Source organism: Parabacteroides sp. PFB2-10, from assembly GCF_029893085.1.
Taxonomy (GTDB): domain Bacteria; phylum Bacteroidota; class Bacteroidia; order Bacteroidales; family Tannerellaceae; genus QVMG01.
Map to the genome: position 1 here is coordinate 288,357 of NZ_JARXWI010000001.1, position 57,671 is coordinate 346,027.

Genomic DNA, 57,671 nt, shown 5'->3' on the forward strand with positions numbered 1-57,671 from the left:
CGTTGTCGAGCATGAAGCAACGACCAGCAAGATCAGCGAAGACCAGCTATTCTATTGCCAGCAGCGGGGCATCGGCGTGGAAGAGGCGGTAGGACTCATCGTAAACGGCTATGCCAAGGAGGTGATGAACAAGCTGCCGATGGAGTTTGCCGTCGAAGCACAAAAACTACTTACGATCTCGTTGGAGGGAAGCGTTGGATAAGATTATGAAGAAGAATTATGAATTATGAATTATGAATTATGAAGAGCTCCCTACACGCTGGGAAATAATCTCTTTGTCATTCATAATTCCTCATTCATAATTCATAATTAAATAAAGCTATGTTATTAGAAATTAAAAACTTACATGCCGAAATAAACGGTAAAGAGATATTAAAAGGCATTGATCTGACGGTGAATGCCGGTGAGGTGCATGCGATCATGGGGCCGAATGGTTCCGGAAAGAGCACCCTGAGCAGCGTATTGGTCGGGAATCCTATGTTTGACGTGACGGAAGGCTCCGTTCGTTTTGGTGGGAAAGACCTGTTGGAACTGGAACCCGAAGACCGCAGTCGCGAAGGGATATTCCTTAGTTTCCAATATCCGGTGGAGATACCGGGCGTCAGTATGGTGAACTTTATGCGTGCTGCCCTGAACGAACATCGCAAATACAAAGGGTTGGATCCTATCTCTGCCTCCGACTTCCTGAAGCTGATGCGCGAGAAACGGGCGATTGTCGAGCTCGACAACAAATTGGCCAGCCGCTCGGTAAACGAAGGATTCTCCGGCGGAGAGAAAAAGCGTAACGAGATATTCCAGATGGCTATGCTGGAACCGAAACTGGCCATCCTCGACGAAACAGATAGCGGATTGGATATCGACGCCCTGCGCGTTGTTGCCAATGGGGTCAATCAGTTGCGCACACCGGAGAATGCCGCCATCGTCATCACCCACTATCAACGCTTGCTCGATTATATCAAGCCAGACTTCGTGCATGTATTATACAAAGGACGAATCGTCAAAAGCGGTGGCCCGGAACTGGCCCTTGAATTGGAAACCAAAGGCTATGACTGGCTGAAAGAAAACGAATAAATAATTATGAACGCTGAACAACAATATATAGAACTATTTGCCCGGTACGAAGATATGGTTTGCCGGCATAGTACGCCGGTGATGAATGCGCTCCGGGCAGAGGCGTTGGCTGATTTTACCCGGTTGGGATTCCCGAAATATAAATCGGAGGACTACCAACATACTGATGTGGCCGCATCGTTTGCTCCCGACTATGGTATCAATATCAACCGGGTCAAGATACCGGTGAATCCCTACGATGTGTTCCGTTGCGACGTGCCCAACCTGAGCACCGCCCTCTACTTCATCGTCAACGATTCCTATTACGAGAAAGAACAACCCAAAGGTATATTCCCCGAAGGGGTCTATATCGGTGGACTGAAAGCCTTCACCGAGCTACATCCGGAGCTGGCTGCCCGCTATTATGGCAAGGCGGCTTCAAGCAGTCAGGACGGTCTGATCGCCCTGAATACCATGCTGACACAGGATGGTTTCGTGGTCTATGTGCCCAAAAACGTCGTTGTTGAGAAGCCGATCCAATTGGTGAATATTTTCCGTAGCGATGTCGATACGATGGCCAACCGGCGTGTATTGGTGATTCTCGAAGAGTATGCCGAAGCCAAACTATTGGTGTGCGACCATAGCATCGACGATGTGAAGTTCCTCTCTACGGAGGTGATCGAGATATTCGCGGCCGAAGGGGCTGTGTTTGATTATTATGACCTGGAAGAAAGCAGCGAGTCGACCACCCGGTTCACCTCCCTGCACGTGAAGCAGGCTGCCCATTCCAACGTATTGGTGAATGGCATCACCCTGTATAACGGATTGAGCCGCAATAATTACTACATCGATCTTAATGGCGAACAGGCGGAGACCACCCTTTGTGGCATGTCGATCCTCGACAAAGAGCAGCAGGTCGATATGTATAGCCATATCACCCATGCCGTTCCGCATTGCACCAGCAAGGAACTGGTTAAGAATGTGCTCGACGACCGTTCGCAGGCCGCCTTCAGCGGCCGTATCTTAGTGAAGCAGGAGGCGCAGAAGACCCAGGCGTATCAGACCAACCGCAACCTGGCGTTGACCCGCGAGGCGCGTATCTTCAGCAAGCCGCAACTGGAAATCTATGCCGACGATGTGAAATGTTCGCATGGCATGACCACCGGCCAGCTCGATGAAAACGCCCTTTTCTATATGCGGAGCCGCGGTATTCCCGAAGCGGAAGCGCGCATGTTATTGAGCTTAGCCTTCACCGACGATGTGATAGAAAACGTGCGCCTCGATATCCTCAAGGATCGTCTCCACAAACTGGTAGAGAAACGTTTCCGTGGCGAACTGGCCAAATGTGCCGGTTGTAGGATTTGTAATTAACCCATTACATCTCAATAATCAAACTTTCTTTTGGTTCCAGGGTAAGGGTTTCTTTCAGGGCGATGGTGCGTCCTGAAAGGATTTCTTTGCCGCTTTCTTTTCCGTGTAATACCTCCGCGTAGCGGGCAAGGGGCAGATCTACCTTATTATTGGTGCCGTTCAATACCACCAAAACACTTTTTCCGTCCAGACTGCGTTCGTACACGTAGACACCCTGATTCACCTGGAAATGCTTCATCTTGCCTTTGGCAATCACCTCATTGCCTTTGCGCCAGGTCAATACTTTCTGAAGGAAATCCCAGGCTTCGTTCTGAATAGCAGTGCGTCCGGATGGTTCAAACTGATTAACCGCATCGCCCGGCCAGCCGCCCGGCACATCCCGGCGGACATTCCCGTCGCTACCGTTTTTCTTTCCGTTCATCAATAATTCCTGTCCATAATAAAGTTGCGGCATGCCCGGAATGGTCAACAGGAAAATATGCGACTGCTTAAATGCCTTCAGATCCTTCGGCATCTCGGGCAGGAAGCGCTCGGTGTCATGGTTTTCAAAGAAGCGCAACACATTATTGATATCAGCGTAGACATAATCGTAACACATATGTTCGTAGATCGCGCTCAGGCCAGTGCCCCAGCCGGTCTCTTCGTGGAAACAGTTGCTGGCAATAGCCGTCAGCCGGAAATCCATCACCGACTTCAACTCCGTATCGCGTCCGAAATTCAATTTGCTTCCCGTTTGCCAATAGGCCGAACCGATCGTGTAGTTCATCCAGGCCTCCCCAACCACATTGTATTGCGGATACTCCGCCATCACCTCCCGGCACCAGTCGGTCATCATATCCAGGTCGGCATAGGGGTAGGTATCCTGACGAATACCGTCTACGCGGGCGTATTCGATCCACCAGATAGAGTTTTGAGTCAGGTATTTAGCTACATGCGGATTCTTTTGATTCAGGTCGGGCATGGTCGGCACGAACCATCCGTCGAGCATTTTCTTCCGGTCGAAGTCCGATGCGTAGGGATCGAAATAGACCTCTTTCGCATGGTTGGTTTCCATATATTCATCGAGGTTGTTGAACCAGTCGCGGCTCGGCACATCCTCCATCCAGGGATGATTGCTGCCGCAGTGGTTGAAGATCATATCCATCACCACGCGTATGCCCCGCTGGTGGCATTGGTCGATCAGGCGCGCATAGTCCTCATTCGTGCCAAAACGGCGATCGACCTGATAATAATCGGTCGTTGCATACCCATGATACGAACCGCCCTCCATATCGTTTTCGAGCACCGGATTGAGCCAGATAGCCGTTACGCCCAGGTCTTCAATATAGTCGAGATGCTGCTCGATACCAGCCAGGTCGCCGCCATGACGCGCGTTCGGGTCGTTGCGATCCACCTGGTAGGGCTGTTTCATCGGGATTTGGTCGTTCGTCGGGTCGCCGTTGGCAAAACGGTCGGGCATGATCAGGTAGAGCACATCCGAAGAATCGAACCCGCCGATATCTGCCGTACTCTCTTTCCGCTCTTTCAGTTCATAGGTATGTTTTATTTTTTTCTTCCCGTTAGTGAACGTAATAGGGAAACTTCCAGCTGCGGCATCCGCAATATCGAGGTATAACAATAGGTAATTCGGGCTCTCCAGAGCGACCGCACTTTTGATCCGTACACCCGGCCAATCCACCGAGGCACGATATGAACCGATGTCCTTTCCATAAACCATCAACTGCAGTTCACTGTTTTTCATTCCGCTCCACCAGAAGGCAGGCTCCATCTTCAGGTTCTGGGCAAACATCCCGCAAATCAGTAAAAAGGATAAAAGAAACGAGAGGTTTAGTTTTCTTCGCATGATATTCTTGTTTTATGGTTATCGTTATCTTTACAAAGATAGAGGTTCTGCTCTTAAAATACATCTTCGCCCGCTTATGAACTGCCTGAAATAGAGGCGCAATCGTTTGCAATTTTTGTAGAGTAGTGGAAGAATTCTATCGTCGATGCGCCTCGACAGTACTGTCCATGCCCTTCGACAGTACTGTCCATGCGCTTCGACAGTTCTGTCCATGGGCATCGACGATAGAATTCTCCCGGAATAATGGTTGTAAAATAGGGGAATTTACTCGATTGGCATATAGTGTTCCCGGGCGTATGGACGGGAACAGGCGTTGAAATGCCACCATTCGTAGCGGATAGAGGTGAAGCCGGCCTGATGCATGACCGAACGAAGCAGCTGGCGGTTTTGGGCTTCCTCCCGGGTGATGAGGCCTTCATCGACCAGGGTTTCTTCGTCATCGGTATGAGCCTCCCGCCCAAAATGATCGATAGCCGTTCCCATGGGTAAGGGGTTGCCTTCTTGGTCGATCAGGGAAACGTCTACTGCCATACCATAATTATGAAGACCTCCTCCGTTGGCCGGGTTGGCTACGTAGTTGGTTTTGTCCGTCCCCCTGACCAATGCCCACATCCTGCGCTGAACAGACATGGGGCGCGCCGCGTCATAGACGATCAGCCTGTATTGCGGAGCGATTTGGCGGAGCTTTTCTTGCGCTTTGAGTAGTTTGGCAGCGGCATCGGGATGCAGCCAGGCTTTGGTGATGCCTTCATACACCGCTTCTCCCATAAAGTTATCGGAGCCAGCATAGATCAGCTCGACCCGGATGGTTGAGTCCAATGCAGCAATGTCTATCAAGCCTTTTTCAGCTAACAGACTGTCCCCTTTTTGTGCCGACAATGGCGAGGATAGGAACAGGGAAAGAATCGTTAAGAGAAGAGCGGAGCGCATCAGTCGATGGCTATTTGTTCGACATGCACGCAGTCGCTTAAGAAGAGAGAGGCGGCTTCCGAGAATTTCTCTGCCGATTCGGTGGTCAGGAAACGGCTATGGCCGCCTTTTGCGAGGCGTGTTCCCATCTCCGGATGGCGGTTGAGGTAGTCGGCCAGGCTCTCGGCTACGTATTCTCCCTGCGAAAGCAGAGCCACTCCGGCAGGAAGGTAAGAGCGGATCTTATCGATCAACAGCGGATAATGGGTACATCCCAGGATCAAGGTATCGATCTCGGGGTCTTTTTCCAGGATATGGTCGATGTGTTTCTTGACGAAATAGTCGGCACCCGGACTATTGAATTCGTTATTTTCTACCAGAGGAACCCACATGGGGCAGGCCTCACCCGTCACCGTCAGGTCGGGAGAAAGCTTATTGATTTCGAGTGTGTACGATTGGGAAGAGATGGTGCCTGTTGTGCCGAGGACGCCTACGTGGCGGCTTTTAGTCAGGGAGGCGACGACTTCGACCGTAGGGCGGATAACACCTAATACGCGTCGATCCGGATAGAGCTCCGGCAGATCTTTTTGTTGTATGCTGCGCAATGCTTTGGCGGACGCCGTATTGCAAGCCAGAATGATCAGGGGACAGCCCTCTTCAAAGAGGCGCATGACCGCCTGACGGGTGAAATGGTAAACCACTTCAAACGAACGTACCCCATAAGGGGTACGCGCATTATCTCCTAAATAAACATAGTTATATGCCGGAAGCCTGTTGCGGATCTTATCGAAGATCGTAAGTCCGCCGTAGCCTGAATCAAAAATACCAATAGGCCCTTTCATTCACCGGTTAGAAGCGGTTCTTACATGCCTAATTTGGTTTTTACCTGCGAGGTAATATCTTCGGCATCAGCGCCTACATAAAGCAGATAGGTCACATCGATGATATAGGTGTATCCTTTTTCCGCACCTACATCGCTGATGGCTTTCTGTAGTTTTTGATTTACAGGAGCTAATAGTTCGCCCTGTTGCTTCTGAAGATCTTGCTGGGCAAATTGAGACAGTTCCTCACCACGAGCTTGCAATTGTTCAATCTCCTGTATACGTCTCATCTTAATATTTTCGCTCAGCGAGTCTTGTTGAGCCATAAATGTCTGGTATTTATTCTGAGCCTCCTCTCGTAAAGTATTCAATTCGACCATATACTCTTCGTTCAAAGCTTCCAGTTTCTTCATGGCCGCTTCGAATTCCGGCATAGTAGTGTAAATCTCGTTGGCTTTTACACAGGCAATCTTTGCACTACTTTGCGCAAAAGCGCCTAAAGGTAATAACATAACAACCACAAGGGCGATAATCTTCTTCATCTGTATTCAATTATTTATGATTAATATTTCAAACTATTTTGAGTCTAAAGTGCACAAATGTACATATTTATTTGGAATATCCTAACTTCACCAATACCTCGTTGCTGATATCGATCTTTGGCGAAGCATAGAGCACACTCATGGCCGAACCACGGTCGAGCACCAATTGGTAGCCCTGGTTTTCCGATATTTCTTTTATCGCGTTATAGATCTCGTCCTGAATAGGCTTCACCAGGCTTTCGCGCCTTTTGTAGAGTTCGCCTTCCGGTCCGAAATATTGCCGTTTCAAATCCTGCGCTTCCTGTTCTTTCTTGATGATCTCTTCTTCCCGTTTGGACTTCATCTCCGCGGAAAGGAATACCAGGTCGCTCTGGTAGGTCTTATACATGTTTTGCGCCTCCTGCTGGATCGCTTCCACTTCATTCTGCCATTTCTGGGAGAGTTGTCCCAACTGCTCGTTGGTCATCTCATAAGCCGGTATATTCTTCAGGATATACTCCATATCTATCAAGGCAAATTTCTGTGCCATAGCACCGACGGTCGTTAATACCATCAGCATGCATACAATCATACTCTTTTTCATAACTTCTCCTTTTTTAATTATATACAATATGACTTACAAATAGATCCGAGGGTTTACCCCGTCACATATAAATTACGTTAAATTAAAACTCCTGGCCTAAGATAAAGTGGAACTCCCCTTTACGTCCGCCGCCACCATAATTGGCATGGTCGAAACCGTATGCCCAGTCGATACCCATCAATCCGATCATCGGCAGGAAGATACGCACACCCACACCGGCAGAACGTTTCAGGTCGAACGGATTGAAGTCTTTCAGGTTGGTCCAGGCGTTACCCGCTTCTAAGAATACAAGCCCGTAGATTGTGGAGGTCGGTTCCAGTAGGAACGGATAGCGAAGCTCCATGCTCAGGCGGGAATAGGCATATGCATTCGAGTGATATCCCCCGTTTCCGGCAATACTACCGTTGGTATACCCGCGAAGCCCGATCGTTTCGGTTGCATAGGTGCTGGAATATCCACTCATCCCGTCACCCCCCATATAGAAGGTTTCGAACGGTGTCTTCTTGGCGCTTGTATAAGAACCCAGCAGACCGTACTCGGCGCGTGCCATCAATACAGGCGTACGCTTAATGCCTGATGTAAGCGGAATCAACGGAACGAAGGTTTTCGCTTTAAATTTCCATTTATGGTATTCGATGAAGCGATTCTTTTCCGGATCTTGGTCGCTCATAGAGGCATAATCTTTGTTGGAGAACAATGAATAAGGAGGCGTAGCACTCACTGAGAACATAAACTGCGAACCGGTACGGGTATACAACGGATTGTCCATGGAGTTGCGCTGAAACATCAATTCCAGGTTGATATTGTGGCAAACACCATTCTGAACCAGGAAGTAATCCCAGTCTTTCATCTTATACATCTGGTAATTCAACGTAGCCATAAACTGGAAATAGTCATCCGGCCAGTTCAGACGTTTCCCGTAACCGGCGGCAATCCCCATCATGACAATGTATTGATCCGGGTCGTATGCCAATTCATAGTTATTGTAGTAGCTGTTGCCATAACCATAACTGCCATAGCCATAACCATATCCTCCATAGCCGTATCCATACGAATAGGGATCGTATCCATAGCTTGTATTACTCAGGTAGCGGCTACTTACGTTGGTCATCTTCGAATAGTAGGCGCTGACCGAGAGAGTATTCGGGCGTTTGCCACCAAACCAGGGATCCATAAAGGATACGCTGTATGCCTGGTAGTATCGCCCGTTGGTTTGTCCGCTCAGTGTCAGTGTCTGCCCTTCGCCCTGCGGGATAACCCCTTTGTAGGTCGTGGGGTTGAAGAGATTCTTCATCGAGAAGTTGGTAAACTTCAAACTCAACTTACCGATAATACCTGTTTGCCCGTAACCGGCAGAGAGTTCTATCTGGTCGTTCGCCTTCGATACCAGGTTGTATTCGATATCTACTGTTCCATTGTCCGGATCGGGGATGGGCCGCGGTTCCATATTCTCCGGGTCGAAGTGTCCCATCTGGGCAATCTCACGCAACGAACGCACTATCTCTTCGCGACTGAACAGGGCACCCGGCTTGGTGCGCAATTCACGGCGGATCACATCTTCATACAAGCGGTCGTTCCCGTTGATAATAATACGATTGATAGTAGCCTGAGGTCCTTCCTGAATACGGATTTCCAGCGAAATGGAGTCGTTCTCTACTTCCACCTCCACCGGGTCGGCACCAAAGAAGAGATACCCGTTGTTCATATAGAGATTGGCGACCGCATCATCTTCCGACTGCAACCGCTCGTCCAATTTCTTTTGGTTATACACATCTCCGGCTTTCATGTCTAAAAGGAATTCCAATCGCTCGCTCGAATACTGCGTATTCCCAACAAATTGTATATTTTTCAAATAATATTTTTCTCCCTCATCGATATCGATGTAGATATCTACATATTTATCGTTGATATTCACTACACTGTCAACCACCAGAGTAGCATCCCGGTAACCATGTTCATTGTATTTGGAAAGGATATTGACTTTGTCGTTGACATATTCTTCGGTCGTAAACTTCTTCGTACTGAAAAGTTCCCGTAAGCTGGTCATAAAGTCATATTTGAAGTTGGCCTTTTCGTTAGTCTTTTTCATGGCCTTTTTCAGATCTTTGTCTTTCAGTGCTTCATTACCGGAAAAATAGATACGGTGGATCTTGGTCTTTTCATTCTTATCGATATTGATATTCAGGATTACCTCTCCTTCGTTTGCCAGGTCGTCCTGCTGTACGATATCGATATTTACATTCTTAAATCCTTTGTTGTCGAAATAGCGATTGATTACCAGCTTGGCCCGGTCGAGCGCGGCAGGGTGGATCTGCGTCCCTTTCTTTATGTTCAGCGCTGATTCCAGGTCTTCGCGTTCTCCCTTTTTTACACCGAAATAGTTGACTTGCGATAGTTTGGGGCGCGGTTGCAGGCGATACTCCAACCACACCTGGTTGTCCTCAATCTTGGTGGCGAGGATTTTCACGTCGGAGAACAACCCATTCCGCCAGAAGTTTCTTATCGCTTTAGTTATCTCTTCGCCCGGAACGGAAATCATATCACCTACCGACAGACCGGAATAACCGATCAATAGATAATCTTCATAATGGGGCATACCTGTCACCTGAATATCCGCAATGCGGTATTTCCGGGGTGAAAGAGTATACGAAATGGTCGGCACTTCCGCCGGCACCTCAACCTGTGTCGTATCAATCTCCTGGGCAAAAACGCCCGCAGCACAACTTACGACAATCAATAACAGCACTAATTTTTTGTACATAAACAACTATTCTTTATAGTTTAATTGCTCACTTATTTTCCCGAAACGACGCTCCCGTTTCTGGTAATACAAGATCGCCTCATACAGTTCCTCCTCTCTGAAAGCCGGCCATGCGATATCGGTGAAATACAATTCCGCATAAGAGCCCTGCCATAATAAGAAATTACTGATCCGCTTCTCCCCACCGGATCGGATCAACAGATCCGGATCAGGAATACCTTTGGTGGTCAGATAGTCGGCAAACAACTCTTCCGTGATGGCTTCCGGCGCCAACTTATTCATGGCCACATCAGCCGCTATCGTCCTGACAGCATTCGTTATCTCCCAACGCGAAGAATAGCTCAGAGCCAATACAAGCGTTGTGCCTGTATTGACAGAAGTCTCTTCGATGCTCCCCATCAGATTGGCATACACCTCTTCCGGCAAACGCGAAAGATCACCAATCGCTTTCAGGCGCACATTGTTCTTCATCAGATCAGGCGTCTCCTTCTGAATGGCAGATACCAGTAAAGCCATCAAAGCCAACACTTCGGCTTCCGGGCGATTCCAGTTCTCTGTCGAAAAAGCATACACCGTCAGGTAGCGTACCCCTATCTTCGAAGCCGCTTCCAACACACGACGAACAGAGACCACCCCTTCCTGGTGACCAAACGAACGATCCTTTCCCTGAGCCTTAGCCCAACGACCGTTTCCATCCATAATGATTGCCACGTGTTGCGGCAATCCGCTTCTGTCTATCTGTTCAATCAACGACATGCTGTATATCTATCAGCCGGCTATTTGCCGGTTCTCTAAAAAGCAATGCTCTCGGCATTGTTGCATGGCCTGTTTCGCGGTCCAAAGTCCCACGTGATGAAAAACATCAGGCTCGTGTACCAGTCTTTGTTCTTCCAGGCGCTACTTTTTATCTCATACGGATCCTCTAAGGCCGCCTTCCCTTCCAGGTTGTCTTTGAATAGTTTCCGGAAAGCAAACTCACAGCCCAGGTTCACCCTGTTTTTTACTTTATACTTCACACCTACGCCCAAAGGAATATGCACACTAAGAAAGGTCTCATCTCCTCCCGGCGCCAGGGTTACGCCTAACCCGGTCAATAGGTAAGGGGTTATCCTTTGTGTATTCAGATAACCATATTTATCACTGTAAGGAAGGAAATTGAACTCCACATGCCCTCCGAACTCCATGATATTGCGGCTGAAAGAAATCTCTTCCTCAAAAGGAAAAACATTCTTCAAACCGGCTGTCGTTCCCGACACTCCCGCCCACATCAAGTCGGCCTTGAAAGCCAGCCTGAAATTGGCATTATACCGGAACACCGCGCCAAAAGCGGGGTTAATCCCTTTAAAGAGAGAGGTCTTATTGGCATCCCCCATATAGAGATTGCCGCCTGCCATCCCGCCTATTTCATATTTATATTCCTGCGCTCCTAACGCCTGGAATATGTTTAATCCTAAAATTATGATGAGGACACGTTGAAGAAAAGTCGAAGTCATAAGCCTGTTTTATAATCTACACCTCTTTTCTTAACGCTAAAAGCCTCATAAAATTATATTTCCACCACGGTTTCGCCCCTTTACAGGGAAGAATTGTGTAGTGAGATTAAAAGCCTAAGCGATTGATACGTCCTCTCCATATTTCCTGAAGCACGTTTCCATTCGCATACATTTTCCCTCCGATTATATGGATGTATTGATTCTTGTCGACAATCACCGAACCATAGCCACGCGCACGATAGGTGTCGGGCAGGATAATCATAGCAGTCACCTTCTGCCAGGTCACTCCCTTGTCGATCGATTCATACATATCCCGGTAGGCATTTCCGGCGGTATCGATTCCTCCGATCAAATAGATCTTATCGTCATAGGCCACCGCCATCACTCCTTCACGGGCTTCGAAATAGCTGGCATTGATGTCGCTCAGACGAGCCCATAATACACCGTCCATCGTTCCCCATGACTGATTGGTCAACTGGTTGGACAAGCTGCGTCCGCCAACAATCATCAGATAGGAATTGTAGTGGGAGGAATAATATTCTTTGCCAAAACCGATCAGCGGGAAGTCTTCCGGGACGGTTTCGCCTATCGACCAATTGCCCTCCAGGCTCATCGCTGCGAATTTCAGTTCGCCTGCCTCTTCGACTACGGCTGCCAGTGCCGATTTCGCACGTCCACCCTCTTTCACATCGCTGATAATATAGGAGATATACGGTGCATTGTCAACCACCGACCAGCGTTGTCCATCGGTCGATTTATACAATTTGCCACTCCATGACGGTGCGTAAAGCGCCCCATCAAAGAGGGTGATCTGCGACAGCAGGATATCATCGGTCGGTAGCCCTTCCAATGCAAGCTGTTCCCAGCTAATCATATCAGCCGAGGCATAAAGGCTATAAGGCTGGCTTATACCTGCCGGTTGTGCGTAAAGAAGATACCCCTCCTGCCCGTTGCGCGCAAACGGAAGCACTTTCTGCTCCTTCATGGTCACATCGGTCACCTGCGTTGCGTATGGCTCCCACTCCAGGGTGTCGGGAATAATCTGATGGATATTCACATGAGCCGTATAATTCTTTTTGGTCACCCCGTCATAAGCCGTTACGATAAACTTGACCGGCTTAGAAAAGTCGATCGAATCCGTATCCGAATAGGTCATCAGGGTATCACCCACGGCCTCCGGCGTATATTCAATCTCCAAAACGGTAGAGGCATGCGATAGCTTACAAATAGCCATTTTCAAATCTGTCCCAAAAGGGAGGGAGTCCAGATTGAAGATCAATCCATTGACCTGGTCTATTGTAAATTTAACATCACTCAACTCTTCCACTACGCGACTCTCCAGCGTAAACTCCGTGATCTGAGCGTCTTTAGCCGGCTCTGCCTCTAACGTAGTACTAGTATCTCCCAGGCAAGAAGACATCAACCAAACAAAACCTCCTGTTATTAACAGTACTAAATTCTTTTTCATCAAAACAAAAGTTGTTGCATATTAAGGCACAAAAGTAGAAACATTTTTTGCTTTATCACCCATACCTACTAATATTTATGTTATTTTAGTTTACATAATACTTTGTGTAAGCCTATTTTACATAAAGAGGGTTCTCTGTTGGGTCTGCCGCTGACATCTCCTCACCCTCCGCCTCTATACTTTGCGAAACCGCAGTATAACAAAAAAAGATGAAGAATTATTTATTGCAAATAATTCTTCATCCTTTAGTTCTCATTTTTCATGTTATCAGATGGAAAAGTAAGATCCCTTTTCCAGTAGCTGATCGTATTTCTCTTTGTTGAATTTATAATAGAAAGCACCTCGTTTGGAGCTTGATTTATCCTTGTCTTCCTGCTTCTCTAAGATATCCATTTCCAACATTTTCTTGCGGAAATTGCGCTTATCGAAGGCTGTCTGATAAATGGCTTCATAAAGAGATTGCAGCTGCGGCAACGTAAACTTCTCCGGCAACATATTGAACCCGATAGGTTGCGTAGCCGCTTTTCTGCGCAACAGATCGATCGTATCTTCCAGGATCAGGTTATGGTCGAATATCAATTTACCGACTTTCTCCAGCTCTTTCCAACGGGCATCATGAATCTTGCAACGCTCTTCATCGAACATCTCCAGATCGATCAGGGCATAATAACCGACCGAGATAACCCGTTCTCCCTCATCACGCTCCATCTCCCCATAGGCTCCCACCTGTTCCATATACACATCTTCAATGCCTGTGTATTCATAAACAACGCGGGATACGGTTTCCGAAAGGCTTTCGTGTGTACGTAGGAATCCCCCCATCAGGGTATCCTGTCCTTTGAGTGGTTCGAATTTACGTTTAGAGATCAACAGGTATAATTTTCCATTCTTAAAACCCAGAATAATACAGTCGACTGCTACAAAAAATTTATGCTGCTCTTTATAAAATGCTGCTGTCATTATTGTTTTTTATTTTCCAACAACCTTACTTCTACGATCTTAGTTGATTGGGCGTTTCTTTGCGCCGCAAATTTAACAGTTAAAATTTTATTTCCACGAAGATTCTCGGGAATTGTATAGGTCGCTGTCCAAATGGAACCTGCCTGTTTATCTTCGGAAAGGACAGAGGCAAGCAGTTCATCGTTCAGGTAGATCTCCACCTGACGGGGACGCGTATCTTCCAGGAAACTCACATACAACTGCTGGGCTTTTCCTTCTTCGTTTTTCAACTGATAGCTAAACCATCCTCCCCGGGTCTGACGCCAATGCACCTCATCGCTAAAGCCTGTGTTGGAGTTCTCCGACTGAATAAAATGGTCGGATTCGGGCTGTTGCTGTCCGGTTTTCACGCCATCGATCGTGACAGCATCCAATGCCACACGTTCCTTTTCTTCCTGCTCGATCTTGCGCTTCAAGGCATCCAATCCATCTTTGGTTGTCTGTGGCCAGTAGATGATATAACGGCTATCGTGCAAACGGAAGAAAGGAATCAACTCCATCTGTTCAGGGTATTTCTCGGAATAGAGATTCGACAAGGTAAAACGAAGCCCTTCTCCCGGTTGTTTGCGCACGGCATCGACTACACGACCGGCGTCACTAACAACAATCGGCATGTCTTTCAAAGGAAGAGGCGTGCCGTGAGCAATATGTCCTCCGCGGCTGTCGTCGGCATAGAGACCGGTCATATTTTCCGTTCCGGTCTTAGCAGCCAACACCAAGGGACCGTACATAAAGGAATAATAGTTCGATTTATCAGGCAGTTGCTCGGCAGTCAGGTGCATCGGCATCTCCATCTCGACCACATCGTTCTTCTTCCATTTGCGATTTACCGCCAGAAAACCCTTCGCGTCGGGGGCGACCGCCACCGCTTTTCCATTCACCTTCACCGTGAGTTCCGCCGGACTCACCCAGGCAGGACAACGCAGGTTCAACGTGAAAGCTGTTGTTTTCTTGGGCTGAATGGTCAGTCGCGTCGTTGCCTCATCGGGGAAACGTGTCTCTTGAACGATCGTTACATTCTTTTCTTTCCAAGTAAGTTGAGAAGGAATAAAGAGGTTGACGTAGAGATTATTGCCGCTATGCGCATAAATCATCTCGCCATATTTCGAATGGTTCTCGATGCCTGATCCCACACAGCACCACATACTGGTATGCGGTTGCGAGTAGACACGGTAATGTCCCGGACGCATCTGGGTGAAATAAACCAAACCGCCACCCTCGGGATGCTGCGATCCCAGGATATGATTATAGATCGCTCGCTCGTAGTAGTCGAGGTAGCGTTTGTCCATCGAGGTACGATAGAGCATACGGCTCAGGCGAAGCATGTTGTAGGTATTACAGGTTTCCGGGCCTTCGATGCTGCGAATCAGTTCCGAAAAGTCGTCTGTTGGGTTGAAATGCTCATGCACACTGTTTCCACCAATGCTAACCGAACGATTGGCCACCACTGTTTCCCAAAAGAAACGCGTTGCTTCCGACCATTCTTCGTTACCTTCCAGGTCGGCGATACGTTTGTATCCCAACACTTTCGGTATTTGCGTATTGGCATGCACACCGGTCAGGGTATCCTCTTCGCGCATCAGAGGCACAAGCAAATGCTGATGAGAAAAGCGACGTGCCAGTTGCAGGTATTTCTGATCACCGGTGATCGCTGCCACATCGGCAAAAGTCTCGTTCAAACCTCCGTGTTCGCTGCGCAACATATATTGCACCTGCTCATCCGTTAGGTTCGATATCAAGGCGATCGCCCAGTCTGCCATCTTGACAAGCATCTCCTTCGCCATCTCACTTCCGCCATGCAGGTAGGCATCACGCAATCCGGCATAGGTCTTATGGATGTTATAGAGTGGCACCCACTTACCATTCAGGTCGAAACCACCGGGACGGATATTACCCTTTGCCACATCGGCCCACATGGCGTTACCACCCGGCACACCACCGATATAACCATTGCCGTTGGCATCCTGGCAACGCTTCCATTCCGACAGCATATAATCTAATCGCTCTTTGATTTGCTTATCGCCCGTAGAGGCATACATAAGGGAAAGAGCCGACACATAATGCCCGCCGATATGCCCGTCCAATCCGGTATTCTCCCAATTCGTATAGCTTTCCTTCTTAGGAGTCAGGCCGGCTTCACGCAAGAAAGGAGCCAACAGGCGATCGGCTTCCATCTCCAATAGATATTGTTTATCCAGGTTTTCCGCATTTTTAAAAGGACCATCTAATAGTCTTACATCCTGCAAATCAAAATAATTCACTTGGGGAGCTATCTGGGCATTCGCAAGGAATGCCACAGATAGTAGTCCAACAATCAATAGGTTTTTACTCATTTTACTCATTTTTTTTATCGTTTGATCTTATAGATATTGAATGATTGGCTCTGTGCCTTCAACTTCAACACATGGCCTTCTAAAGAAGCGGTGGTTTTTTTAGGAGCAATAAGGGATGGTTCATCCAATGTATTGAATTTCTTCAGGTCATTATCCTGCATCATAATGCATTCACCCAAAGACAAAGCGGTATTTTTCTTCAGGCCGGTCAACGTAATCTGTACCTCTTTCGCAGAAGTAGCCGTATTCACCACCTTCACGATATAACAGCTTTCGTTCTTATCCCATACGGCGGAGGCATACAATCCATCCTGTCCGGTCAACGGGGTCTTGCCCTGCAATAGCTTCAATACGTTTGTTCCCGTATTCTTCGCATAGATCTGTTGCACATAATAGTTAGGCGTCTTTACCACGCGCAGGTTGTCGAACCAGATCAGGTCGGGATTCCACTGCCAGCCATCGTAATGGGCAAACAACGGTGCATAAGTACACATATGAACAATGTCAGCGTTTCTTTCCAGACCGGTCATGAAAGCTGCTTCGGCAAGCGCCGAGTTGAAGTTGTTCTGCTTGCCTGTCGGATGGTCGTGAGCTGCGTATTCTCCGGCAAAGACAGCCGGACCTTTGCGGTCGTATCCGTCATAACGTGCTGCGTTATCTAAGAACCATTTCGGCTCTTTGTAATAGTGTTCATCCACCAGATCCACTTTCAAGCGTTTCATTTCCGGCCAGAGATAATCGAATTGCTTACCATCAGCCGAAGGGCCTGAGCTACCGATAATCTTAATTTCCGGATATTTCTCACGGATCGCTTTAATAAACGGCGGCAAACGATCTACATATTCCGATCCCCATTGTTCGTTACCGATTCCTACATATTTCAGGTTGAACGGCTCCGGATGTCCCATTTCGGCACGCAATTTACCCCAGGTGGAAGTAACCGGACCATTGGCAAACTCGATCAAATCGAGCGCATCCTGAATATAACATTCCAGACCGTCTACCGGCACATGCGCATGTTCGTCATCATTCTGATACTGACAAGCCAATCCGCAGTTGAGTACCGGCAGCGGCTCAGCGCCAATATCTTCCGACAACAGGAAAAATTCATAAAACCCTAATCCGTAGCTCTGGAAATAGTCGGGGAAGAAACGGTGGGTAAAGGTATAATGCCAACGGTTTTCGTTCAACGGGCGGTTTTCTACCTGTCCGACACTTTTCTTCCAGTCATAACGCGTTTCCAGATCGGTACCCTCTACGATACATCCACCGGGGAAACGGAATACACCCGGATTCAGATCGGCCAATGCCTGAGCCAGGTCAGCACGAAGTCCGTTCTCACGTCCTTTGTAGGTATCTGTCGGGAAAAGCGATACATGCTCCAACGCTACCGAACCTTCGGATGCCAGGAAAATGCGCAAACGTCCTTTGTCTACCGTCTTATTCGGAGCAATCTTTATCTCGTACTTTTTCCAATCATTCGAGGTAATTTCCAAATCCTTATTGGCTATGATATTATTCTTATCGTCCAACAGATTGATGCGTATCTTCTGATTGCCCGCCGCATTCACTTTCTTGGCCCATACCGAAAAACGATAGTCGGCATTCGCCTTGAAGCCCATTCCACGGAAACCTTCATTTTCAATTCCGGTATATTTATGCCCGTGTCCCGAATTGGAAAGGATCACATAGTTCGGGTTGTTCGCAAAAGGAGCATTCTCCTTACTAATTGCCACCTTTCCGAATGTGTACCATCCCATCAGGTTCTGCGGGAAGTCAAACGAACGGTTCTTCACCATCTCCGCGTACAAACCACCATCAGCCGCAAAGTTGATGTCTTCAAAAAACAGTCCGTACATGGTTGGTTTAATCTCTGCGCCTACCTTTTTGGTATCCAGCGTCAATTCATACGCCTGCTGCGCAGACAGACCGGCACTCCCAGCCAATAAGGCACCCAAACACAATGCTTTCAAATAGTTCTTCTTCATAATGTCAATTTTATTGTATATAATAATTAGGAATAACTGCTATCTTCAGGGACTATTCCAACCGGAACAAAGCGATCCGGCTTTAGTTTTGCAAGTATATTTATTTTTTAGTGTATAATCAACACTTTACAAAACAAATCACGCACACCCTGTTTTATAACATATTTCTGTCGCTGTCATTTTTATCTGGGAGAACTTGCTGGCCGAGCATGGTGAACCAACTGGTCGAGCATGGTCGACCAGTTGGCTGAGCATGGTCGACCAAATGGCTGAGCATGGTCGGCCAACAAATTGCCGGGGCATCCGTACGGTTATTATTTTTAACGCTTCCTAAATCGCTTTCTCAAAAATAATTACTACGTTTACGGGCAAAATTCATAGTATAAACGCAGAAATAATTTAAACGTACAATGAACAACGCTATTTACAGATTTGCAAATCCGGGAAATGAACCGGTTAAGGCTTATGCGCCAGGATCAAGTGAGAAAAAAGAGTTAAAAAAAGCCATTGCGCAAGTTAGTTCCGAAGAGTGGGATATTCCTTTGATTATTGGGGGGAAAGAAGTTCGCACCGGGAATACCGGTAAGGTGGTGATGCCGCATAACCACAAACATGTGTTGGCCACATACCATAAAGCTGGTGAGAAAGAGGTGCAAATGGCTATCGACGCCGCTATGGCAGCTCATAAGGAATGGTCTGAATTGCCTTGGTTGGAGCGTGCATCTATTATGATGCGTGTGGCCGAATTGTTTGCCACTAAATACCGCTATCTATTGAACGCCTCGGTGATGATGGGACAGAGTAAGAGTCCTTTCCAAGCAGAGATCGATGCACCGTGTGAGTTGATCGACTTCCTGCGTTACAGCGCTTACTATGCCGGACAGATCTATGCCGATCAACCCTATTCTGATAAAGGCATCCTGAACCGTATGGAATACCGCGCACTGGAAGGTTTCGTCTTCTCGCTCAGCCCGTTCAACTTCACGTCGATCGCTTCTAACCTGAATATGGGACCGGCGATGATGGGTAATGTGGCGGTTTGGAAACCATCGACTACGGCTATTCACTCCAATTACCTGTTGATGAAAGTATTCCAGGAGGCAGGATTGCCCGATGGCGTCATCAACTTCATTCCCGGACAGGGCAGCGTGATCGGCAAAGTGATTACGGCAAGCCCGGATCTGGCCGGTTTCCACTTCACCGGATCGACCGCTACCTTCAACACCTTGTGGCGCGGGATGGCTAATAATCTGGAAAACTATAAATCCTATCCGAAGATTGTCGGTGAGACAGGCGGAAAGAACTTTATCTTCGTACATCCTTCTTCTCCGACCTTGGAGGTGGCAACGGCAATTGTGCGTGGTGCTTTTGAATATCAGGGACAGAAATGTTCGGCTACTTCCCGCGCTTATATTCCTAAATCACTCTGGGGAGAGATCAAAGAGCAGATCGGCGGCATGCTGAAAGAGATAAAGATGGGTGATCCGACCGACTTCACCAACTTCTTCAACGCGGTGATCGACGAAGCTTCGTTTGACAACATCAAGAGTTATATCGACTTTGCGAAAGAGGCATCGGATGCGAAGATTATCTTTGGTGGCGGATGCGATAAATCGGTAGGTTATTTTGTAGAACCTACGGTGATTGAAACAACCAATCCGCAATTCAAGAGCATGGTAGAAGAGATCTTCGGCCCGGTTATTACGGTGTATGTTTACGACGATAACAAATACGAAGAGACATTGGATATATGCGATAAGACCTCTCCGTATGCACTGACAGGTTCTATCTTCGCCCGCGACCGTTACGCATTGCAGACTGCGTTTAATAAACTGCGTTATTCAGCCGGTAACTTCTATATCAACGACAAATCGACCGGCGCGGTGATTGCTCAGCAACCGTTTGGTGGCTCTCGTGCTTCCGGAACGAACGATAAGGCGGGAGGCCCGTTAAATCTGATTCGCTGGACTAATCCTCGCTGTATCAAAGAGGCGTTGGTTCCACCAACCGACTATAAATATCCGTTCTTGGGAGAAGAATAACACAATAATGGATAATGGATAATTGATAATTGATAGTAGAAGAAATTCTTTCTATCAATTATCAATTGTCAATTATCAATTTGATAAAATACTATGTTAGACTTTAATAATACCGAAATAGCTTTTTCTTCTAAGTCAAAGAAAGAGTTACAAAACGCCTATATGCTCTATACCGTGATGAAGTATCCCTGGATAGTGAAAGCGGGTAAATGGGCATCCAATATCGCTATAAAGATTCATTTCCCACTGGCATGGATCGTGAAACCGACACTTTACAAACAGTTTGTCGGCGGGGAAACGCTGGAAGAGTGTCGCAAAATTGTCTCTTACTTAGAGAAATTCAATGTAAAATCGACCATGGACTTCTCGGCCGAAGGAGAACAAACACCCAAAGGCATAGAAGCCACCTTCCACGAAACATTGCGCTCTGTCGACAATGCCAAAGCAAATCCGAACATTGCCTACGCCGTGTTTAAGCCATCCACCATCACCCGTGATGAGATACTCTGCAAAGCTTCTGAGAAACGCAAAGAGCTTACCATTGATGAGATCAAAGAGTTCCGGGAGTTTAAAGAGCGCTTTATGGCTCTCTGCCGCCGCGCCTACGATAACGATGTGCGCATTTTGGTCGATGCCGAAGATTATTGTTTTCAGGATGCGATCGATGAATTGACGGATGAGGCCATGCGTGAGTTCAACAAAGAGCGGCCGATTGTGTTTGCTACCCTGCAGATGTATCGCCACGACCGTATGCCTTACCTGCAACGCATTCTGGATGATTCCATCGAAAAGGGTTATTATCCGGGCATTAAGTTCGTGCGCGGCGCCTATATGGAGGAGGAGAGAAAACGCGCGGCTGAAATGGGTTATCCTGATCCGATCTGCAAAGACAAACAGGCGACCGACGATAATTTTGATGCCGGCGTGGCGTTTGTCGTGGAGCATATCGACCGGATGGAGCTTTTTATGGGTACCCATAATGAGGAGAGCAACTACAAACTGGCGAAACTGATCGACGAAAAAGGGCTGAAACGCGATAATCCCCGCATCTTCTTCTCGCAACTGATGGGCATGAGTGATAATATATCTTTCAACCTCTCGCATGCAGGTTATAATGTAACCAAGTATGTGCCTTACGCACCGGTACGCGATGTACTGCCTTACCTGTTGCGGCGTGCCGAAGAAAATACCTCGGTAAAAGGACAAACCGGACGCGAATTGCGTATGTTGCAGATTGAAATGAATCGCAGGAAGAAAGAGTAGTCAGGAGTTAGAGTAGTCAAAGTAGTCAGAGTAGTTAAGTAGCAAAATATAATATTGCAACTTAACTACTCTGACTTCTAAGGAGCACAGCGACTGCTGACTACTCTAAAACTATTGCATGCTTTGGGCTACATCATAGCCGGCTTTCAAGGCTTTGAGGTTCATTTCGACCACCTCTTCACCCTTACGTCCGAAGATACTGCGTATGCCCTCTTCGATCTTTTCGAAATCGATTTTCAGGAAAGGAGCGGCAGCGCCCAGCATCACGATATTGGCGGCGCGACTGGTGGCTACCTCTTTCGCGATGGCCTCCACATCTAATACCACTTTGTGCGGCAGTTTATTCAGTTCTGCCTCTACCTTTTCCATCTCCGGATAATTCGGGATGTTGATGAAAGGCTGTGAATTGGTCACCAACCAACCATCTTTCTTCAGGAAAGGCAGGTAGCGCAGGCTTTCCATCGGCTCCAAGGAGATGATCAGATCGGCCTGTCCCAAGGCAATCAGGTCGGAAGCGATCGGCTTATCAGACAAACGCAGGTTGGATTGCACATCGCCTCCACGCTGGCTCATGCCATGTACTTCAGCTTGTTTCATATACAACCCCTCTTTCAGGGCTGCTTCGCCAATGACGGCGGCGATGGAGAGGATGCCCTGGCCTCCTACTCCGGATAGGATAATATCTATTTTCATTTCTTTGCGGCTTTACGTTTTCTGGCATAGGTTTGGATACACTCGCGGCGTGGGATAATCACCGACACGCCTTTGTATTCGATCTCTTCGCGGATGATGGTTTTCATCTCTTCGAAATTCTTCTTCAAAGGCACCATCACGCGGATATGAGTCGGATCCACCCCGATCCCGGCGCAGATAGATTCGATTCGGCCTGTGCCGGCAGAGTCTTGTCCTCCCGTCATAGCGGTGGTCTCATTGTCGGAGATAATGATGGTGATCGGTGTATTCTCGTTCACACAGTCCAACAGACCGGTCATGCCGGAATGGGTAAAGGTGGAGTCGCCAATCACCGATACAGCCGGGAATAGGCCGGCATCGGAAGCCCCTTTCGCCATGGTGATAGAGGCACCCATATCGATACAGGTATCGATCGCGCGGAAAGGAGGCAAGGCACCCAGTGTGTAACAGCCAATATCGCTGAACACTTTGGCCGCTCCATTATATTCTAACAACACTTCATTCAATGCTTCATACACATCGCGGTGGCCACATCCCTGACACAAGGCAGGCGGGCGTTGCTCTACGACTTCCGGTATCGCATAGAAACTCTCGATCTTTTTGCCCAGTGCGCGGCCTACCGCGTCGGGATTCAGTTCGCCTTCGCGTTGCAGCGTTCCGTCCAATCGTCCGTGAACGATAACTCCTTTATTCAGGTATCCTTTCAGTTGTTCTTCCACCATAGGGAAACCCTCTTCCAGTACCAGGATCTCTTTACACTCAGCGGCCAGTTTCTCTACCATTTTGCGTGGAAGAGGATACTGGGTAATCTTCAATACCGGGTGTTCGAAGCCTTCGGGATAATTCTCCGACAGGTAGTTGAACGCGATACCGGTGGTAATGATTCCCAGTTCTTTATTGGGTGCATCGAAATATTGGTTGTAGGTTGACTCTTCCGATTCTTTGGTAAAAACATCCTGCGCCTCTAATAATACTTTATAGCGTTTGCGAGCCAGAGCAGGAAGAAGCACAAAACGCTGACGGCCATCCGCCGGTGTACTCATTGGATTCTCTTCCTTTTGCGGACGGGTAACCACACCGGCACGGGAATGCGCCATACGAGTGGTGATACGCAACAGGATAGGATAACCCAATTTTTCAGAAAGAGCAAAGCCATCATATACCATGTCATATGCCTCCTGTTGATTGGAAGGTTCCAATATAGGAATCATAGCAAAGTTGCCATAGAAGCGGTTGTCTTGCTCGTTCTGGGAGGAGTGCATCGAAGGGTCGTCGGCCGTAACAATAATCATCCCGCCATGAATCCCGCTCATCGCAGCATTCATAAAGCAGTCGGCAGCCACATTCAGCCCCACATGTTTCATACAGCAAAGGGTTCGCTTCCCTGCATAACTCATTCCCAGGGCTGTTTCCATCGCCGTTTTCTCGTTTGTGCTCCATCGGCTGTGAATGCCACGTTCCTTCGCGATCGGGGAAGCCTGGATATATTCCGTGATTTCAGTGGAAGGGGTTCCCGGATAGGCATAGACACCGGAAAGGCCGGCGTCGATAGCCGCTTGCGCAATGGCCTCATCCCCTAAAAAAAGATGTTTTCCCATATAGATTATGTTTTCTATGATGATTGTTGACTAATTATGTTTCGGCACGTTATGACGCACAATGGCGCGCTGTGACGCCTACAAATATACGCCTTTTGGTTTTATCACCGACAAAAACCTATCGAATATTCCTTCGGTTGAGTTCCTGCCGGTAGCGGTTTGCGTTGTTGTTGTGTTCCCGCAGGGTAGAGGCAAAATTATGCCTACCGGAAAAATCCTCCTTGGCAACCATATAGAGGTAGTTGTGTTTCGCATAGTTTAATACCGCATTCAGTCCCTGAATGGAAGGAATACGAAGCGGCCCGGGTGGCAAGCCCGGATAGATATAGGTATTATAAGGCGAATCCACCTCGAGATGCACATAAAGAATACGTTGAAGCATAAAGTCACCCACGGCATATTTCACCGTCGGATCGGCCTGCAAAAGCATGCCCCGGTGAAGACGATTGATGTAAAGACCGGCTACCACCGGAAACTCATCCGCCACAGCCGTCTCTTCCTCTACGATAGAGGCTAAGACAGCCACCTCTGTCGGAGTCAGCCCGATCGACTCCGCCTTCTTCCGGCGTTCGTCCGTCCAGAAAGCATCATACTCCCGTTTCATGCGGGTTAAAAGAGCGTCGGGCGATATGTTCCAATAGACCTCATAGGTGTTCGGAATAAACAAACAACGGATTGTCTCCAGATCGAAGCCCAACGAATCGCAATAGGCCGGATCGGTCAGGCGGTTCAGAATATCTTCGGACGAGAGCATCAGCTGTTCGTCCAGCCGTCGGGTCAGATCTTCCAGGAAACGTATATTATTAAAGGTAATACGCGTAGCAGTTTGCTGCCCGCGTCGCAGTCGATTCAATAGATCCAGGTTACTCATTTCCGGCTCTACCGCATAACGGCCCGTACGCATGGTCTCGGGATAATGCAAGCGATTGGCCAACCAACGAAAGCTTCCCTCGTTTGAGCAGGCGGCGGAATCAGTCAATTGGGCGCATAAATCATCGAAATTTTTTCGCTCATCCACATAGACATAGACCCTGTCGGAGGGGTTGAAATTGGGACGCATAGCCGTTTGATACAGCCAATACCCTGCCGCTGCGGCAACAAGCAGTAAACTAAAAAGGATCCCTAAAGCAATGACCCATTTGGAACGTTTGGTAACACCCATCTTTATAATGCTTTGACTATCAGAATAAGCAGCAAAAGTAGCATCTTTTTCTTTAAAAAACGCGCTAAAAGGCTTTGTTTATTGAAAATTACGGCTATCTTTGCAGCGCAATTCCCAAAGAATAAACCCGGGAAATGAAGGAAGTGTGGGTGAGTGGCTGAAACCACCAGTTTGCTAAACTGACGATATCGTAAGGTATCCGCGAGTTCGAATCTCGCCGCTTCCGCAAAAAGCCTGAATTTTCAGGCTTTTTTTGTGCCCGAACCTGAACAAAACTCCCAAATCAATGTGTAAGCAGAAAGTGGCATTTTTGGCCAAAACTTACTCCTTTTACTTACACTTCAATTGTTAACAAATACTAACTCCCGGGACTTTGTTCACAAAGTCCCGGGTTTTTGATGAGATTCTCCCGGCAAAATATCATTTTGTCAAAATGACGTTTCTTAATTTTTGGCTATTTACGGGGTCAGTTTTATGGACAATCCGGCAGGTGTACCACTTCGGACGTTGAGAACATGATCTTTATATCCCTTTTTGCTAAAGACGATATCTTTTTCTCCCGGGATGTCGGGATAGGAAAATGTCCCGTTTTTATCCGAGTATACGGGTACGCCCTTGCCAAAGCCGGCATTGTAGGGTACCACCGTGATGGCTACGCCTGCCAAAGGCCGACCTGTTTTGGCATCGGTCACCGTGCCGGTAATGTTTTCGGTATGGTTCTTTTCGACCAGATCCAGTGTGTTGCTGGCAAATGCATTACGTAGGAACACCCGCGTGGTATTCACAGAGAACGGCATGGTGCAGGCACTCATATAGCCGGGTCTACTCACCTCGACGTAATAGGGACCGCCCGCCGGGACATCACGCAAAATATCGTCGCCATCGTCGGTGCCTACGCTTTGCAATGGGTCGCCAACGGGAACGCCATCCAACGTTTTCAGTTGGTAGGATATCTCGGTGGATTTCGTACCGGTGCGCAGGTGAACCTCCTGCCATTTGCTTAGGGTGATATCCCTGTCCGTTACATTGGAGGCCAGTAAGAAATTGTAACCGCCGCCGACTCCATACACCGCCTTGTTGGCCGGATAGACACGATCATTGGGATCTAAGCCATAACTCCGTCCCAGGTTCAGATACAATTCACCGGCTCGTGCATCTTTCACCCGTATATGGTGACCGAATCCGGTTCCGCTCACATCCACTGCCACCGCAGCGAAGGGTTTGTTCCGGCTCTCTACCCTGGCATCGATCTCATATCTACCCTGCGCATCCGTCTTGTAAGGCCCGCCCAATATTTTGTAAGCGTTGCCTATATTCAAGATATATACGTCGACACCCGCCAAAGGTGTGGCGTCGCTACCATCGGATTTCTCGCCACCGTAGACGGTTCCGCTTACCTTATAGGTCAGGCGGTGCAACTGTATGGTTTCGGTTATTATATCGGTGTTGGTCACAGCAAAAGCGCTTCCTTCGCCAGAGAAATAGCTTGACTTTTCCGCCGTAACATAGTAGCCCGTACCGGCCGGCACACCGGGTATATGATAATTGCCGTCCCAGTCGGATTTCGCTCTCGCTACGACCTGATCGGCACTATTGAAGAGCGTCACTTCCGATTCTACGCCGATGAAACTGCCGGGAGCCGGCCCCGGAGTGTCGCAAACGATCCGTCCGCTCACGGTGTAGCGCGGGGCATTGCCTACATACACTGTTCCGCCGCGACTGAAAATGGCCGGTTCATAATCGGTGTAGTCGTAGTAACACAATATATTGTCTTTAACGTAATATTTATAAAGATCTGCCAAAGGATCGGTGCTGGCCTTCCCCGCTGCATCCTTGATAGTTCCTACGCCATCGAAACCCGGATCGCCGGCTTTCAACACCTGGCCACGCCAATTGAATAGCGTTACGTCAGTAATCGTAGCATCAATAGCATGTTCTCCTGCCGCCGCATCGGTTTTGGCTCTGAACTTCAGGCTGAGAATAGTGTCCTTATTGACCATTCGGTCGCCCGAGGCCGTGATGGTGAGCCTGCCCTTGGAAGCGTCTGCAGTATCGATCTCGTAGGTGAAATCATTGGAATTATGCGTTGACACATATTCAATATGAGCCGCGTCGAACCGAACGATCATCCGGTATCCGGCGACTCCGCCCGGCACACCCAGCGGAGTGGCCACACGAATAACGCCGTTATTGTAAGGCGCAGCAGGCGTGGGTTCGGTAGCCGGGCTCTGGATATCGTTCACAGCAGAGGTGCCGAGGGTGAAAATATCGAAGTCTACCGTAAAGAGATCATCAGGTTGTACGTAGTTGTCGGAGGCCGTCAATACACCCTGGTAAACGTGCTTGGCAGGACCGGGAAAGGCTTCGTTCACGGTCGTCGTAGCTACTCCGGTATACTCAACCTCTATTTTATCATAGAATTCGTTGCTTTCAAGAACCCTAACCCTGAGGCCGAGATTGGGATCTTGCCAGACATCGCCCTCTTTCAGGCCACTATTGCCGGTACATAATTTAAAGCCCCCCGCGCCGTGGCCGGTTTCCCATGTGGGATTGGCAATCATATTGATCACCACGCCGCTATTGTCGCCATTCATGGTATTGTCGGCACCCAATGGTTTGCGTACTTCTAACGCATAGAAAGTCGGGAAAGATTTGATGGCATGCGTTTCGCCGCCCACCCACGGGTTGGTAAACCAGTCGTACCAGTTGTAGTTTCCTTTTTGGGGATTCCAACCATTGCCCCATAATGCTCCAAAAGTATCGCGGGTACGCCATTCCTTGGGTATCACAACCATCCTGGTCTCAATAGCCGGATCGTCCGTATAGCTGCCGCCGTCGCCCGGGTAACTGCTTAAGGCGCGGACGGTAACGATCTCTTTTTCGCCAGGCAATATCACTTTAACCTCATTATCTGGGATCCAACCCGTGCGAAATTTCCTCCAAGCTGTGAGATCCTGCGTGTCTTTTCCGAACTTTTGGCCAACGGTGCTCTCGCCGGTATTCCTGTAATTGACGGCGCTATTGACGCTTTTTCCGTCGAGCCAGGGCATCCAACCATAGTAATAATCATCGAACATACCCATGCCATGCAGGAATTCATGCATACTGATGCTGACAGCATGCCTGGGGTCACCGCGCGACCATAGGTTTTTTATGCCGAACACGCCGGAACCCACTACGCGACCTTCCCGGGTTTTGACACCCGGCTCATGGCGAAATTCGCTTTCGCGCTGCGGGAGCGCCTGGTCGTTAAAGGAGAAGGAGGTATCGAGGCCACCGCCTCCCTGCAGTCCTGCCCGATGACCGAAGGCATTGATGGGCACGATTGTGTAAATAAAGTCAATATCTTCTATATCCAGACCCGGTATGTCGCGATAAGCCGCATCGATGCCCGCCTGATGGAGCCGGGCGAACTGGCGGTAATCTTCACAATCGGCAGGCCCCTGCACGGCATAGCCTATCATCGGCCCGTCCAGGTGAAACCAAGGCCATCTGCCCGTTTCCGGATCAAGCCCCTGCACCTCTGCCAGCCGCTTATTGAGACATTCTACCTCGATCTCCATTTTACCCAGGGAAATCTCGTTGACGATCTGTATCAATCCCTTGAAGTCGTCGGCCGGATCAGTACTTTCCCAGGTGAAATGGGCAGGAGGCATATTCTTTAAGCCATTCGCTCCGTAATAGTGGTACCCGGGCGATCCGGCAAAGCCGTTGGAACCGAAAAAGGTACTCTCGTAAAGAACCTGCGGATTAGACAAATCGTAAACAGATCCCTGGTTGCGGAAGATATTTCTCTGCAAGCCGTAAGATACACCCACCTCGCCCTTCAAGTCGGCAAAATCCACGGCAATCACGTAGATCTTAGCCTTGCCGGAAGGTCTGTCCGTAGGGAAAAACAACGTGCCCCCTCCGGCGAAAAAAGGATCCACCACCCCATTGGTCAAGATGGAATTCGGTTCAAATTCCCTCTGAGTCACCGCATTTTCCGTACAAAATTCACCGGCGTGTTTATCATCTACTACGAATTGGCGAACGATATCCGCGTCCGAGACTGTTTCGCACCTATTGGCGGTATCGGGTTCTGGGTCGGAGGTTCTCATGTGTAGCTGCGCATCCAATGGACAGAGGCCGACCATAAACAATAGACTTAGTAAAAATAGCTTTTTCATACGAAGACAGATTAGTTATTGACGTGTTCGTTCGACAGATCGGTTGAGAGGCCGACTAACGGGATGAAGGATGGGCAGTATTCAACACATCGCCCCAGTTCTTATCAAGCACCATATGGTAGGAGGAGAATATCTTGCTGAAAAAGTCATATCCCTTACGGTCGTAAGTGTATAGCTCCTCGCGTGTATTGCAACCGGCGCTGTTGCCCTCTGCCATTGCGTTATACCAAACCGCCGTCAGCGTAGCAAAATACTCGCTTCCGCCGCGCCCCTCTCTCACGTATGGCGTCCACATATTATTGGCGGTAACATTGGCAAAAGCCTCGGCAAGTTCATCCCTGAGCGACGATCCTTCCGGATAGACGGCGTTGAATGCCGAATGTATTCCGTGGCCGAACTCATGGGCTAAAATACATTCGTCGGCATAGCGGCTTGCATACCCCTCAGGGTAGTAGTCGGCCGGATGCGTACCGTTGCGTTCGACATTGCAGGCCGAGGTAGCCGCGACAAATCCACCGTATCCTTCTGCCCGGTTCCAGGCATCCCGGATAAAGATACCTCTGTGTTCCGGTATGTTATAGGAGTGCTCGCCCGGACCGAAAATACAGAACACATTGCTGGTGCGCATTTTCTCAATAATGAGCTGAGGAGCTGCGGAGAGGATAACATCTATGATGTCCGCCGTTTTCTGTACGGTGCGGATATCGACGAACTCACTGCCTTTTACGGGAATACCGGTTTTTGAAGTAACCATCTTATCATAATAGGGCTTATAAACAACCGGATAAACGACTGAGCTGTTTGCCGGTGTTCCATCGCTGCCGGTAACCGCCGGATTGGCAATGCGCACGGTCAATCGGCTCGTCCCCTCTTGCAAGGCCTTCATCTGCTCGGCAGTCAGTTCGGGTGATAAGCGAATCGTCGTTTTATTCTGATTGATCTTAACTCCGTTTAACGGATAGTCTGTGATGTTCCAGTACCATGGAACAGATTGAACCATGAGCTGGTTGTCCAATAAAACTTCAAAATAGTCGGTTGCACTAAATGAGTTATTCTCTTTCGATTGCCCGGCGTTGTGGATGAATTGTGATCCTTTCCAATCCAGTTCAATGAAACGGTTGGTGATCAACTTGGCCTCTTTGATAGTCGGCTCATTCGTGGATACTTGGCTTTGTGTTTGGGCAGCTACTGTCGTGGCGCACATCAGAAGACTGCAGGCGAGAGTCAACAATGTTTTGTTCATGTGAGTAATGGGTATTAGGTTTAAATAACTTGGAATTTAGTTTGACGTTCAAAATTATATTTTTTTCGCATTGAAAATCAAAGAAAAAGGATTGTTCACACCGTTTTTTCTTTTTTTAATGGATAATTCTCAATTTGTGATAAAATAACATCCAATTGTTCCCCATTGGAGCAGCAGACGAATTGCTTTACACTTCGCTAAACGAATCGAAGATCGGCCTTAGCTAAATATCATTTTGTCAAAATCGCGGGACTTTAAACGCAAACTCCCGGGACTTTTTTCACAAAGTCCCGGGAGAAACATTTTTTAACGTATCATATTGTAAAGCAAAATAGCCTTTTTGCTTACATTTTGCTATTTTGGATTTGGGTCAAAAAGTCAACTCTACGACATAGTCGATATCGGTCGGAACCTCCGGCAACTCCAGAACCACTCCGTTTTTGTCTTGCTTGAATTTTATAGGGGATTGAGTCTTGAAACAGGTAGCTTTTTTGATTTTCCGGTCGGTTATCGGCAGGAATAATCCTTTGTCTTCCAACTCCAGGATATGCACAAACAGGCGGTTGTCTTTTTGCGTTGTTACTCCCCAGGGACGAGGTGCGACCAATCCGCCACGGGTTCCGTGAATAGTCTCGCCGTATACCTGCATCCATTCTCCGATTTGCTTCAGACGTTCCACGGAAGTGGCAGGCAGTTCCCCATTGGGCTGCGGGCCGATATTCATCAATAGGTTTGCATTCTTTCCGGCAGCCTTTACCAGGTAATGCACCAGTGTTTTCAGGTCTTTGTAGTCCTGGTCGGTCGCGCGATAGCCCCAGGTGCGGTTCATGGTTTCACAGGTTTCCAACGGCAGCGCGCTCACATCCTGTCCGGATAAGCCCGCTTTGTTTTCGCCCGGCAGGTCGCGTTCGAAGATCTGGATATCTTCACCCGGAAAAGGGGTTACATGGTGGTTATTGCCGATCAGGCAGGAAGGTTGCAAGCGATGGATCAGGGCGTATTGTTCGGGTAATTGCCAGTCGAATCCCGGATCCTGGTCGTGATCCCACACGCCGTCAAACCAGATCGCACCGATCGAACCGTAATTGGTCAGCAACTCGGTAAGCTGGTTGTTCATAAACGCATAATAGGTTTCCCATTTTCCGTGAGTCGTGCGACCTGTGCCTCGCCCGGTGCGTCCGAGCGGATAGTAGTCGTCGCGCGTCCAGTCGAGGTGGGAATAATAGAAATGGAGCTTTATTCCCTGCTTATGGCATTCGGCTGCCAGTTCTTTGATCACATCTCTTTTGAAGGGCGTGGCATCGACCACATTGTAATCGGAGTATTGCGTGTCGAACATCGAAAATCCGTCGTGATGGCGTGAGGTGAAGCAGATATATTTTGCCCCCGATGCTTTGATGGCTGCAACCCATTCCGCGGCATTAAACCGGATGGGATAGAAAGCGGAAGCCTGTTTCGCATACTCGGCATGATTGATGTTTTTGTTGTGCATCACCCATTCGCCATCACCCATCATGCTGTATATGCCCCAATGGATGAATATACCAAACTTATTGTCTCTGAACTCTTCGCGTGCTTTCAGATTTGCTTCGGTTGGGAGATATTCCTGTTGTGCGGTTGCTCCAGCTATGGTTCCGACACAGATTAATAAGGTTAAAAGTGTTTTTTTCATTTGTTTAGTTTTTTCTGTTCTTGACAAAGCTACAAAAGAATTAGCTATATTTGCATAAATCATAACCCGGATGACAGAAAAAAGAAAGAAACGAAACGCCTTTCCGCTCTATTTGCAAATCCTTGCAGGCATGATCGTCGGCATCATCATTGGCCTTATCGCTTTGCCGCTTCATGGAGGCGACTTCGTACAAGATTGGATACGCCCCTGGGGGCAGGTTTTTATACGCCTGTTGCAACTGATCGCCATTCCCTTGGTGTTTTTCTCCCTGATCAAGGGAGTGATCGGATTGAATGATATCAGCAAATTCTCCAAACTGGGAGGGAAGACTATTGCCATCTATCTGGTCACGACGGCCTTTGCCGTTTGCCTCGGTTTGGGCTTAGGACTTGTGGTAAAGCCGGGTAAATTGGTCAACCGGGAGCAGGTGGCTTCGATGCAAGAGCAATATCACAGTCAGGTGGCCGAGAAGGCCCTGCAGGCTGAAGCGACAAAGAGTCAGGGACCGTTGCATTTTCTCAACGACATCATTCCGCAGAACATTGTTCAGGCAGCCGGCGATAATTCCAAAATGCTTCAGGTGATCTTCTTTGCCATCTTCTTTGGTATTGCTGCTTTGACCATTTCCCCGGAAAAGATACGCCCGGTGATGGCGGTGGTCGACGGATTGAACGATGTCATTCTCAAAATGGTGGACTACATTATCCGGTTTGCCCCGTACGGTGTAACGGCTCTGATGGCAGGGCTGGTGATCGACTTCGGGGGAGATATCAGTATGTTCGGTGCCTTGGGTGTATATGCCCTGACTGTTGTAGCGGCGATGCTTTTCATGATGTTATTGTTTTATCCGTTACTGATCCGTCTTTTCACTCGTCTGAAGGTGAAAGAGTTTCTCAAGGCGATCTATCCGGTGCAACTCTTTGCCTTTACAACCAGCAGCAGTGCCGCTACACTCCCCGTGACGATGGAGACGGTGGAGAAGGAACTGAAGGTATCGAAAGAGACTGCCTCCTTTGTGCTTCCGGTGGGGACAACAATCAATATGGATGGCACCTCCTGTTACCAGACGATAGCGGTGCTCTTTATTGCCCAGGTGATCGGCATCGATCTCAGCCTGATGCAGATAATTACCATATTGGGTATGACGATTCTTTCTTCGATCGGCACTCCGGCTATTCCGGGAGGGAGCTATGTGATTCTGACCATGGTGCTCACCTCGGTCGGCATTCCGGCAGAAGGGTTGGCATTGATTCTGGGGATCGATCGCCCGCTGGATATGATGCGTACGGCAGTCAATGTAACCGGTGATGCGACCGTTGCGGTGATCGTCGATAAATAGAAACGGCAGACAATGCCCTGTTAAACAAAGTGTATATCCGAAATGTTAATAGATTAGTCCCATGCGAGGATTTGATTTTATAACCTCCCAATAAATAAATAGAAAAATGAAAAAAATGATGAGTATCCTGCTTGTGGCAGGAATGGTATTTACGTTTAGTGCATGCAACAACAAGCAGAATCAAAGTGCGCAGGATGATCTGAAAGATGCGCGGAAATCTATTGAGCGTGCGGCGGAAAAGTCAGCCGACAAGGTTTCGGATAAGGCCAAAGAGGCGGCTGAAGAAGCGAAGAAAGCAGCCGAAGAGGTAGCCAAGGAGGCGAAGAAAGCGGCCGAAGAGGTAGCTGAAGAGGCAAAGAAAGCAGCGGAAGAGGCCAAAAAACAAGCTAATAAAGAGATCGACAAGCTGCAGGATAAGCTGAAATAAGAGGCAAACAACACGAAGACACCGAGACACAGAAGCTTTTATTCTCAAAAGAATTAAAAACTCCGAGTCTCGGTGTCTCTGTGTTTAATTATATAATTACCGACGAATGTATTGGGCAATCCAATCGCCCACCTCGCTTGTCGCGTAGGCTTTTGCACCGGAGGCAATGTCTTCGGTCACGATACCCGCCTCCATAGAGGCGGCAACGGCTTCACGAATAAGCTGCCCCTCTTCCATCAGGTTGAACGCATATTCGAACATCAACGCCCCACTCAGGATCGTAGCCAATGGATTGGCGATGTTTTTGCCAGCAGCCTGCGGGTAGGAGCCATGGATTGGTTCGAATACAGAGGTATGGATACCGACGGAAGCCGACGGAAGCATACCCAGCGAACCGGTAATTACCGACGCCTCATCGGTCAGGATATCGCCAAACATATTCTCTGTCACCATCACATCGAAGCTTTTCGGCCATTGGATCAGGCGCATGGCGGCATTATCGACAAACATATATTCGGTCTCCACATCGGGGTATTCCGGTTCGATCTCCTGTGCTACCTGGCGCCATAGGCGCGACGTTGCCAGGATATTCGCCTTGTCGACAACCGTTAGCTTCTTCCTCCGTTTGCGGGCATACTCGAAAGAGAGACGTACGATGCGCTCGATCTCTTCGCGTGTGTAGACGCAGGTATCGTAAGCGGTGTTGCCATCTTCGCTGCGTCCCTGCGGACGACCGAAATAGAGTCCGCCGGTCAGTTCGCGGATACACATAAAGTCGGCCCCATCGACCAGTTCAGAGCGAAGCGGAGACTTATGCACCAACGAAGGGAAAGTCGTCACCGGACGGATATTGGCATACAATCCCAACTGTTTACGCATGGCCAACAGACCCTGTTCGGGACGTACCTTGGCTGATGGGTCATTGTCGTATTTAGGAGAGCCGATGGCTCCAAAATAGACTGCGTCGCTTTGCATACAAAGGGCATGGGTTTCGTCCGGATAGGGATTGCCGGTTGCGTCGATAGCGGCAACTCCGACCAAGGCTTCCTGATAGGTTAATTCATGACCATACTTTTCACATACGGCCTTTACCGCCTTCATGCCTTGCTCAATAATCTCAGGCCCGATGCCATCACCGGGCAATAAAGCTATATTTAATTTCATTTTATGTTAGGTTGTTAGCGTTGATAATGCACATACTTGGGCTCCATCGGCGTGTAGGAGTCGTCATCCCATAAGGTACTGGTCAGCATCAGGTCGGCACTGTATCGGTTACAAGCGATAGGCACATTATGCACACGGCACTGGCGGAGCAACATCTGAATGTCGGCTTCGTGAGGTTGTGGGTTCAGGTCATCGATCAGGAAGATAGCCAGGTCGATCTCTTTGCGCACTACCATAGCAGCAATCTCCGCATCACCACCCAATGGGCCGGAGTGCATCCGCGTCATTTCTATATTGATACCTTTCTCTTGGAAAGCATCATACACAAGTCCTCCGGTAGTTCCGGTACACACCAGGTGCTGATGCGCCAGAAAATCGGCATTATGCACTGCCCACTCTACCATATCTGCTTTTCGTTTGTCATGCGCTACGAGCGCGATTTTTAATTGTTTCATTACTAATACCTCCTACTTTTGGTTAGTTTTCTATCTTATTCAGCATCTTCAGCGTTGCTTTGATGGCTGATTCTGTTTGGTCGACATCCAGGCCGCGGGTTTTAAAGTCAATGCCGGCATAGTTCCAACTGATGATGGTCTGCACGAATGCATCCGTGCGTCCGCCCGGCGGGATCGATACCGAATAGTTGGTCAGCATCGGGAACGGACGACCCAAATCGGTGTATATTTTGCGTATGGCGCGCACAAAGGCGTCGTATTGCCCGTCTCCCGAAGAGGATTCCTCGTAGGCTTCGCCGTTGATCTCCATTTTGACCGTTGCTACGGGGCGTAAACCTTGTGCCAAAGATAGAGAATAATTCAGTATCCGTATCTTTTCATCCTCCATAGTTGACTGATTCAATACATCGCTGACAATATAGGGCAGATCGTCTTGCGTCACCATCTCCTTTTTGTCGCCCAACGCAATGATGCGTTCGGTCACTTTGCGCATCGATTCGTCGTCCATATCCATGCCAAGCGCTTCCAGATTCTTGCGGATATTGGCTTTGCCGGAGGTCTTTCCTAAGGCATATTCGCGTACGCGTCCGAAGCGTTCTGGCAGGAGATCATTGTAATAAAGATTGTTCTTATTATCGCCATCGGCATGTATCCCGGCACATTGCGTGAAGACAAACTCCCCGATAATCGGTTTGTTGGATGCGATATGCACACCGGCATAGGTCTCTACCAGGCGGCTCACCTTGTTGATCTTCTCCTCTTTGATGCTGGTTTCTTCGCCTAATTGGTCCTTGATTACCGCGATCACACTGCTCAGTGGAGCATTGCCGGCGCGTTCTCCCAAGCCGTTTACGGTGGTATGGATGCCTTTTATGCCGGCACGGACTGCGCCATAGACATTGCCTGTTGCCAGATCATAATCGTTATGGGCATGGAAGTCAAAGCGTAGCTCCGGGTAGTGATTCACCATCTTATGGCAATAATCGTAGGTATCCTCCGGATTCAGAATGCCCAATGTATCAGGCAACATAAACCGTTTGACCGGAAGATCTTTCAATCCGTCGAGAAGCTGAAACACATACTCGGGAGAATTTTTCATGCCGTTCGACCAGTCCTCCAGGTAGATATTCACACTGATATTCTTTTGTGTGGCGATCTCGATCACCCGACGAATATCCGCGATATGCTCTTCCGGCGTACGGTGTAACTGCTCCGTAACATGTTTGTAGGATCCTTTGCAAAGCAGATTGACTACCTGGCATCCGGCTTTTTCTATCCAATTGAGCGACTGATCGCCATCGACAAAACCGAGAACCTCCAACTTCTCTAAATGTCCCGTACGGGCAGCCCACTGGGCAACTCGCTTGACTCCTTCGAATTCCCCATCGGAAACCCGCGCGGAGGCGATCTCAATCCGGTTCACACCCAGTTCACTTAATAGCATCTGCGCGATGCTAAGCTTCTCATGCGCCGCAAAAGAAACACCCGTTGTCTGTTCCCCATCCCGGAGGGTTGTATCCATTATTTCTATCATAATACTTTCGTGTTATCTGTGTGCAGATTCGTAAGCCTCGATCTTTTCTTTATTTGCCAATAGATAGTCGATATCGTCCAGGCCGTTCACTAAGCAATCTTTTTTGTAGGGGTTGATATCGAAGTGTTCGCTCTTTCCCGTTGCATTATTCGTGATGGTCTGGTTGGGTAGATCGACCGTAAGGGTTGCCTCGGGATTCTTTTCCGCCGAAGCAAATAACTCCGACAGGAATTCCGGGGAAACAACGACGGGAAGTACCCCGTTGTTCATCGCATTATTCTTGAATATATCAGCAAAGAAGCTGCTCACCACTACGCGAAACCCATACCCGGCTATTGCCCAGGCAGCATGTTCGCGGCTACTCCCGCTTCCGAAATTCTTTCCGGCAACCAATATACTTCCCCGGTAAACTCCCTGGTTGAGGACAAAATCCGGATTCGGATTCCCCTCTTTATCATACCGCCAGTCGCGAAACAGGTTGTCACCAAAGCCCTCTTTCGTTGTCGCTTTTAGGAAACGTGCCGGTATGATCTGATCAGTATCCACATTCTCTAATGGCAGCGGCACAAAAGTGGATGTGATTGTATTGATTTTCTCTTTCATTGTCTTTTTAATTAATCATTAATAATTTCCCTCGGATCGGCGATCACCCCCGTAACAGCTGCCGCGGCAGCCACCAACGGCCCGGCCAAGATGGTGCGTGCGCCCGGTCCCTGACGTCCTTCGAAGTTGCGGTTGGAGGTAGATACAGCATATTTACCCGCCGGAATCTTATCTTCATTCATCGCCAGGCAAGCCGAGCAGCCCGGTTGGCGCAATTCAAATCCGGCCTCTTCCAAGACTTTGTCGATCCCTTCCGCGCGGATCTGCTTTTCAACCAGCCAGCTTCCGGGCACTAACCAAGCCGTCACATGAGCGGCTTTCTTTTTCCCTTTCACCAATGAGGCAAACGCCCGGAAGTCTTCGATGCGGCCGTTCGTACAGCTTCCCAGGAACACATAATCGATCTGTTTACCCAATACCGGTTCGCCGGCGGTGAAACCCATATAATCCAACGACTTCTTATAGGAGATACGTCCGGCTTCATCCACGCTTTCTAAGGCCGGGATATTTTCGCGAATGCCCATACCCATGCCCGGATTCGTTCCGTAGGTGATCATCGGTTCAATATCTTCCGCCCGGAAAACAATCTCTTTATCGAACTCCGCTCCCGGATCGCTATATAATTGACGCCATTCGGCCACCCTCTTTTCCCATGCCTCGCCACGGGGGGCAAACTCACGATCCTGCAGATAGTCGAATGTCACTTGGTCAGGAGCAATCATCCCCCCACGGGCACCCATCTCGATCGAGAGATTACAGATGGTCAACCGCTCTTCCATACTGGCGTTGCGGATCACCTCGCCGGCATATTCCACAAAATAACCCGTCGCCCCTCCGGTAGTCATCCGGCTGATGATATACAAGGCGACATCCTTAGCCGTTACACCCGGGCGCAGTTTTCCGTCGACAGTGATACGCATCGTTTTTGGTTTGCGCTGCATAATACATTGGGTAGCCAATGTCATTTCTACCTCACTTGTGCCGATCCCGAAGGCAATCGCCCCCATAGCGCCATGGGTCGAGGTGTGTGAGTCGCCACAAACAATGGTCATACCCGGCTGTGTCAATCCGGTTTCCGGGCCAACCACATGGATAATACCGTTTTTCGGATGCAACAGCCCGTAGTAGGCCAATCCGAAATCCGCCGCGTTCTTCTCCAGCGTATCGACCTGGTTCTTAGAAACAGGATCCTCGATCGGCCTGTCCTGGTGAAGGGTCGGAATATTATGATCCGGTATACAGGTGATCTGTGCCGGACGGAACGCCTTCAGTCCCCGCTCGCGCAAACCGGCAAAGGCCTGCGGACTGGTCACCTCATGGCAATACAAACGATCGATATACAATTGGATCGTGCCGTCTGCCAACGTATCCACCACATGTTTATCCCAGATTTTTTCGAATAAAGTCTTCATTGAAAATTATGAATTATGAATTATAAATGATGAATTCCCTAAAACTCTTAAAGTTACACAATGAATTTATTGATCGCATCCACAAACGCCTCTACCGAAGCGGCGATGATATCGGTGTTTGCCGAGAAACCGTAATAGATGCTCCCGTTGTATTCCACCTGCATGTGTACCTTTCCCGTATCGTCGCTTCCTTTCGAAATGGCCTGGATCAGGAATTCCTGAATGGTCATATCGCTGTTGCTGATCGCCTTCTTCACCGCTTTGATACCGGCATCTACCGGTCCATTCCCGGCAGCGGCTTCGCAACGACGCACACCTGCCATATTCAGGCATACACTCGCCATCGATTGCAGGCCGATACCGCTGGTCACCTGCAGGTGTTCCAGTTTGATGCGGTGCATCTCGGTGCGGTCTTTTCCGACCAGCATCAATACGTCATCATCGTTGATATCCTTCTTCCGGTCGGCCAGTTTCAGAAATTCCTGGTATACCTTATCCAATTTTTCCTGATCCATCTCGACACCAAGCATAGAGAGACGGTGTTTCAAGGCTGCCCGTCCGCTACGTGCCGTCAGTACAATCGCATTATCGTCGATGCCGATATCCTTCGGATCCATGATTTCATAGCTTTCCCGGTTCTTTAATACCCCGTCCTGGTGGATACCCGACGAGTGGGCAAAGGCATTACGCCCGACTACCGCTTTATTGGGTTGCACCGGCATATTCATCAGGCTGGAAACCATCCGGCTAATACCGTAAATCTTGGTGGTATTGATGTTCGTCACAATCTCTCTCTCCTTATGGCTCTTGAATATCATAGCGATCTCTTCTAATGAGGTGTTTCCGGCACGTTCGCCGATTCCGTTGATCGTCACCTCCACCTGACGAGCGCCATTCAATACCCCCTGCACGGTGTTGGCCGTAGCCATGCCCAAGTCGTTGTGGCAATGGGTGGAAAGGATCGCCTGATGCACATTGGGTACATGTTCCATCAGGTATTTGATTTTTGCCCCGTATTCATCCGGCAGGCAATAGCCTGTCGTGTCCGGTATATTCACTACTGTCGCTCCCGCCTTGATCACCGCCTCAACCACACGCGCCAGGTAGGCATTGTCGGTGCGACCGGCATCCTCGCAATAGAACTCCACGTCTTCCACCAAACGCTTGGCATATTTCGTGGCCGCGACAGCCCGCTCGAGAATCTCCTCCTGGTTAGAGTTGAACTTATGCCGGATGTGGTAATCCGACGTGCCGATACCGGTGTGGATACGCCCTTTCTTGGCATATTTCAAGGCTTCGGCCGCTGCGTCGATGTCTTTCTCTACTGCGCGGGTCAGGGCGCATATCGTAGGCCAGGTCACCGCTTTGGATATTTCTACCACACTATGAAAGTCGCCGGGACTCGAAACCGGGAACCCCGCTTCGATCACATCCACACCAAGCCCTTCCAGCGCCCGGGCTACCTGGATCTTCTCAACCGTATTCAGTTGACACCCGGGGACCTGCTCCCCATCACGCAATGTCGTGTCGAAAATAAATAATTTGTCCATATCAATCGTTTTTATCACCTCTCCCCCTGGAGAAGGTAGCCTATTAGTTTCGTTTCATGTTTTATTCTATTTCCCCTAAAAGAAAAAAGCCTCTCTCACCCGGAAGTGAGAAAGGCTTATTTATTTCTTCATGCTTAAATTAGGCACAACATCCTCACTTCCTATCCTGTGGCCAGAGTAGAATAATAATGGAAATGTTAATAATGTTGTTTACCAAGTTACGCATGGTTTCTTTTCTATTTTATGGCTGCAAATATACAGGCTTTTTTGGAAATGCAAACAGAAAAGAATATTTTTTTCATCATTTCTTGAAAAAATGTAAGGAAAAGAGCGTAAAAGGTGACAATTTACAATTTGAGTCCTTCCTTCCCATCCTTTTCAGTTTGAAGAAATAAGCAACTATCCGAGAGATCCGTTCTCACACCTCCACCGTCCAAATGTTAAAATGTCGATTGTAAGCAAAATGGCCTTTTTACTTACAATTCCATACGTTAAAAAATGTTTCTCCCGGGAGTTTGTCTCCGAAGTCCCGCTTTTTTGCGCGCAAAGTCCCGCGAAAATTACAAATCGTAAGTTTGGGCTTTCGGCGAGAACGGGGAGATTTAACATCTGTTAAGATATAAATCTCAAATGATATTTTTTTTATTTTCCGCCGGATAATTCAGAGAAAAAAACATACAGCCAAACGTTTTTTTACTATATTTACGCGTAAAGACCGCATTTTCATAACCAAACATATAAAACTACTGCTATGATTACTCCTATTTTCTGGGTTATCCCTGTCGCTTCGGTGGTGGCACTCCTTTTTGCCTGGTACTTCTTCCGGCAAATGATGAAAGAGAGCGAAGGTACAGCCACTATGGCAAAAATTGCTTCTTATGTGAGAGAAGGAGCTATGTCTTACTTGAAACAACAATACAAGGTTGTTATTCTGGTCTTTTTAGTGCTTGTTGCCTTGTTTTCCCTGATGGCTTATGTGTTTCATGTACAAAATGAATGGGTGCCGGTGGCTTTCCTCACCGGAGGTTTCTTCTCCGGATTGGCGGGCTTCTTAGGCATGAAAACGGCCACTTATGCTTCCGCACGAACGGCGAATGCGGCTCGTACCTCGCTAAACCGGGGATTGCAGGTGGCTTTTCGCTCCGGTGCCGTGATGGGGTTGGTCGTTGTCGGATTGGGTTTGTTAGACATCTCTTTCTGGTATTACCTCCTGAACTGGTTTATCCCCGCGGAGATGATGGATCCTACCCATAAACTCACGATTATCACCACGACCATGCTGACCTTCGGTATGGGAGCCTCCACGCAGGCCTTGTTTGCCCGTGTCGGAGGGGGTATTTATACCAAAGCTGCCGACGTAGGAGCCGACCTGGTGGGCAAGGTAGAAGCCGGCATCCCCGAAGACGACCCGCGCAACCCGGCCACGATAGCCGATAATGTGGGCGACAACGTAGGGGATGTGGCAGGTATGGGAGCCGACCTGTATGAATCGTATTGCGGCTCTATTCTGGCAACGGCCGCCCTGGGTGCGGCCGCTTTTGTCTCTACCGGTGATGTGGCTTTGCAATACAAAGCCATTATGGCGCCGATGCTGATTGCTGCCGTCGGCATCATCCTCTCTATCTTGGGCATTTTTGCCGTCAAAACAAAGGAGGATGCGACTATCAAACAGCTATTGAAAGCCCTGTCGTTGGGAACAAACCTAAGCTCTTTCCTGATCGCCATAGCCACCTTTGGGATCCTTTACCTGTTGGGGTTGGATAATTGGTTCTGGATCAGTTGTGCCGTGGTAGTCGGTCTGGTGGTCGGCATCGTCATCGGGCAGTCGACCGAATATTTCACTTCCCAGTCATACAAACCAACTCAACGCGTATCGGCCGCCGGACAAACAGGACCTGCCACCGTTATTATTTCCGGTTTAGGCTTAGGTATGCTCTCCACCTCGATTCCGGTATTAGCTGTGGTGGTCGGCATTATCTGCGCCTTTTTATTTGCCTCTGGTTTTGATTTCGCCAATGTAGGTATGGGATTGTATGGCATTGGCATTGCGGCGGTCGGCATGCTGTCGACATTGGGTATCACCCTGGCGACCGATGCCTACGGCCCTATCGCGGACAACGCGGGCGGGAACGCAGAGATGGCCGGTTTAGGGCCGGAGGTACGCAAGCGCACCGACGCGTTGGATTCGTTAGGAAACACCACCGCGGCGACGGGTAAAGGCTTTGCCATCGGCTCGGCGGCCTTGACGGGACTGGCGCTATTGGCCTCTTATATTGAAGAAATCAAGATAGGGCTGATCCGTCTGGGAGAAAATACACTGGCCATGAGCGATGGGCGTGTATTGGATACGGCGAAGGCATCGTTTACCGACTTTATGTATTATTACGATGTGACATTGATGAATCCCAAAGTATTATCCGGTATTTTCATCGGATCCATGATGGCCTTCCTGTTCTGCGGGCTTACGATGAATGCCGTGGGGCGTGCCGCCGCCAAGATGGTGGAAGAGGTGCGTCGGCAGTTCCGCGAAATAAAAGGCATATTGACAGGAGAGGCCGAGCCTGATTATGCGCGTTGCGTAGAGATCTCTACCAAAGGGGCGCAACGGGAGATGGTTGTTCCTTCGGTTTTGGCCATTATTGCGCCTATAGTGACCGGATTGATTTTTGGGGTGACAGGTGTTGTTGGCTTACTGATTGGCGGATTGAGCACCGGCTTTGTGTTGGCTATCTTTATGGCAAACGCCGGTGGTGCCTGGGATAATGCCAAGAAATATGTCGAGGAGGGCAATTTCGGCGGGAAAGGGCTTGATTGTCATAAGGCGACTGTCGTAGGAGATACGGTGGGCGACCCGTTTAAAGACACCTCGGGACCCAGTCTGAATATATTGATTAAACTTATGAGTATGGTGGCGATTGTGATGGCCGGATTGACAGTTGCCTGGAGCATTTTTTAGGATTTATTGAAAATCTTGCTCTCTGCATTATGCCGGAAGCAAAATTTTTAATACGTTTGGCTTACGAATTGCATTATACAAAGAGATTATACTTTTATATTAATACCTAATAAAACAACACAACAAGAAAAATGAGTCAAGAAGTAAATGCTATGTCCAGACGGAAGTTTCTGGCATCGACAGGGGCTATTACCGGAGCAGCCCTATTATCTTCAACGCCTATGAGTGCAAGTGCCGCCGAGTCACCCAATCCCGCTCCCATGCAGAACAAAGCTAAATTGAAAGTCGCTTTGGTGGGAACCGGATCGAGAGGAAACAGTATGTGGGGGCGCGACCTGGTGCGGAATTATTCCGATTACCTTACGTTTGTAGGCCTATGCGACAAGAACGAAGGCCGTGTATTAACAGGTAAAGAGATGATCGGCGCCGATTGTCCGACCTATACCGATTTCGAGAAGATGATGCGGGAAACAAAACCGGATCTATTGATCGTAACAACCATGGACAGCACCCACCATGAGTTTATCATCAAAGGCATGGAGATGGGCGCTGATGTGATCACCGAAAAACCATTGACCACCGACGAACAGAAGGTACAAGCCATTCTGGATGCCGAAAAACGCACCGGAAAGAATTGCCGGATCACCTTCAACTACCGCTATTCTCCGCATCGCGCGAAAATGTGGGAACTGATTCGTAACGGAGAGATTGGCGAACTTACGTCTGTTGATTTCCATTGGTATCTCGACACCTCGCATGGAGCGGATTACTTCCGTCGCTGGCACCGGTTGGTAGAATGTGGAGGATCGCTTTGGGTACATAAGGCGAGTCACCACTTTGACCTGTTGAACTGGTGGATCGACAGCGATCCGGAAACCGTTTTTGCGTTGGGAGACCTGGAGCATTATGGAAAGAACGGCCCGTACCGGGCGGAGAATTGCCGTACCTGTTCGCATACGAAGGAGTGTAAGTTCTACTGGGATATTATGCAGAACCCGACGAATGTGAAGCTCTATGTAGAGAATGAAAAGTATGACGGCTACCTGCGCGACGGATGTGTCTTCCGGAATGATGTGAATATCTACGATAAGATGGCGGCTACCATTAAATATAAGAATGGGGTACAGGTGTCTTATTCACTGACAGCCTATTCGCCTTACGAAGGATATCGCATTGCGTTTAACGGAACCAAAGGACGTATCGATGCCTGGATTCAGGAATCACGCGCGGTATCGGATGTGAATTATGACGAAATTATCCTGTTCAAGAACTTCGGACGCCGGGAATATATCCATATTCCGTTCGGAACATCGGGACATGGCGGAGGCGACAAATTGTTGAAAGACCAGATATTCCTTCCGAATATCGACGACCCATTCAAACAATGTGCCAGCGTACGCGACGGAGCTTTGGCTTGCCTGGTGGGTATTGCCGCCCGGAAGAGTATTGCTTCGAAGCAAGCGATCAATATTGCCGACCTGACATCGATCAAGCCGGAGGCAAAGAAAGAATATAAGCGGATACGCTAAGAAGAATAAAAAGAGTAATCTTCGGACAGAAGCCCTGGTATTTATAATAATATCAGGGCTTTTTCCATATCTTCCGGCGTGTCGATGCCTATGGTTTCGTGATGGGTTATGCCCGCCTGGATGCGGTAACCGTTTTCAAGCCAACGCAGTTGTTCGAGGCTCTCGGCTATCTCCAAAGGCGATTGCGGCAAGAGGGTGATCTCTCGCAATACGTTTGCCCGGTAGGCATACAGCCCGATATGTTTATAATAGGTATGGTTGGCCAGCCATTCCCCGTGGTGTCTTCCACGTTGATAGGGGATAATGGAACGGCTGAAGTACATAGCTTCGTTCTTTTTATTCAGGACTACCTTCGGCGTATTGGGGTTAAACAATGCCTCTTCGAAGTCGTCCTCTTTATGAAATGGCTTAACCAACGTAGCTATCTCCACCCGGCTATCGGCAAAACAGGCTTTGAGAATCTCGATCTGTCCGGGATGAATAAAGGGCTCGTCGCCCTGAATATTAACCACAATATCATATCCCTCCCCTACCTTGGTGTAAGCTTCGTAACAGCGGTCGGTACCGCTTTTGTGCTGATCGGAGGTCATCACCACCTCTCCACCGAATCGTTCCACCGCTTCGGCAATGCGGCTATCATCCGTAGCCACACACACCTTCTCCAATACCTGTGATACCTGTTCGTACACCCGTTGTATCATCGGTTTGCCCTTCATATCGGCTAACGGTTTCCCCGGGAAGCGGGTCGACGCATAGCGCGCCGGAATGATTCCAATGAATTTCTCTTTCATGACAGCTCTCATTTGATTACTTGGCAAAGTTATCGATTTAATTTATTTTTGTTCCTAAATAGAATCCGGAAGATGAAACCCCATCCCATATTATCGTTAATAGCCGAAGGCGAGCATCAGCAGCTTGATTTCAAGTTTGAGGTGAGCGACAGCAAGAAGATTGCCCGCACCCTCTGCGCTTTTGCCAACACCGATGGGGGAAGGCTGTTGATTGGCGTGAAAGACAACGGCGTGATCGCCGGCGTGCGCAGCGAGGAAGAGTATTATATGATCGAGGCGGCTTCCAATATGTATACCCGTCCGGCTGTGCCATTTGAGGCCACCCGCTGGGATATACAGGGGAAAACGGTGTTGGAGATCTATATCGCGCCCAGTCCGGAGAAGCCGCATAGCGCCCCCGACAAAGAGGATAAATACAAGGCCTACATACGCGTTGCCGATGAAAACATATTGGCTAATGAGGTATTGATGCTTTCCTGGAAGAAGAAAGGCATGCAAGAGGGCACATTATTGAAGTTAAGCAAACCGGTAGAGATGCTGTTTCATTGGTTAGACACACATACCTATATACATATAAACCAATTCTGCCGGCTGGCTCATATCAATTATTATACGGCGCGCAACATCATCAGCGACCTGATGGCCGTGAATGTGCTTCGCTACCACGTGATTGACAAGCGCATTGTCTACCGGCGCGCCAACTCAACCGATTGAGATAACATACACCTGCGCGTTCTCAAAGCGCACGACCCGCACCGGTGTTCCTTTTTCGATAAAGCCCAATTCCGAGACCCCATCGTAATGTTCACCGTCGATCTCGACTTTCCCTGCCGGACGCAATACAGTGGCGGCTATTCCCTCTTTGCCTACCATATCATCCAAAGCAAGGCTGGAAACAGACTCTTCCAGGTCAGTATGAAGAGCGACCCGTCGGAACAGACTGTTCCTATGGCCGATCCGGCTCGAGAGCCACAGCATGGCCACAAAGGCTAAGGTGATGCCCATCAGAACCGTCAACGCGGCCCGTCCGGAATCGGCCGAGGTAACTCCCTCGAAATCGAAATAAAAGTTATCGATCAGGCTCATGGTCAAACCCGCGATCACGCAGATGATCCCTGCGATACCGGTCACTCCGAAGCCGGGAATAACAAAGACTTCCACGGCAATCAGGATCAAACCAATAATAAATAAAAGGATTTCCCAGTTTTGCGCCAATCCATCAATATAAAGCGGCGCAAAATATAATATAGCAGCTCCGATAGCGGCAACGGTCGGAAATCCTATTCCCGGCGTCTGAAGTTCAAAATAAATACCACCGATAATGACTAAGATAAGCAGAGATTGGAGTATGGGACTCATCAGGAATCCTTTTAGATTATCATACCAGGAGGGGGTGTATTTTTTGATCTCATACGTCGGATAACCGATGAATTCGGTGATCACCTCATCAAGCGTCTCAGCAATACCGTCACAATAGCCCCACGTCATCGCCTCCTCGGCGGTAAAGGTTAATACCTTGCCGCTGTCGCTCACCCCGGGAATAACCGTTCGCTCATCGACCATCGCCTCAGCAATCAATGGGTCGCGCTTCCATTTATATATGGTATCTCCGTTTTGTATGATTGTATCCTTCCCATGTGCTTCGGCAGTTGAGCGGATCATTGATCGCATGTACGATTGGTACTTGTCGGGCAGTATCTCGCCGGTCTGATTCACCACAGAAGCCGCGCCTATATTGGCTCCTTTGCGCATATAGATCTTTTCGCAAGCAATCGATATCAAGGCTCCTGCCGAAGCTGCATTGTTGTCGATAAACACATAGACCGGAATGGGACTGTAGAGAATCGCCGTCCGCATCGAATCTGCGGCTTCCAACAATCCACCGTATGTATTCATGTGGATCAGGATGGCATCGGCCTCCATTTCCCGAGCTTCTGTCAATCCATTACTCAGGTACAATTTAGTTGTGTTGTCGATCTCCTTTTTAATATCAATCGTGTACACGGTTTTTTTATTATCCGTTTGATCGTTTTTTGCAAAAACAACGTGAAAAAAACTAAAAACAAAAACAAAGAATAATATAAAATAATGTTTTCTATCCATTGAATATCAAATAATGCGTTATTAAAACTTGTATTAAGTAATCACCTTGTTGTGAAATCAAATGCACGCCCCTTAAACCTGTTGTGAAATGTACTTTTTTAGTCAAAAATAAGTTTAAAATAGTCAAAAACCTTTTTAATATCAAAATCTCTTTTTCTGTTCACAAAAGTTTTGTATATTTGTGTGGAAACGAAAAGAAAAGAGAACATAAAATAAACCAAAACGATTTTTGGACAGTAATTAATCAAACTAAAACATTTAGGTTATGAACGCGTTGCAATTTCAGAAAAAATTATTGGGCATGCAAGAAAACATGATGAATTTTGCATTGATGTTGACGGCAAATCGTGATGATGCTCAGGATTTGATGCAAGACACAACGCTGAAGGTTTTGAACAACCAGGAGAAATTCGTTGATAATGTGAATTTCAAGGGATGGGTCTTGACCGTCATGCGTAATCTCTTCATCAACAACTATCACAAAATTGTAAGAACTCAAACGATTATCGACCAAAACGCCGACTTGTACAATTTGGACGTAATCAATGATTCCGGCATCGACAGCCCGGATGGTGCTTACCGTATTCAGGAGATAAGCAAGGCAATCGATGCGTTGGAAGAAGATTTACGTATTCCTTTCTCATTGTATCTGAGTGGATACAAATACCATGAGATTGCAGAGAAACTGGCTTTGCCGCTCGGAACGATTAAGAGCCGCATCTATTTTGCCCGTCAGGAGCTGCAAACGGTATTGAAAGACTTTAAGCAATATTAAAAAATATACGACCAACACCTTTACAGAAACCCGTCCTGTTGATACAGTGACGGGTTTTTTTATACGGAGAATTCTATTGTCAATGACCGACAATCTGATTGTCGATAGCTATCGACAATACTGCTGATAGCCGTCGACAATATTGCTGACAACTGTCGACAATACTGCTGACGATTGTCGACAGCCAAATTCCGGGAGTTAAAAAAGTCCTTGAATTTCGAAAAAAGAGTCAGCAATTTTGACAAAATGATATTTCGCTTCATTAAAAAAACTATTTTTATCCCTTACAAACCAAATTCACTCCATCATGAAGAAAACCTTTTTATTGTATTTCTTATTGGGACTGGGATTTATTGCATGCAATAACCAAGGTCCGCGTGTTATCGAACGTCCTGTTCATGGACTGAAAAACACTGAAACGCTGGAGATCGCCCAAGTGGAATTGACAGACTCTGCCACCATCTTGCATGTTGATGCCTATTTTACTCCGGGTTGGTGGATCCGGGTAGATTCCGGCACCTATCTTCAGGCAAATGGTGAAAAATACCTGATCACCGGCTCGAAAGACATTGTTCTTCATCAGGAGCATTGGATGCCGCAGACGGGCGAAGACCATTTCGAACTCTATTTCCCGCCACTACCCAAAGGTACGAAGAGCTTTGATTTCATTGAGACAGATTGTGATAACTGTTTCAAGATATGGGATATTGATCTAACGGGAAAACCAAAGGCATACAAACCCGGCATCCCTAAGGAAATTATCAACGCCAAAGTAGACAAGACGTATGAGCTGCCCAGCCCGGAATTCAAGATCGGGAAAACGAAAGTAAATCTATACGTCACTGGTTGGAGAGAAGGGTTTGCACTGCATCCTGCTTTATATCCGGATCATGTTGTTATCGCGACTCAAGAAGAGGTGGAAGGAAAATCTGTTGGAACTACTGATTTCACATTCGAGCTTGACCTCTATACCACGACTTGTTGCCGTTTGAGAATAGGAACCGATCTCCTGACTATTTATCTGTCACCCGGTGAAGAGGCGAATGTGTATTATGACCTATCGGCCAATTCGCGAAAAAATTCCAGGTACAACCCCGAACCGACTCTTGCCTATGCCGGATTTAAAGGAAAATATGCAGAGCTGAACACGATATTGCTTCAGAGTGGAGACAAAATAAATGAGTATGCCCGTATCGATCTTTACAGCGATCACGCTATTCCCGGTATGACTGCCGAGCAGTTCACTTCGTATCTGTTAAATCAATATAATGAAAGAGTAAATCGGTTACAACAGGAAGATATACCTGAGGCGTTAAAAGAACTGATCACGCATACGTTGAAAACAAATATAGTGAACTATGTCACAAATATGAGTCGTCTTTTGGAAAATATTTACCGGAGCAACAATAAGATCAATTATGACCAGCCGATCGATTATAAAGCACCGGTAGTGAGCGACGCTGAATTAATAAAACTAAAGGAACTGGATCTGAATGATCCTACTTGGCTTTATGCCTCCTCTTTTTCTTCTGTGGCTCCCTATTTATCTCAAATAGCTTCTTCGGATGCGGTCTTTTATGAAATGCTCGGAGCAGAGCAAGGGCTGTTAGTGGACTTGAAGCTGGCCATGCCGGCTATTGCTTCAGCAGCCAGTATGGCTGAGTTAACGCCTGAGATGAAAAAGAGATTGCAATCGACCTCTGCACCTTATTATGAGGAGGTATATAATTTCATTGCCGAAAAGACCAAACGCCAATATGAGGCGGCTCTGAAAGAAGGAGGCTTTGAAATGCTGAAGACACCGGAGGTGGCAGCCGAAAAGATCCTGGATGCGATCGTGGCGCAATATAAAGGGAAAGCTATTTTTGTTGATTTCTGGGCAACCTGGTGTGGTCCTTGCCTGAATGCCATGAAGACGATCAAACCGTTCAAACCGGAAATGGCCGAAAAGGGGGTGGTTTCCATCTATATATCCAATGCCAGCTCACCTCATGCCAAATGGGTAAGTATGTTGCCGGAAATAGGCGGATTGCACTATTACCTGACAGCAGAGCAGTGGAAAGTTATCGGCGACAAATATGATATCCAAGGTATCCCAACCTATATGATATTCGATAAATCAGGCAAGAAAACCTTTGAAACAGCCGGATACCCCGGAAACGACAAGATCCGGGAAGAGCTGAGTAAAGTCTGGTAAGACAAATTGATAATGGATAATTGAAAATGGATAATTGATAGTGAGTGCTTATCAATTATCCATTTTCAATTATCCATTTGTTATTTTACGCTCCCGTCCAGCCGCCATCGACCGTAATCACTGTTCCGTTGATAAACTTGGCAGCATCGCTGGCTAAGAAAGCAACCACCTGAGCTACATCCTCGGCCTCGCCGGTGGGACCGGTTGCTACATATTGCATTAAGGCGTGCATTCCTTTTTCATTGGGCGCTTTCAGGCTATTTCCGATATTTGTTTTGATATCACCCGGAGCAATCGCCACCGAGCGTATACCGTCTTCGCGGTAGACAGAGGCGATATTCTTAGTCAAACCAATCACCGCATGCTTACTGGTAACATAGCTCACGCCTCCCCGCGCACCAAACATACCACCAACCGAAGCAGTATTGATGATCACGCCCGGTTTCTTCTTTTCCAATAGGTGTTTGATTACTAATTGCGACAGAATGGTCGGCCCCTTCACATTGACATCCATTACCTTTTCCCAACGCTTCACATCCAACGCATCCACTGTCATAAAATTATCGAGGACACCGGCGTTGTTGACTAAGATATCGATAGTTCCGAATTCCTTCAACGTCTCGGCAACCAATTTTTCCAGATCTTCCTGTTTCGACACATCCGACAAAACGCCGATGATCGGACATTTTTCACATTTGATATCGTTTACGACACGATCCATCGATTCCTGATTGAGATCTGATACGACCACCTTGGCTCCTTTTTTAGCAAACAACCGGACAATTGCCTCTCCCATTCCGGAGCCGGCTCCGGTTACAATAACTACTTTACCTTCCAAAGATTTCATGTTTTTTATTTTTTTGGTTAAACATCTATACCCAGACTTCTGGAAGTCCTTATTAGTAATACAAGTAAACCCCTCAAATGGTTGTGGGATAGCGTTGGTTTTAACGTTATATTTCGTAAGTTTGTTTCCTAATCAAAAGAAATGATAAAAATGGAAAAGAAATCTCCCAATGAAATACAGGTGGAGTTATCCGAAGAGGTAGCTCAGGGCACCTATGCGAATCTGGCCATAATTTCTCACTCCTCGTCAGAGTTTATCCTCGACTTTGTACGCATTGTTCCCGGCGTACCCAAAGCCAAGGTGAAGAGCCGGATAATCCTTACGCCCGACAATGCGAAACGTCTATTGCATGCATTGGAAGACAATATCTCCAAATTCGAAAAACAGCTACACAAAGGTGGTGACGGAGGTGAGTTCCTGCCGCCGATGGGTGGGGTGAAAGGGGAAGCGTGAGAAGAAATGAAGAATGAGGAATGAAGAATGAAGAATTGAAGCTAAGCCATCTTCGATTCTTCATTCTTCATTCCTCATTCTTCATTTACAAAGCTCGTAGGATCTTCGCCAGTACGGCCTGCGCGGAGATTTCCCGGTTGGCGGCTTCGGGAATCACGATGCTTTGCGGGCTTTCTATTACATCGTCGGTGACAATCATATTGCGACGCACGGGAAGACAATGCATGAAGTAGGCATTGTTGGTCAAAGCCATCTTTTCGGCATCTACCGTCCAGCTGCGATCCTTACTCAATACCTCTCCATAATGCGGGTCGGCAAAGGCAGCCCAGTTCTTGGCATAGATAAAATCAGCGCCTTCAAAGGCCTTTTTCTGATCGTATTCCACGCGGGCAGCACCTACAAACTGCGGATCCAGCTCGTAGCCTTCCGGATGGGTGATCACAAACTCATAATCGGTTGCATTCATCCATTCTGCAAAACTATTGGGAACAGCCTGGGGAAGGGCACGCGGATGCGGCGCCCAGGTCAAAACCACTTTCGGGCGTTCCGTCTTTTTATACTCTTCAATAGTAATCAGATCGGCATAACTCTGCAACGGATGACGCGTAGCTGCCTCCATACTAAACACCGGACGACCGGAATATTGAATAAACTGGTTCAGAATCTTCTCGTTATAATCATCCTCTTTACTTTCGAAACGGGCAAAAGAACGCACGCCGATCACATCACAATAGGCACCCATCACCGGGATAGCCTCCAGGATATGTTCCGGCTTGTCGCCATCCATGATAACCCCCCGCTCCGTTTCCAGTTGCCAGGCGCCCTGGTTGATATCCAACACTATGGTGTTCATTCCCAGATTCATGGCCGCCTTCTGCGTACTCAAACGGGTACGAAGGCTTGAATTGAAGAAGATCATCATCAATGTCTTATTCTTTCCCAATGTTGAAAACTGGAACCGGTCTCTCTTAATCTCAAAAGCATCATTGACCGCCTGCTTCAGGTCGCCAATATCTTGTACACAAGTGAAATTTCTCATATTTCTTTTATTTACAATTTTTCATTCCCTCGTTTGTCCATCACCGGAGATAATGTATTTATAGGTGGTGAGTTCCGGCAGCGCCATCGGGCCGCGAGCGTGGAGCTTCTGCGTGCTGATGCCTATTTCGGCACCAAAGCCAAATTGGGCGCCGTCGGTAAAGGCGGTAGATACATTGGCATAGACACAGGCAGCATCTACTCTTTGCTGAAAAAGACGGACCGCATCCGCCGATTCGCTGACGATACATTCGCTATGTTTGGAGCCGTACCGGGCGATATGATCTAAGGCTTCGTCGATAGAAGCCACGGTTCGGATACTCATTTTATAGTCTAAGAACTCTGTTCCGAAACTTTCTTCGGTGGCCTTTTGAAGCAGCGCTTCCGGATAATGCCCCGACAGCGATGCGTAGCCCTGCGGATCGGCATAGATCGTAACCTGCTTATCAGCCAATTTTTCACATAAGTCGGGCAACTCTTTCAGGCGATCCTGGTAGATCAACAGGCAATCGAGCGCATTACAAACACTCACCCGACGGGTTTTCGCATTGGTAATAATCGCTTGTCCTTTGGCTGTATCGCCTGCTTGGTCGAAATAGGTGTGGCAAACACCGGCGCCTGTTTCGATCACCGGCACACGTGAATGCTCGCGGACGTAATTGATCAATGAACTGCTTCCCCGGGGAATGATCAGATCGACCAGCCCTACGGCATGCAGTAATTCGGTCGTTGCCTCCCGGTCGGGGGGCAATAGGGTGCAGACGGCCGGGTTGATACCCCATTTCTCCAACACCTCGTGGATGATGCCGATCAATGCTTTGTTGGAGTAGTCCGCATCGGATCCGCCTTTCAAGATACAGGCATTGCCGCTTTTCAGGCAGAGCGAGAACACATCGAAGGTAACATTTGGCCGCGCTTCATAGATAATGCCGATCACACCGAAAGGAACCGTCACCTTTCGAATCTTCATTCCGTTCGGACGCTCCCAGGCATCCAATTCTTTTCCGAGAGGAGAGGGGAGAGAGGCTACGTTTATCATATCATCCGCAATGCCTTGCAAGCGTTCGGGAGTCAGCTTCAGTCGATCCTGTTTCGGGTTCTCCGGCTCCATCCGCGCCAGGTCTTTTGCGTTGGCCTCCAGGATCGTTGCCTGCGCCTCCATCAAGGACTTCGCCGTATCCCGCAGAATAGCCCCGATTGTTTCATCGTTTAAGGCAATCAGCGACCGGGATGCGGCGGCTGTCTGTTGTATTATTTCGCGTATCATACTTTCTTATTCAGCAGTTAAACATAAATAATCGTAATGCACCAACGGTTTCAGATCGCGTTGTCCGATCAAGGGTAGCGCCTCTTTACTATTGTAATCGGCACAACCGACACCAACCTGCTGCCCCTTATCATCAAATATACGCACAATATCCCCTTTTTCAAAGTCACCAACAATCCGGGTAACGCCCACCAGCAACACACTGGTTGCCTTCGGACAGAGCAAAGCCGTAGAGGCGCCTTCGTTGATATGGATCTCCCCTTTGGCAAACCCCTCCGAATGAGCAATCCATTTCTTCACGCTACTGACCGGTTTGGGTGAAGGAATAAAGCGGGTACATACCTCCTCACTTTTCTTTGATAGGAGTTTCGGAAGAATATTATCGCGCTTGCCATTGGCAATGATCACCGTGATACCCTCGTCGGCCACCTTCCGGGCTATGCGACATTTGGTCAGCATGCCGCCACGTCCGAAAGAGGAGCGGCTTGTCTGCACATACTCCGACAGGTCTTCGCCTCCGGAGCCGATCTCACGGATCACTGTGCAGGCCGGATCGTTCGGATTACCATTGTATATACCGTCGATATTGCTCAGGATAATTAAGCCATCGGCTCCCAACATGGTAGCCACCAGGCCGGAGAGCTCGTCGTTGTCGGTAAACATCAGTTCGGTTACCGATATCGTATCATTCTCGTTGACAATCGGGATCACCTTGTTTGCCAACATCACCTCCATGCAATGCTTCTGGTTGAGGTAGTGCGTGCGGCTGCTGAAATTCTCTTTCGTGGTCAATACCTGCCCGCAACACATGCCATGCTCGCGGAAAAGCTCATAATAACGGTTGATCAGTTTCGCCTGTCCGACGGCCGAATAGAGTTGCCGTGCCGATACCGGATCCAGCTTTTTCCCCGCCTTTATCTCCGAGCGCCCCGAAGCCACCGCGCCGGAAGAGATCAACACCATTTCGATCCCTTTATGATGCAACTCCGCCACCTGATCGACCAAAGCCGACATACGGGTAATATCCAACGTCCCATCCGTTCGGGTCAGGACGTTGCTACCTATTTTTACTGCAATACGCCTCAAAGCAATTATGAATTATGAATTGTAAATTATGAATTATGAATTATTTCTTGTCCTTATCTCTAATCTCTACTCTCCTGATTTTGCCGCTAATGGTTTTGGGAAGTTCTTCCACAAATTCGATCACGCGGGGATATTTATAGGGAGCCGTTACTTTTTTGACATGGTTCTGAAGCTCTTTTTTCAGCTCTTCGCCCGCCTTGTCTTTATATTCTTTGGAGAGGATAATGGTCGCTTTCACGATTTGCCCGCGGATCTCATCCGGCACCCCGGTGATGGCACATTCCACCACGGCGGGATGCGTCATCAACGCACTTTCCACCTCGAACGGGCCAATGCGGTAACCCGAGCTTTTGATCACATCATCCGTACGTCCAACAAACCAATAATAGCCGTCTTCATCGCGCCAGGCCACGTCGCCCGTGTGATAAATACCGTCAAAACAGGTGTTCTCCGTCAATTCCGGATCGCGATAATACTCTTTGAACAAACCCAATGGCCAGCGGTCGGCATAGCGCACAACAATCTCGCCCTGCTCTCCATCCTCTGCCGGACTGCCGTCGGGACGCAACAGGTCTACATCGTATTGCGGGTTAGCCTTGCCCATAGAGCCGGGTTTCGGTTCTGTCCAAGGGAAGGTACAAACGGTCAGGGTCGTTTCGGTCTGCCCGAATCCCTCCATCAGTTTGATGCCTGTCAATTTTTTGAACGATTCGAACACCGCGGGGTTCAATGCCTCGCCGGCAATCGTACAATATTCCAACGACGAGAGGTCGTATTGGCTGATATCCTCGCGTATCAGGAAACGGAAGATTGTAGGGGGAGCACAAAGCGACGTGATGCCATAATCCTGAATCATCTGCAACATATCGGCGGGATTGAACTTCTCGTGATCGTAGACAAACACGGTAGCTCCCGAAAGCCATTGTCCGTAGAGCTTTCCCCAAACCGCTTTTCCCCATCCCGTATCAGCAATGGTCAGATGCAGGCTCTTCTCATGCAGGTTGTGCCAGTATTTGCCGGTTGAGATATGCGCCAGCGGATAGGTGAAGTCGTGTGCCACCATCTTCGGATTCCCGGTCGTGCCGGAGGTGAAATACATGATGGAGATATCGTCGTTCTTGTTCACATCGGCAGGACGAACAAAAGGAGCCGCCGCTTCAATCCCTTTGTGGAAGTCTTCAAACCCTTCGGGTACGAGCGGACCGACAGATACAATATGTTTCACACTGGGTGATTCCGGCATGGCCTCTTTCACCTGGTTGGTAACATTTTCTTCGCCTACGCAGACAATCATTTTGATATCTGCCGCATTGTTGCGGTAAACAAAATCCTTCTTGGTCAACAGATGCGTAGCCGGGATGACCACCGCGCCCAACTTATGCAAGGCAATGATGGAAAACCAGAACTCATAGCGGCGTTTCAATACCAGCATCACCATATCCCCCTTGCCGATGCCGAGGGATTGAAAATAGGAGGCTGTCCGGTCGCTTTCCCGTTTTATATCCGCAAACGTGAAATCGATATGTTCTTTCTTATCGTTGGTCCAGCATATTGCTCGCTTGTCCGGTTCTTTTTCTGCCCAGGCGTCGACCACATCATAGCCGTAGTTGAAATCCTCCGGTATGTTCACTTTGTAGTTCTGAATAAAATCCTCCTGTGACGTATATGCTACTTGTTTTAAAAACTTATCTAACATGGTTTGTTTAATTGAGAATTGAAAATGGAGAATTGATAAGAGTGTCAAAATAATTATCAACGATCAATTATCCATTATCAACTATATTAAAGTATTATTGCTAAAAAATTAACTTCCGCCCCATCCAACGCTTTCATGCCATGAGGCAGTTCCGAATTGAAATAGATGCTGTCGCCTGCTTCGAGGATCAGCGTTTTCGTTCCGATCTGCAATTGCAAACGCCCGTTGATCACCATATTATATTCCTGTCCCGGATGAGAATTCAGATAGATCGGCTCCTCTTCGGGTTTCGGATGCACGGTCACCATAAACGGATCCGCTTTGCGTCCGGCAAAACCGGCTGCTAACGACTGATATTTGTAGGCTTTCGTCCTTTCAACCGCAATGCCTTTTCCCCGGCGGGTAATGAAATAGGAACTCATTTTTGGTTCGTCGCCAAACATCAG

45 protein-coding genes and 1 tRNA gene (2 of these 46 cut by a window edge) are annotated in these 57,671 nt (G+C 48.3%); 14 read left to right on the plus strand and 32 right to left on the minus strand.

Going from position 1 to position 57,671, the window contains the following annotated elements; translation table 11 throughout:
* From sufB to sufD, 3 genes are all read left to right on the plus strand, one after another.
* On the plus strand, positions 1 to 202 hold the final stretch of the coding sequence (gene sufB, locus M2137_RS01230; protein ID WP_280764637.1) for a Fe-S cluster assembly protein SufB. The gene continues 1,244 nt to the left of window position 1, outside the view; only the last 202 of its 1,446 coding nucleotides appear in the window; the start codon falls outside the window, past its left edge; the stop codon is at positions 200 to 202.
* 119 nt (positions 203 to 321) lie between these two features.
* Positions 322 to 1,071, plus strand: a complete 750-nt coding sequence (sufC, locus tag M2137_RS01235) for a Fe-S cluster assembly ATPase SufC (protein ID WP_280751123.1) — start codon at positions 322 to 324, stop codon at positions 1,069 to 1,071.
* A gap of 6 nt (positions 1,072 to 1,077) precedes the next feature.
* On the plus strand, positions 1,078 to 2,421 hold the full coding sequence (sufD, locus tag M2137_RS01240) for a Fe-S cluster assembly protein SufD (protein ID WP_280764638.1): 1,344 nt from the start codon (positions 1,078 to 1,080) through the stop codon (positions 2,419 to 2,421).
* 4 nt (positions 2,422 to 2,425) lie between these two features.
* Here the strand turns inward: sufD and M2137_RS01245 are convergent, their stop codons facing one another.
* The 12 genes from M2137_RS01245 to M2137_RS01300 all read right to left on the minus strand — a co-directional run bounded on the left by M2137_RS01245 (position 2,426) and on the right by M2137_RS01300 (position 18,161).
* Positions 2,426 to 4,264: a glycoside hydrolase family 13 protein gene (locus M2137_RS01245; protein ID WP_280764639.1), complete on the minus strand. Its 1,839-nt coding sequence runs from the start codon at positions 4,262 to 4,264 to the stop codon at positions 2,426 to 2,428.
* Between the two features lie 264 nt (positions 4,265 to 4,528).
* Complete coding sequence (locus M2137_RS01250) at positions 4,529 to 5,194, minus strand: M15 family metallopeptidase (RefSeq protein ID WP_280764640.1); 666 nt, start codon at positions 5,192 to 5,194, stop codon at positions 4,529 to 4,531.
* Positions 5,194 to 6,015, minus strand: coding sequence for a glutamate racemase (gene murI / locus M2137_RS01255; protein ID WP_280764641.1), 822 nt, complete (start codon positions 6,013 to 6,015; stop codon positions 5,194 to 5,196). Before murI ends, M2137_RS01250 begins: the two co-directional genes overlap by 1 nt.
* 20 nt (positions 6,016 to 6,035) lie before the next feature.
* On the minus strand, positions 6,036 to 6,536 hold the full coding sequence (locus tag M2137_RS01260) for an OmpH family outer membrane protein (RefSeq protein WP_280764642.1): 501 nt from the start codon (positions 6,534 to 6,536) through the stop codon (positions 6,036 to 6,038).
* A gap of 67 nt (positions 6,537 to 6,603) precedes the next feature.
* Positions 6,604 to 7,119 carry an OmpH family outer membrane protein gene (locus tag M2137_RS01265; RefSeq protein ID WP_280764643.1) on the minus strand — a complete coding sequence of 172 codons (516 nt, stop codon included), beginning with the start codon at positions 7,117 to 7,119 and terminating at the stop codon, positions 6,604 to 6,606.
* 82 nt (positions 7,120 to 7,201) lie between these two features.
* Positions 7,202 to 9,880: an outer membrane protein assembly factor BamA gene (gene bamA, locus M2137_RS01270; protein WP_280764644.1), complete on the minus strand. Its 2,679-nt coding sequence runs from the start codon at positions 9,878 to 9,880 to the stop codon at positions 7,202 to 7,204.
* A 6-nt stretch (positions 9,881 to 9,886) separates the two neighbouring features.
* Complete coding sequence (locus M2137_RS01275; protein WP_280764645.1) at positions 9,887 to 10,636, minus strand: isoprenyl transferase; 750 nt, start codon at positions 10,634 to 10,636, stop codon at positions 9,887 to 9,889.
* A gap of 35 nt (positions 10,637 to 10,671) precedes the next feature.
* On the minus strand, positions 10,672 to 11,373 hold the full coding sequence (locus M2137_RS01280; RefSeq protein WP_280764646.1) for a DUF6089 family protein: 702 nt from the start codon (positions 11,371 to 11,373) through the stop codon (positions 10,672 to 10,674).
* Positions 11,374 to 11,479: 106 nt separating this feature from the next.
* Positions 11,480 to 12,841: a DUF6242 domain-containing protein gene (locus M2137_RS01285; RefSeq protein WP_280764647.1), complete on the minus strand. Its 1,362-nt coding sequence runs from the start codon at positions 12,839 to 12,841 to the stop codon at positions 11,480 to 11,482.
* 267 nt (positions 12,842 to 13,108) lie between these two features.
* Positions 13,109 to 13,801, minus strand: a complete 693-nt coding sequence (locus M2137_RS01290; protein ID WP_280764648.1) for an NUDIX domain-containing protein — start codon at positions 13,799 to 13,801, stop codon at positions 13,109 to 13,111.
* Positions 13,801 to 16,182 carry a glycoside hydrolase family 127 protein gene (locus tag M2137_RS01295; protein ID WP_280764649.1) on the minus strand — a complete coding sequence of 794 codons (2,382 nt, stop codon included), beginning with the start codon at positions 16,180 to 16,182 and terminating at the stop codon, positions 13,801 to 13,803. Before M2137_RS01295 ends, M2137_RS01290 begins: the two co-directional genes overlap by 1 nt.
* 5 nt (positions 16,183 to 16,187) lie before the next feature.
* Positions 16,188 to 18,161, minus strand: coding sequence for an alpha-L-arabinofuranosidase C-terminal domain-containing protein (locus M2137_RS01300; RefSeq protein ID WP_280764650.1), 1,974 nt, complete (start codon positions 18,159 to 18,161; stop codon positions 16,188 to 16,190).
* A 410-nt stretch (positions 18,162 to 18,571) separates the two neighbouring features.
* Between M2137_RS01300 and pruA the strand changes: the two genes are divergently transcribed.
* Complete coding sequence (pruA, locus tag M2137_RS01305; RefSeq protein ID WP_280764651.1) at positions 18,572 to 20,203, plus strand: L-glutamate gamma-semialdehyde dehydrogenase; 1,632 nt, start codon at positions 18,572 to 18,574, stop codon at positions 20,201 to 20,203.
* Positions 20,204 to 20,296: 93 nt separating this feature from the next.
* Positions 20,297 to 21,466: a proline dehydrogenase family protein gene (locus M2137_RS01310; RefSeq protein ID WP_280764652.1), complete on the plus strand. Its 1,170-nt coding sequence runs from the start codon at positions 20,297 to 20,299 to the stop codon at positions 21,464 to 21,466.
* A gap of 111 nt (positions 21,467 to 21,577) precedes the next feature.
* Here M2137_RS01310 and M2137_RS01315 read toward each other — a convergent pair whose 3' ends face one another.
* The 3 genes from M2137_RS01315 to mltG form a co-directional block, all read right to left on the minus strand.
* Positions 21,578 to 22,159: an indolepyruvate oxidoreductase subunit beta gene (locus tag M2137_RS01315; protein ID WP_280764653.1), complete on the minus strand. Its 582-nt coding sequence runs from the start codon at positions 22,157 to 22,159 to the stop codon at positions 21,578 to 21,580.
* Positions 22,156 to 23,757 (minus strand): thiamine pyrophosphate-dependent enzyme, encoded by a 1,602-nt coding sequence (locus M2137_RS01320; protein ID WP_280764654.1) that lies wholly within the window; start codon positions 23,755 to 23,757, stop codon positions 22,156 to 22,158. Before M2137_RS01320 ends, M2137_RS01315 begins: the two co-directional genes overlap by 4 nt.
* A 118-nt stretch (positions 23,758 to 23,875) precedes the next feature.
* Positions 23,876 to 24,919 (minus strand): endolytic transglycosylase MltG, encoded by a 1,044-nt coding sequence (mltG, locus tag M2137_RS01325; RefSeq protein WP_280764655.1) that lies wholly within the window; start codon positions 24,917 to 24,919, stop codon positions 23,876 to 23,878.
* A 139-nt stretch (positions 24,920 to 25,058) separates the two neighbouring features.
* On the opposite strand from mltG, the gene M2137_RS01330 reads away from it, so the two are divergent.
* Positions 25,059 to 25,145: transfer RNA gene (locus M2137_RS01330), tRNA-Ser, on the plus strand.
* A gap of 232 nt (positions 25,146 to 25,377) precedes the next feature.
* On the opposite strand, the gene M2137_RS01335 is transcribed toward M2137_RS01330, so the two are convergent.
* From M2137_RS01335 to M2137_RS01345, 3 genes are all read right to left on the minus strand, one after another.
* Entirely contained in the window at positions 25,378 to 29,088 is a 3,711-nt protein-coding gene (locus M2137_RS01335) for a carboxypeptidase regulatory-like domain-containing protein (protein WP_280764656.1), read from the minus strand.
* Positions 29,089 to 29,143: 55 nt separating this feature from the next.
* Entirely contained in the window at positions 29,144 to 30,331 is a 1,188-nt protein-coding gene (locus tag M2137_RS01340) for a hypothetical protein (RefSeq protein WP_280764657.1), read from the minus strand.
* A 370-nt stretch (positions 30,332 to 30,701) separates the two neighbouring features.
* Complete coding sequence (locus tag M2137_RS01345; RefSeq protein WP_280764658.1) at positions 30,702 to 32,003, minus strand: alpha-L-fucosidase; 1,302 nt, start codon at positions 32,001 to 32,003, stop codon at positions 30,702 to 30,704.
* A gap of 70 nt (positions 32,004 to 32,073) precedes the next feature.
* Here M2137_RS01345 and M2137_RS01350 point away from each other — a divergent pair, with 70 nt between their 5' ends.
* Together M2137_RS01350 and M2137_RS01355 are read left to right on the plus strand one after the other, a co-directional pair.
* Entirely contained in the window at positions 32,074 to 33,342 is a 1,269-nt protein-coding gene (locus M2137_RS01350) for a dicarboxylate/amino acid:cation symporter (protein WP_280764659.1), read from the plus strand.
* Positions 33,343 to 33,448: 106 nt separating this feature from the next.
* The gene (locus M2137_RS01355) at positions 33,449 to 33,769 is read left to right on the plus strand and encodes a hypothetical protein (protein ID WP_280764660.1); all 321 of its coding nucleotides are present in this window, start codon (positions 33,449 to 33,451) and stop codon (positions 33,767 to 33,769) included.
* A gap of 96 nt (positions 33,770 to 33,865) precedes the next feature.
* On the opposite strand, the gene leuB is transcribed toward M2137_RS01355, so the two are convergent.
* The 6 genes from leuB to M2137_RS01385 are packed head-to-tail and all read right to left on the minus strand — an operon-like array spanning position 33,866 to position 40,487.
* A complete protein-coding gene (leuB, locus tag M2137_RS01360) occupies positions 33,866 to 34,933 on the minus strand; it encodes a 3-isopropylmalate dehydrogenase (protein WP_280764661.1) in 1,068 nt (355 codons plus the stop codon).
* Positions 34,934 to 34,947: 14 nt separating this feature from the next.
* A complete protein-coding gene (locus tag M2137_RS01365; protein ID WP_280764662.1) occupies positions 34,948 to 35,388 on the minus strand; it encodes a methylglyoxal synthase in 441 nt (146 codons plus the stop codon).
* A gap of 22 nt (positions 35,389 to 35,410) precedes the next feature.
* Positions 35,411 to 36,922, minus strand: a complete 1,512-nt coding sequence (locus M2137_RS01370; protein WP_280764663.1) for an alpha-isopropylmalate synthase regulatory domain-containing protein — start codon at positions 36,920 to 36,922, stop codon at positions 35,411 to 35,413.
* A 12-nt stretch (positions 36,923 to 36,934) separates the two neighbouring features.
* Complete coding sequence (gene leuD, locus M2137_RS01375; protein WP_280764664.1) at positions 36,935 to 37,525, minus strand: 3-isopropylmalate dehydratase small subunit; 591 nt, start codon at positions 37,523 to 37,525, stop codon at positions 36,935 to 36,937.
* An 11-nt stretch (positions 37,526 to 37,536) separates the two neighbouring features.
* Complete coding sequence (leuC, locus tag M2137_RS01380; RefSeq protein ID WP_280764665.1) at positions 37,537 to 38,937, minus strand: 3-isopropylmalate dehydratase large subunit; 1,401 nt, start codon at positions 38,935 to 38,937, stop codon at positions 37,537 to 37,539.
* Positions 38,938 to 38,990: 53 nt separating this feature from the next.
* The gene (locus M2137_RS01385) at positions 38,991 to 40,487 is read right to left on the minus strand and encodes a 2-isopropylmalate synthase (protein ID WP_280764666.1); all 1,497 of its coding nucleotides are present in this window, start codon (positions 40,485 to 40,487) and stop codon (positions 38,991 to 38,993) included.
* Between the two features lie 751 nt (positions 40,488 to 41,238).
* Here M2137_RS01385 and M2137_RS01390 point away from each other — a divergent pair.
* Positions 41,239 to 43,443, plus strand: a complete 2,205-nt coding sequence (locus tag M2137_RS01390) for a sodium-translocating pyrophosphatase (protein WP_280764667.1) — start codon at positions 41,239 to 41,241, stop codon at positions 43,441 to 43,443.
* A 131-nt stretch (positions 43,444 to 43,574) separates the two neighbouring features.
* Positions 43,575 to 44,972, plus strand: a complete 1,398-nt coding sequence (locus M2137_RS01395; RefSeq protein WP_280764668.1) for a Gfo/Idh/MocA family oxidoreductase — start codon at positions 43,575 to 43,577, stop codon at positions 44,970 to 44,972.
* Between the two features lie 41 nt (positions 44,973 to 45,013).
* Here the strand turns inward: M2137_RS01395 and kdsB are convergent, their stop codons facing one another.
* A complete protein-coding gene (gene kdsB, locus M2137_RS01400) occupies positions 45,014 to 45,763 on the minus strand; it encodes a 3-deoxy-manno-octulosonate cytidylyltransferase (protein ID WP_280764669.1) in 750 nt (249 codons plus the stop codon).
* Between the two features lie 72 nt (positions 45,764 to 45,835).
* Between kdsB and M2137_RS01405 the strand changes: the two genes are divergently transcribed.
* Positions 45,836 to 46,477 (plus strand): ATP-binding protein, encoded by a 642-nt coding sequence (locus tag M2137_RS01405; RefSeq protein WP_280764670.1) that lies wholly within the window; start codon positions 45,836 to 45,838, stop codon positions 46,475 to 46,477.
* Here the strand turns inward: M2137_RS01405 and M2137_RS01410 are convergent.
* Positions 46,466 to 47,866: an NfeD family protein gene (locus M2137_RS01410; protein WP_348538021.1), complete on the minus strand. Its 1,401-nt coding sequence runs from the start codon at positions 47,864 to 47,866 to the stop codon at positions 46,466 to 46,468. The genes M2137_RS01405 and M2137_RS01410 overlap by 12 nt on opposite strands.
* Positions 47,867 to 48,131: 265 nt before the next feature.
* Between M2137_RS01410 and M2137_RS01415 the strand changes: the two genes are divergently transcribed.
* Both M2137_RS01415 and M2137_RS01420 read left to right on the plus strand, forming a co-directional pair.
* A complete protein-coding gene (locus M2137_RS01415; RefSeq protein WP_280764672.1) occupies positions 48,132 to 48,641 on the plus strand; it encodes an RNA polymerase sigma factor in 510 nt (169 codons plus the stop codon).
* A 307-nt stretch (positions 48,642 to 48,948) separates the two neighbouring features.
* On the plus strand, positions 48,949 to 50,838 hold the full coding sequence (locus M2137_RS01420) for a thioredoxin-like domain-containing protein (protein ID WP_280764673.1): 1,890 nt from the start codon (positions 48,949 to 48,951) through the stop codon (positions 50,836 to 50,838).
* An 85-nt stretch (positions 50,839 to 50,923) separates the two neighbouring features.
* Here the strand turns inward: M2137_RS01420 and M2137_RS01425 are convergent, their stop codons facing one another.
* The gene (locus tag M2137_RS01425; protein ID WP_280764674.1) at positions 50,924 to 51,685 is read right to left on the minus strand and encodes a glucose 1-dehydrogenase; all 762 of its coding nucleotides are present in this window, start codon (positions 51,683 to 51,685) and stop codon (positions 50,924 to 50,926) included.
* 150 nt (positions 51,686 to 51,835) lie between these two features.
* Between M2137_RS01425 and M2137_RS01430 the strand changes: the two genes are divergently transcribed.
* Positions 51,836 to 52,138, plus strand: coding sequence for a DUF3467 domain-containing protein (locus M2137_RS01430; protein WP_280764675.1), 303 nt, complete (start codon positions 51,836 to 51,838; stop codon positions 52,136 to 52,138).
* Between the two features lie 85 nt (positions 52,139 to 52,223).
* Here the strand turns inward: M2137_RS01430 and M2137_RS01435 are convergent, their stop codons facing one another.
* The 5 genes from M2137_RS01435 to M2137_RS01455 form a co-directional block, all read right to left on the minus strand.
* Complete coding sequence (locus M2137_RS01435) at positions 52,224 to 53,177, minus strand: N-acetylornithine carbamoyltransferase (RefSeq protein WP_280764676.1); 954 nt, start codon at positions 53,175 to 53,177, stop codon at positions 52,224 to 52,226.
* Between the two features lie 21 nt (positions 53,178 to 53,198).
* Positions 53,199 to 54,443, minus strand: coding sequence for a glutamate-5-semialdehyde dehydrogenase (locus tag M2137_RS01440; RefSeq protein ID WP_280764677.1), 1,245 nt, complete (start codon positions 54,441 to 54,443; stop codon positions 53,199 to 53,201).
* A gap of 6 nt (positions 54,444 to 54,449) precedes the next feature.
* Entirely contained in the window at positions 54,450 to 55,529 is a 1,080-nt protein-coding gene (gene proB, locus M2137_RS01445) for a glutamate 5-kinase (RefSeq protein ID WP_280764678.1), read from the minus strand.
* Between the two features lie 40 nt (positions 55,530 to 55,569).
* A complete protein-coding gene (locus tag M2137_RS01450) occupies positions 55,570 to 57,225 on the minus strand; it encodes an AMP-binding protein (RefSeq protein WP_280764679.1) in 1,656 nt (551 codons plus the stop codon).
* 86 nt (positions 57,226 to 57,311) lie between these two features.
* On the minus strand, positions 57,312 to 57,671 hold the 3' portion of the coding sequence (locus M2137_RS01455; RefSeq protein WP_280764680.1) for an XRE family transcriptional regulator. It continues 195 nt past the right edge of the window; only the last 360 of its 555 coding nucleotides appear in the window; its start codon lies off the right edge, out of view; it ends in the stop codon at positions 57,312 to 57,314.

Bases quoted from the DNA above. Each gene is read 5' to 3' on its own strand.
- M2137_RS01340 (WP_280764657.1), bottom strand. From the start codon at position 30,331: ATGAACAAAACATTGTTGACTCTCGCCTGCAGTCTTCTGATGTGCGCC.
- M2137_RS01300 (WP_280764650.1), bottom strand. From the start codon at position 18,161: ATGAAGAAGAACTATTTGAAAGCATTGTGTTTGGGTGCCTTATTGGCT.
- pruA (WP_280764651.1), top strand. From the start codon at position 18,572: ATGAACAACGCTATTTACAGATTTGCAAATCCGGGAAATGAACCGGTT.
- sufD (WP_280764638.1), top strand. From the start codon at position 1,078: ATGAACGCTGAACAACAATATATAGAACTATTTGCCCGGTACGAAGAT.
- M2137_RS01290 (WP_280764648.1), bottom strand. From the start codon at position 13,801: ATGACAGCAGCATTTTATAAAGAGCAGCATAAATTTTTTGTAGCAGTC.
- M2137_RS01370 (WP_280764663.1), bottom strand. From the start codon at position 36,922: ATGATAGAAATAATGGATACAACCCTCCGGGATGGGGAACAGACAACG.
- sufC (WP_280751123.1), top strand. From the start codon at position 322: ATGTTATTAGAAATTAAAAACTTACATGCCGAAATAAACGGTAAAGAG.
- M2137_RS01250 (WP_280764640.1), bottom strand. From the start codon at position 5,194: ATGCGCTCCGCTCTTCTCTTAACGATTCTTTCCCTGTTCCTATCCTCG.
- M2137_RS01365 (WP_280764662.1), bottom strand. From the start codon at position 35,388: ATGAAACAATTAAAAATCGCGCTCGTAGCGCATGACAAACGAAAAGCA.
- M2137_RS01285 (WP_280764647.1), bottom strand. From the start codon at position 12,841: ATGAAAAAGAATTTAGTACTGTTAATAACAGGAGGTTTTGTTTGGTTG.
- M2137_RS01410 (WP_348538021.1), bottom strand. From the start codon at position 47,866: ATGGATAGAAAACATTATTTTATATTATTCTTTGTTTTTGTTTTTAGT.
- M2137_RS01390 (WP_280764667.1), top strand. From the start codon at position 41,239: ATGATTACTCCTATTTTCTGGGTTATCCCTGTCGCTTCGGTGGTGGCA.
- M2137_RS01395 (WP_280764668.1), top strand. From the start codon at position 43,575: ATGAGTCAAGAAGTAAATGCTATGTCCAGACGGAAGTTTCTGGCATCG.
- M2137_RS01295 (WP_280764649.1), bottom strand. From the start codon at position 16,182: ATGAGTAAAATGAGTAAAAACCTATTGATTGTTGGACTACTATCTGTG.
- M2137_RS01430 (WP_280764675.1), top strand. From the start codon at position 51,836: ATGGAAAAGAAATCTCCCAATGAAATACAGGTGGAGTTATCCGAAGAG.
- M2137_RS01310 (WP_280764652.1), top strand. From the start codon at position 20,297: ATGTTAGACTTTAATAATACCGAAATAGCTTTTTCTTCTAAGTCAAAG.
- M2137_RS01280 (WP_280764646.1), bottom strand. From the start codon at position 11,373: ATGACTTCGACTTTTCTTCAACGTGTCCTCATCATAATTTTAGGATTA.
- M2137_RS01315 (WP_280764653.1), bottom strand. From the start codon at position 22,159: ATGAAAATAGATATTATCCTATCCGGAGTAGGAGGCCAGGGCATCCTC.
- leuB (WP_280764661.1), bottom strand. From the start codon at position 34,933: ATGAAATTAAATATAGCTTTATTGCCCGGTGATGGCATCGGGCCTGAG.
- M2137_RS01440 (WP_280764677.1), bottom strand. From the start codon at position 54,443: ATGATACGCGAAATAATACAACAGACAGCCGCCGCATCCCGGTCGCTG.
- leuC (WP_280764665.1), bottom strand. From the start codon at position 38,937: ATGAAGACTTTATTCGAAAAAATCTGGGATAAACATGTGGTGGATACG.
- M2137_RS01415 (WP_280764672.1), top strand. From the start codon at position 48,132: ATGAACGCGTTGCAATTTCAGAAAAAATTATTGGGCATGCAAGAAAAC.
- M2137_RS01335 (WP_280764656.1), bottom strand. From the start codon at position 29,088: ATGAAAAAGCTATTTTTACTAAGTCTATTGTTTATGGTCGGCCTCTGT.
- M2137_RS01350 (WP_280764659.1), top strand. From the start codon at position 32,074: ATGACAGAAAAAAGAAAGAAACGAAACGCCTTTCCGCTCTATTTGCAA.
- M2137_RS01420 (WP_280764673.1), top strand. From the start codon at position 48,949: ATGAAGAAAACCTTTTTATTGTATTTCTTATTGGGACTGGGATTTATT.
- M2137_RS01435 (WP_280764676.1), bottom strand. From the start codon at position 53,177: ATGAGAAATTTCACTTGTGTACAAGATATTGGCGACCTGAAGCAGGCG.
- M2137_RS01320 (WP_280764654.1), bottom strand. From the start codon at position 23,757: ATGGGAAAACATCTTTTTTTAGGGGATGAGGCCATTGCGCAAGCGGCT.
- M2137_RS01355 (WP_280764660.1), top strand. From the start codon at position 33,449: ATGAAAAAAATGATGAGTATCCTGCTTGTGGCAGGAATGGTATTTACG.
- murI (WP_280764641.1), bottom strand. From the start codon at position 6,015: ATGAAAGGGCCTATTGGTATTTTTGATTCAGGCTACGGCGGACTTACG.
- leuD (WP_280764664.1), bottom strand. From the start codon at position 37,525: ATGAAAGAGAAAATCAATACAATCACATCCACTTTTGTGCCGCTGCCA.
- M2137_RS01345 (WP_280764658.1), bottom strand. From the start codon at position 32,003: ATGAAAAAAACACTTTTAACCTTATTAATCTGTGTCGGAACCATAGCT.
- M2137_RS01450 (WP_280764679.1), bottom strand. From the start codon at position 57,225: ATGTTAGATAAGTTTTTAAAACAAGTAGCATATACGTCACAGGAGGAT.
- M2137_RS01405 (WP_280764670.1), top strand. From the start codon at position 45,836: ATGAAACCCCATCCCATATTATCGTTAATAGCCGAAGGCGAGCATCAG.
- mltG (WP_280764655.1), bottom strand. From the start codon at position 24,919: ATGGGTGTTACCAAACGTTCCAAATGGGTCATTGCTTTAGGGATCCTT.
- bamA (WP_280764644.1), bottom strand. From the start codon at position 9,880: ATGTACAAAAAATTAGTGCTGTTATTGATTGTCGTAAGTTGTGCTGCG.
- M2137_RS01385 (WP_280764666.1), bottom strand. From the start codon at position 40,487: ATGGACAAATTATTTATTTTCGACACGACATTGCGTGATGGGGAGCAG.
- M2137_RS01425 (WP_280764674.1), bottom strand. From the start codon at position 51,685: ATGAAATCTTTGGAAGGTAAAGTAGTTATTGTAACCGGAGCCGGCTCC.
- M2137_RS01260 (WP_280764642.1), bottom strand. From the start codon at position 6,536: ATGAAGAAGATTATCGCCCTTGTGGTTGTTATGTTATTACCTTTAGGC.
- kdsB (WP_280764669.1), bottom strand. From the start codon at position 45,763: ATGAAAGAGAAATTCATTGGAATCATTCCGGCGCGCTATGCGTCGACC.
- M2137_RS01265 (WP_280764643.1), bottom strand. From the start codon at position 7,119: ATGAAAAAGAGTATGATTGTATGCATGCTGATGGTATTAACGACCGTC.
- M2137_RS01245 (WP_280764639.1), bottom strand. From the start codon at position 4,264: ATGCGAAGAAAACTAAACCTCTCGTTTCTTTTATCCTTTTTACTGATT.
- M2137_RS01275 (WP_280764645.1), bottom strand. From the start codon at position 10,636: ATGTCGTTGATTGAACAGATAGACAGAAGCGGATTGCCGCAACACGTG.